Source organism: Microbacterium sp. LWH11-1.2 (genome assembly GCF_038397745.1).
Taxonomy (GTDB): domain Bacteria; phylum Actinomycetota; class Actinomycetes; order Actinomycetales; family Microbacteriaceae; genus Microbacterium.
Map to the genome: position 1 here is coordinate 1017034 of NZ_CP151636.1, position 57671 is coordinate 1074704.

Below are 57671 nucleotides of genomic sequence, written 5' to 3' on the forward strand. Positions count from 1 at the left end.
ATGCCGCGACACGCAGGTCCATGCCACTCACCCTATCCGCCGCGTGAGACAGGGCCCGACCGTGAGTCGGACGACGAGGCGTCCGACTCACAGGATGCTCGGATCCGGGCTCAGAGCATCGCGGTCAGGACTCCGCCGTCCGCCCGCAGCGCGGCGCCGTTGGTCGCCGACGCACGAGGGCTCGCCAGGTACGTGACCATGTTCGCGATCTCGGCGGGCTCGATGAACCGCTCCAGCAGCGTGGTGCGGTTCTGCCCGATGATGGCCTGCTTCATGGCATCGGCGGGCAGCGCCTGCGCTTCGGCGACCGCCGCGACCGTGGCCGCCACGCCGTCGGAGTAGGTGGGTCCGCCGAGGACGGTGTTGACCGTGACCGCCGTGCCGCGGGTGAGCTTGGCGAGGCCGTTCCCCAGCGCGATCATCGCCGCCTTGGTGACGCCGTAGTGCACCATGTCCGCCGGCACGTTGACCCCGGACTCGCTGCTGAGGAAGATGATCCGTCCCCAGCCGCGCTCGATCATCCCGCCGAGCATCCGTCGGGAGAGCCGCACGCCGCTCATCACGTTGACGTCGAAGTACCGCTGCCACTCGTCATCGGCGACGGCGGCGAACTCGGCGAGGCCGAAGAGCCCCACGTTGTTGATCAGGATGTCGACGTCGCCGACCGCGTCCATCAGCGCAGTCACCTCCTCGGGCTTCGAGAAGTCCGCTGCCACTCCCGACACGGTGGCCGTCGGGTGCTCGCCGCGCAGTCGTGCCACCGCGGCGTCGACCCGCGCCGCGTCGCGTCCGTTGATCGTGACCGCGACGCCCTCTGCGGCGAGCGCGGACGCGACCGCATAGCCGATCCCCTGACTCGAACCGCTGATGAATGCCGACTTCCCCTGCAGACCCATGTCCATGACCACTCCCGTTCCTCGATGCCCACGCATCGTCGTTTTACTTGCTTAGGAAAGTCAATATACGCCCGTTTCACTTGCTTACGCAAGTCAAACGGGCGTCATCGTCGTGTCAGCATCCCGTACGCTGGCGTCATGCCCCCGCAGCCGAGTCACCACTCCCTCAGCGCAGAGAACCTGCAGACCTGGTCGGCCGTCGCCACGCTCCTGGAGCGATTGCCCGTCGCGCTCGACGCGCAGCTGCAACGCGACAGCGGCCTCACCCACTTCGAGCACGGCATCCTCTTCGCCCTCGACTCCGCCCCGGAGCGCACACTGCGCCTGAGCACGCTCGCCGGATACGCGAACAGCACGCTCTCCCGCCTGTCGCGGGCGATCTCCCGACTCGAGGCCAAGGGACTCGTCCGGCGACAGGTCGACCCGACCGACGGCCGCTTCACTCTCGGCATCCTCACCGACGAGGGTCACGAGGCGATCGTGGAGTCGACACCGGGGCATCATGCCCTCGTGCAGCGACTGGTCTTCGACGCGCTCACCGCCGCCCAGGCCCGCCAGCTCGGCGAGGCGAGCCGGCGCATCTCCGCCGCCATCGGTCCGGACGCGACCTGGTCGCCGGAGACCTGAGGCCGCGCGCTGCCGCAGACGGACCTCGAAGCTCAGCCGTCGATCCGAGCCCGAGTCCGTGTGATCGCGTCGACGGCATCCTCGTCGACGGTCACGCCGAGACCGGGGCCCACCGGCACCGACGCACGACCCTCCGTCACCGGGGACCAGGGTTCGGCGAGATAGTCGGAGGTGAGGAACTGGGGTCCGTTCAGATCGGCCGGGTGGTGCATTCCGAACGCGGCGAACAGATGCAGGCTCGCAGCGAAGCCCAGAGCCGAGTCCGTCAGCCCCGAGCCGATCACGCCCAGTCCGAGGTCCTCGGCCAGCGCGCACAGACGCCGTGAGGGGAAGAGCCCGCCGGAGCGCTGCACCTTCGCGACGGCCAGGTCCAATGCGTCGAGCCGCGCGAAGGTCGCCAGATCCATCGGATGCACAAGGCTCTCATCGACGGCGATCGGGATGGCGCTCTCTCCGCGCAGGCGAGCGGAGCCGAGGGGATCATTCGCGCGCAGGGGCTGCTCGACCACCGCGACGCCGAGCGGCTCCAGGCGGCGCACCAGTCTGATCGCATCATGCAGGAGGAAGGCCTGGTTGGCGTCCACCCAGAGCGACGCCTCCGGCACGGCGTCGCGCACGGCGGCGACCCGGTCGGCATCGGCCTCGACCGAGTGGAGACCTACCTTCACCTTGGCGGCCCGATAGCCGGCCGCCCACCCGGCGCGTGCCTCCTCCGCCGCCCCGTCCGGATCAGCAGCGGAGACGATCCAGTTCAGCGGGATCTCGTCCACCCGGCGCTGACCCCAGAGCTCACCGATCGAGACGCCGAGCGCTCGACCGATGAGATCGTGCAGCGCCATGTCGATGCCGGCCTTCGCGATCGGGGATCCGGTCGTGTACCCGGGACTGATGGATCGGTCCATCGTCCTGTGCACGCCGTCGAGATCCCAGGCGGAGTGCCGGATGAGCGCCGGCGCGAGATAGTGCCGGATCGTCGTGACGATGCTCTCCGTGGTCTCATACGTCCACGCGGGCGTGGGCGTGGCCTCGCCCCATCCGCACAGGTCTCCCGCCTCCACCCGCACCAGAACGCGTGGCAGGACTCTCCCGGCGACAGCCACAGCGCCGCCGGACACCGAGAAGTCGCGCGTGGCGGTGAGCTCGACTGAGAAGACCTCGATCGCAGTGATCTCCAGGCCGTCCAGCCGGGAGGTGACGTCAGACATGTGGCTCCTGAGGAATGTATTCATTCTTTATTTGAGCGCTCAACCAGATCTGACGGTCGAGCTCATGCACAAATCTAGCGGCACCCTCTTGACTCGTCGAGAGAAGATGGCATGATTTCATGAATGAACCCGCGAAGTTCATCAGATTCATTATCTAAGGGAATGAAATTCCAAGCTCTCGTCGCACAGTGGGAGGAATCGATCCGCTGCGGCGAATGGGCGCCCGGCGCGCGCCTCCCGGCGGAACGAGTCCTCGCGGCCGAGAACCGGGTCGGCATCAACACCGTCCGCCGCGCGATCGGCGTCCTCGTCGACCGGGGCGCGGTGGATCGCCGTCAGGGATCCGGCACCTTCGTCATCGGCCATCGGCCTGTCCGAGCAGGTGCGCAGCAGCTCGTCGGAGTACTCGTCCCGACGACCGCATCCCGGTTCCTCCGCCTGATCGCGGGCGCGGAACACGAGCTCGCCGCTCGAGGCATCAGACTGCTCGTCGCGAGCTCGAACTATCGTGCCGGGGTCGAGCGTGCGCAGCTCCGACGGCTTCTCGGCGACGGCGTGCAGGGCCTGATCCTGACACCCAGCCTGCACCTCGTCGAAGAGCCGCAGACCTACGTCGACGAGCTGCGCCACCTGCCGGTTCCGTACGTCCTCGCCGAGCGTCGTCCGCCGGCACCCGCGCCGGACGACGAGACGACCTTCGTCACCACCGATCACGACGCGGGGGTCTACCAGGCTCTTCGCCACCTCGTGGGTCTGGGACACCGGCGCATCGGATTCCTCGGCCGCCGACGCACCGCGACATCCGATGCTGTGGCCCACGTCTTCGAATCCGCCTGTCTCGAGCTGCGTCTCAGCGCGGGCGCCGATGTGGTGCAGCGACGCGCGGCCTGGTCGGCAGCCGACATCGACGCCTATCTGGACGCCATCATCCGATCCGACGTCACAGCCGTGTTCTGCCACGACGACGCGGACGCCGCCGCACTCGCCACGCGGGCACGGCGCCGCGGACTGGCTGTTCCCGACGACATCGCCCTCGTCGCGCACGACGACCGCGTGGCCCCGCTCGACGACACCCTGTTGACCGCCATCGTCGCACCGCGCCGCGACGTCGGGGCGACGGCCGCGCGCCTCCTGATGCGACGGATGGACGACTCCGCGTCTCCATCGCGTCGGATCGAGCTGCTGCCTCACCTCGTCATCCGCTCCTCCACCGCCGCACCGACACCCGATACCCGCTATCGGGAGGAAAGAGAACCATGAACGACCGTTCGTCCCGCCCCACCCGTCTCGGCATCATCGGCACCGGGATCGTGGCAGGGCTCCATCTGGACGCGATCGCCGAGGCACCGGGCATCGACCTCGTGGCCGTCTGCGACATCGACCAGCGCCGGGCCGCCGAAGCCGCGGAGAGGTTCGCGGCGCGCACATGGCAGGACTACCGCGAGATGTTCGCCGCCGAGCAGATGGACGGCGTCGTGATCACCTCGCCCCACTCGCTGCACACCGCCATGGCGAAGGCCGCCGCGGAGGCGGGTGTCGCTGTGCTGGTCGAGAAGCCGATGGCCACGACCCTGGCGGATGCCGACGAGATCATCGACACCTGCGAACGAGCCGGCGTGCCGCTCAGCGTCGGCCACGTGCTCCGTTTCGATCCCGCTGCCGAGGCGGCGGCATCCGTCATCGAGTCCGGTCGAATCGGGCGCCCCCTCGCGATTTCGCACCGGCGTTCCGCTCACTACCGACCCGGCAGCCGTCCGGACTGGTTCTTCGACCCTGTGGTCGCCGGCGGCGGGATCGCGATGAACGTCGGTCCGCACGGCATCGACCGCATCCAGTGGTTCGGCGGAGGACTCATCACCGAGATCGGCGCCAGCACCTGGAAGCGCGGCGGCCTCGCGGTCGAGACCGATGTCATGGCGACCGCACGACTCGAGTCCGGGGTGACCGCCACCATCGTCCTCACCAGCGCCGACATCCCGTTCGTGGACGAGACCCTGGTGATCTGCGAGCGCGGTTCGCTGCGCTGCTCCGCGACAGAGGGGACCTGGATCTCCGAGGACGGCGCGGAGCGCCTCCTGCTCGAGCCGGCCGGCACCGCGGCAGCGTTCTCCGGCCAGCTGGCGGACTTCGTCGGCTCGATCCGTGGGGAGAACGCGCCTCGGGTCGGCGGCGCGTACGGCCGGACCGTCCTCTCCGCCGTGCTCGCGATGTACGAATCCGCGGAGACCGGCGCACCGGTCGCGCTCCCCGCACGGACGGCGGGCGTCCGATGACCGCCTGGAGAGGCCTCGCCTTCAGCACGCTCGGATGCCCGGGAGAATCGGTGCCGGAGGTGCTCGCGCACGCCGCCGTCGGAGGGTGCGCGGGTGTGGAGCTCCGATGCCGGGCGGGGGAGCTGATCACTCCGGACCAGTCCGACGAGTCCGCCCGCGCCGTGGGGGACGCCCTGCGTGCGGGAGGCCTCGATCCGATCTGCGTCGCGAGCTACGTGCAGATCGGATCGCCGGATGCCGGGGTTCCCGAGGAGCTCGAACGTCATCTGCAGATCGCGGCGGCGGTGGGAGCATCGGCCGTCCGCGTCTTCGGCGGCGACCCCGATGACCCGGACGTGCACGCGCGCGCCGTGGACCGACTGCGCGGCGCCGCCGCCGCGTCGATGGAGACGGGAGTCGCGATCCTCCTGGAGACGCATGACGCGTTCCTCGACGGGCGTTCGGTCGCGCGCGTCCTGGACGCCGCATCCGTGCCCTCCGCGGGCGCGATCTGGGATGTGCTCAATCCCTGGCGCGCCGGCGAGGAGCCGTCCACCACCGCCCGGCACCTGGAGCCCTGGCTGCGGCACGTGCAGATCAAGGACGCCGCATCCGCCACGGACCTGAGCCCGCTCCTGGCGGGCTCAGGTGCCGTGCCGCTCGCCGAGATCCTCGACCTCCTGCGGGCGTCGGGCTACCGGGAGTGGGTCTCGCTCGAGTGGGAGGCCGCGTGGTTCCCCGACGCGCTCCCCCTCGACGCGGCGCTCACGGCCTTCCGCAGGCTGCTCGACGACGCCGCCTGAGTCAGCCCTGTCCGACGCCGGACTCGACGATGCCCGCGGTGATCCGGGCCAGGTGCTCGTCGAGTTCGGCGCGGGTGCGCACGCTTCCCGGCACGCCGGGCCATGTCTGCCACGGGTGCGGACCCGCCTCCGGCCGATAATCGACACCCAGCGCCTCGAGGCGCCGCAGATACTCGGGCATGCGCCGCGAGAAGTCGTCGGCATCCCGTCCTGCGCCGGTCCACAGCGCCTCGGCGAGCGCGCCCAGCCGCGGGAACAGCATGTAGTCCACGCGCTGCGGCGTATCGATGTGCTCGAGCCACAGGTTGCCCTGCCCTCCGAGCACATGGCGGGCCTCGTCGGCGGTCAGTCCGCTCGGCACCGGTTCGAAGGCGTAGACATCGCGCCACGTGAGCGGTATCCCCACCGGCACCGGCTCATCCGCCCGCTCGGACTGCCGATAGTCGAGGTACACGCGATCGGCCGGGCACGCGACGACGTCGAATCCTCGCCGTGCCGCGACGCGAGCACCGACGTCGCCCCGCCACGACGCGACGGCCGTGCCGGCTCCGAAGTCCGCGGCCGCCCCGCCTTCGAGGATCTCGTCCCAGCCGAAGATCCGGCGCCCTCGCGCCCGGACGTGCTGTTCGAGCCTGCCGACGAACCACGCCTGCAGCTGATCCTCATCGTCGAGCCCCAGCTCGCGCATCCGCTCCTGCGTGCGCGCATCATCGCGCCAGCGCGTCTTCGGGCACTCGTCGCCTCCGATCCCGATGTAGGCCGACGGGAACAACTCGATCACCTCGTCGAGCACGTCGCAGAGGAAGGCGATCGTCGACTCCTCGACGCTGAAGACGTCCTCGCTGATCCCCCACTGCGTCCAGACGCCGTCGGGCGCCACCCCGCCCACGGCCAGTTCGGGGTACGCGGCCAGCGCAGCGCGCGCATGTCCGGGGCTCTCGATCTCGGGAACCACCGTGATGTGGCGATCCGCCGCGTAGGCGACGATCTCACGGATGTCGTCCTGCGTGTAGTAGCCACCATGAGGACGCCCGTCCTCCTCACCGCGCCCGACCTGCGTCGAGAGACGCCACGAGCCGACCTCGGTGAGCCGGGGGTGCCGCAGGATCTGCAGCCGCCAGCCCTGATCGTCCGTCAGGTGCAGGTGGAGGACGTTCATGTGGTGGAGGGAGAGCAGATCGATGATCCGGAGGACCTCCCGCACCGGGATGAAGTGGCGAACCGTGTCGAGCATCAGTCCCCGCCACCGATGAGCGGGCCCGTCGACGATGTCGACTCCCGGAACTATCCATCCGTCCCGACGGATCGCGGCGCTCCTGAGCCCTTCCGGCGGCAGCAGCTGTCGCAGGGTCTGGGTCGCGTGGTGCACCCCGGCCGCGTCGCCACCGGCGATGACGATCCCGTCGGGAGCGACGCGGAGCCGGTACGCCTCCGGATCCAGGGACCCGTCGATGGCGAGGACGATCTGGTTGTCGCCCTCGTCATCAGGAGCCGCCAGGGGCAGAGCGAGTCCCGTCGAGGGAGTGAGCTGCTCGCGGAGCAGCTCCGCGACTCGTCTCAGCTCGGCGCTCGCTCGAACCGAGGTCCGGCCATCGAGGACGAACGCCTCCGAGCGCTCAACCGCCGACCGCGGCGCGGGAACAGGGGCGATGGTCATGCGATCTCCCGGATCATGGTGCGACTTGCGTCGTTTCGGTGGAGGGTACGAAAGGCGAGCCGCTCGTAGAAGGCGATCGCCGACGAGTTCTCCTCCGCCACATGAAGATGCAGACCGGGCACATCGCGGGCCCGCAGCTCGTCGATCAGCGCCTCGACCAGCGGCCGACCCCAGCCGAGTCCGGCGGCCCGAGGCGCGAGCTTGATGTGGAGTTCGGCCGGATACGCACTCCGCTCCGCCGGCGCCGACTGCTGCGGAGGCGCAGAGTGCAGGAATCGCAGATACCGGGCGTCGTCGCCGTGCGCCTCTCCGTCCGCCGGCATCGGATGCCGCTTGCGCAGCGCCGGATACCACTGCCTCTCGCGCCACTGCTCGAACGCCACGGCATCCGCGGTGCCCACGATGTACCCCGCGACGCCGAGCCGGTCGGCGACCACCCAGCCGAGAGCCGGATCGTTCACGAGATAGGGCCCGGCGAAGACATGGCCGGCGAGCTCCGGCACCTGGAGTCGCTGCGGCTGCTTCCCGCCTCGTGCATCGACCTCCGCGCAGACCCGGTACACGCCGGGGAGATCGCGCGGAGCATATCGCTGCATGCGGATGCCGCCGTCGGTGTCGCCCGTCATGATCGCCACCGCTCGAGATTCTCTGCGACGAAAGCCTCATCGAGAAGCTCGGGGTAGCGCCGTCGTGCCTCCGCGATGGCCTCCTGCTGGCCGGGTGACAGCCGCTCGACCGGATCGAGGCACAGCGACGTGCGGACGAGCCCCTGCTGACGGAGAACCTCGTTGACCCCCGCCACACAGCCCGCGAAGCCGTGCTGAGTGTCGAACACCGCGCTGTTGATCTCCGTGATCCAGGTGCCCTGCGTCAGAAGCTCGCTCGGCACGGTTCCGGAGTTGCGAGCGTCGACCACCCGGGCGGAGAGCTCGACAGCGGCCCGCGTGCCGATGGCCCACTGCCCCAGCAGACCCCCGACGAACGAGGCGCTCTGCTGCACGCCGTCCACGTCTCCGCGGTAGGTCGTCGCGAGATCGCCGACGATGCTGTCGTCGTTCCCGGTGAGGAGGGCGATGTCGTCGCGACCCGATTCGAGCAGCGCGCGCACGACCTCGCCCGTGCGGTACCGATCGAACGCGGCGATCTTGACCCCGATGACGGCCGGCTGGGCGAAGAGCGCACGCCAGAAGTCGACGCCGAGATAGCGCCCTCCGACGTCGTCCTGCATGTAGAAGCCGATCACCGGCAGCACCTCGCCGACGGACTCCGCCATCCGCAGGATGTCATCGTCGGTCGACCCCGGTGCCGGGGAGAGGAGCGCGGCCTGGTATCCGAGTCCCCCCGCCACGCCTGCTTCGATCCGCGCCGTCGACGCCGTGCCGCGGACACCGGCGATCAGCCCGACCGGTCGCTCGGCCGCGGATGCATCCTCCGCTGCGGCCGCCCAGACGTCCGCCAGCAGGGCAGGATCCTCGTGCAGGGCGAACTGCGTGGTGTGCACGCCGACCGCGAGACCATGGGCGCCGGCGTCGAGGTAGTACCGCGTCAGGGCGCGCTGCGACACCCAGTCGATGCCACCGGACTCGTCCAGCGCGAGCGGGTGTGCCGGAACGACGGTGCCGGGAGCGAAAAGTCCATCGGCCACCGAGGATGTCGGAGCGCTGAGTGCTGACGCCATCAGAACCGTCCCGTCCTCTGCTCGAACTTGGTGGGCTTGCCGAGAGATCGGCCGCCGCTCTGCTGCCACTCCACCGTCCACTCGAGCAGCTGCTGCGCCGTCACCGTCGGATAGCCGAACAGGCGGTGGCAGTATCGGGCGTCGCTCAGGAGGGCATCCGACGCCTCGACACCCGTGATCTCCAGCTCGCGCCCGGCGAGCTGCGCGATGTCGGAGGCGACGGCGCGCACCGACAGCGTCTCGGGTCCTGCCGCGTTGAGCACCGTGACATCTGCGCTCGCGATGGCGAACGACGAGAGCGCCCAGCGGTTCGCATCGCCCTGCCAGATGACGTTGAACGCCGGCATCGTGACATCGACGGGTTCCCCCGCGAGGACCTTGCCCGCGATGTCCGAGAGCACGCCGTAGCGCAGCTCCGCCGCATAGTTCAACCGAAAGAGCGTGACCGGCGTCGCCCACGTCGCCGCCGCGCGCCGGTACATCTCCTCCCGTGCCAGACAGGACTGCGCATAGAGGCCCACCGGGCCGACCGGGTCGCTCTCGCGCGCACCTCCTGTGGAGGTCGGACGCAGCGGGTAGACGTTTCCCGTCGAGTACACGAGCGACGGAACGGAGCGGTATCTGCTCGCGGCGAGCGCGGGCACGGCCGCGTTCATCCACCAGGTCTTGGAGGTGTCCGTGGCGCTGCCGAACTTGTTGCCGACGAGGAACGCGACGGCTGCGGCATCCGGAAGGGTCTGATAGACGTCCGGATCCGCGAGGTCGGCTCGGACGGTGGTGACGCCGGCGTTCTCGAGCCGCTCGCGCACCGCGGGATCGCTCCATTGGGAGACGCCGATGACGCGCGCCGACGACCCGATCGAGTCGAGCGCCCGAGCCGCCATCATGGCGAGCGTCGGGCCGACCTTGCCCCCCGCGCCGAGCACGACCAGATCGCCGTCCACGCCTGCGAGTGCTGTCCGTACGCTGTCGTCGGGCCGGGACAGGAGCTCTTCGAGCTCCTGTTCGTCGCTCGGCGATGCGGATGTCGTGGTGGTCACTGTGCCTCCTGGAGAAGATGGTCGATGTCTGGTCGGGCGTCGGGAGACGCCTCGGATTCACGGGTCATGAGGTGGAATCGTCGAAGCGAGACCGGGTGAGCCGGCGGCAGGCCCCGCGAGAAGCGGGCGACCTCGTCGACCGCGAGTCCCGCGTATCCGGCGCCACCGGGGGAACCCGCGGTGTGGGGCATGAGGGTCACGCCCTTCATCCGGCGCAGAGGGCTGTCGCTCGGGAGCGGCTCGACGTCGAAGACGTCGAGCACCGCGCGGATGCGGGCGGATGCGAGCTCGCGTTCGAGGGCGGCGCTGTCGATCAGCCCCGCACGGGCGGTGTTGACCAGGAGCGCCCCGTCGCGGATGAGGGCGAGTCGCCCGCCGTCGATCATGCCGCGGCTCGCTGCCGTGAGCGATGCATGGAGCGAGACGACGTCGGAGCTCTCGAGAAGCATCTCGAGCGAGACGAGCTCGATGCCGAGCTCCTCGGTCTCCGCCGGTGCGAGGTAGGGATCATGTACGAGGATCCGCGGCGCGAAGGGCGCCAGGAGCTGGACGAGCCTCCTGCCGACGCCGCCCAGACCGATCAGACCGATCGTGATCGCGGACAGCGACCTCGTCGGCCGCGCCTCGGGGAGGAGCCACCCGCCCTCGGTCATCAGCTGCGCGCGCTCGACGAGGCGCTGGAGATCGGCGAGGATGTACGCCAGCACGCCCTCGGCCACGTTCGCGGACATCGCGGAGTTCGCCGTCGTCACCGTGATGCTGCGCGCGAACACGGCAGGGGTCACCAGGTCCCCGACGCTCCCACCGGCATGAGCGATGAGCGCCAGCCGGTCGGCCTGTTCGAGGACCTCCTCGGTGAAGGTCGGGCACCCCCAGTGCGTCACGCACACGTCCACACCGGGAAGCCGTGCGGCGAGCTCCCCCGGAGTCAGAGGCACGCTTCCGTCGTGATATTCGACGTCTCCGAGTCGTTCGAGCTCGCGCAGGATCGATCGGGGGAAATAGGCTTCCCGCCGCGCAGTCGCCTCGGTCGTCACGAGGATCCGCAGGCGCCTCGTCCCGTCTGATGCAGTCATTCTCTCGATCACTCAGTCCTTGATCGCGCCGGCGAGGCCGTCGATGAAGTGCCGCTGGAAGAAGATGAAGACGGCGATGATCGGGATCATCGAGAGCGTGACGCCGGCCGCGAACCCGGAGAGGTCCACCGAGAACTGCTGCGTGAAGGCACGCAGGCCCACGGAGACGGTGCGCAGCTCCGGGCTGCCGAGCGTGAACACCAGCGGGACGAAGTACTCCTGCCAGCTCGACGTGAAGCCGAGGATCGCGGTGGTCGCGACGATGGGCTTCACCAGCGGGAGGGTGAGACGGAACTGGCGGACGAACCCGGCTCCGTCGAGCGCCGCGGCGTCGAACAGCTCCTGCGGCAGCGCGGCGAAGAAGCCACGGAACAGCAGCGTGTTGAAGCCGACTCCGCCGATGAGCGCGAGTGTGACGCCCGCCATGGTGTTGAGCAGGCCGAGCTGATCGATGAGATCGAAGATGGGGAGGATGCTCGTCGCCGTCGGGATGAAGAGGAACGCCAGGATGAGCACGCTGATCAGCTTGTGCCCCGGGAAGCGGTAGCGCGCGAGGCTGTAGCCGGCGAATGCCGACACGAGCACCGACAGCGCGGTGGAAGCCACGCTGTAGACCACCGAGTTGAACAGGTAGCGGCTGAAGCTGGCGCTGTGCCATGCCCGGATGAAGTTGTCGAAGATCCAGTTCTCCGGCCACAGGTGGTAGCCCGCCGAGTACATCTCCTGCGACGACTTGAACGCCGAGAAGACCGGCCACAGCACGGGGTACAGCCAGATGAAGGAGATTCCGAGCATCACCAGGAGGATGAGGATCTCGCTGATGCGCCAGCGCCGACGTGTCTTCATGCTCATACTCCGTACTCCTTGCGTCGTGCCTGCGCTTTCGCCACGGCTCGGCCGACCAGGGCATAGATGATCAGGACCGAGATCCCGAAGAGGGTGGCCGCGGCGCTGGCGATGCCGAACTGCGGAGTCGCATTGCCGAAGGCCTTGTCGTAGACGTAGTAGTTGACGACGAACGTCGAGTTGCCGGGGCCGCCGGAGGTGAGGATGTCGACCCAGTCGAAGATGTTGAACGACCAGATGAGGCCCAGCGAGGCGATGATCACCGCCATGGGACGGATGATCGGCAGCGTGATGTGCCAGATCCGCCGCCATCCGCCGGCGCCGTCGACCTCGGCCGCCTCGTAGAGGCTCTGCGGGACGAGCTGCAGAGCGGCCATCCAGAAGATCACGTACTGCCCCATGATCTGCCAGGTCGAGATCACGGCGATCGTCGAGAACGCGATCGGAGGAGAGGCGAGGAAGTCGATGGGCGCGGAGACGAGTCCGGTCGCGAGGAGCAGCTCGTTGATGGCGCCGTTGTTCGGGTTGAGCAGATAGAAGAAGACCATCGCGACGATCGACGGCGGCATGAGCCACGGGAGGAAGAAGACCACGCGGAAGAACCCGCGCCACTTGAGCCAGCGCTGGACGAGCAGCACGGCGATCAGGAACGACAGCGGCAGCTTGATGAGAGCCTGCCCGACGGTGAAGATCCAGGTGTTCAGGTACGAGGTGCCGAAGACCTGGTCGCTGAAGACGAACGCGAAGTTGTCGAATCCGACCATCGGGGACTCATCGAGGGCGCCGATGCCGTTGTAGTCGAAGAAGCTGAACTGCACGGTGCGCACGAGCGGCCAGACCGTGAAGGCGAGGAACAGGATGAGAAAGGGGATGAGGGCGATGTAGGCCCAGCTGATCTCGCTCCGACGAAGCGGGATGCCGGCGAGAGTCGTCGCACGCGACATGCGGGTTGCCTCCGAGGGTAGTGGCGGGATGCCGCCTGCGGTGGGGTGCGGCTTCGCGAGCGAAGCCGCACCCCGTCTGGCTCGTCTCGTCGTCAGTCGTTCTCGAACGGCGTGAGGCCGTCCCAGTCCGGCTCGGCGAAGCACTCCGTCGACACATCGAGACCGGACTTCGCCTCGGCGTCGAGAGTGTCTTCGAGCACCTTGTTCTGCTCGGCGACGATCGGTTCGGCGATCGCCTCCCAGTCGCCGCCGTTGAGGAGGTACTGGACGATCGTGCCGTTGACCCACTGCGGCCTGATGTTCTCGACGTTCGTCAGAGCCTTCGACTGGGCGAGGTCGGGGCACTTCAGCGACGCCTGCGGGGCGAGCACGTGCACCTTCGGGCTGAGCGCGAAGAGATCGTGCGCCGGGTTGGACTCCGGGACCAGGCCGCTGACCTTCTCCGGGTCGATCCAGGGCAGCGCGTCGAACCCGTTCTTGCTGAATTCCTTGGCGTACCACCCGTCGGGACGCGTCATCCACTCGAGGAACTGCGTAGCCTCCTTCGGGTGCTCCGACTGCGCGCTGATGAACGTCTCCGGCATGGGCGGGCCCTGGCCGATGAGACCCTCGTAGTTCTCCGCCCCGACGCCGTCCTTACCCGGGGGAAGGGCCACGCCGAAATTCTCGAACTCGAAGGATTCGGGGAAGACCGAGGACATCCATCCCCCGTCGAAGTAGAAGGCCGCGTCGCCCGTGGCGACGGCCTGACGTCCCGCGACCTTGTCGTAGCTGCCGGGGACCACATGTCCGTCGGCGTAGAGGCTCCGCAGGTACTCGAGGGCGTCGACGTAGTCCGGATCGAGGATCTGGGAGTAGTCCCCTTCCGCGATCGAGGGCCCCAGAGGACGGTAGCCCTTCATGTTGACGCCCATGAAGACCGTCAGCAGGCGTCCGATCTCCTCGGGTCCCTGCGTCGGCACAGACAGGCACTTGGCGCCGGTCTCCGCGATCGCCTCGCACGCCTCGGTGAACTCGTCCCACGTCTCGGGGATGGAGTCCGCGAGCCCTGCGGCGTCGAGGACATCCTTGTTGAAGTACATGTAGCCGTATCCGAGGGCGCCGGTCGACGGCGGACGCGGGATCGTGTAGATCTCGCCGTCCCTGCTGTACGTCGGCTCGGCCAGGTCCGAGGTCCCGGGAAAACGCGATGCGAAGTCATCCGGCAGGACGCTCTTGTCCAGCGGCTGAGCCCACTCGTTGCCGAGGACGTCGGCGAGTTCGAAGTACTCCCCGGCGGACGGGGACGTGTACACGAAGATGTCGGGAGCATTCCGGCTACGGAAGCTCAGCGGCAGGGCCTGGTAGTAGTCCCCCTCCACGAGCGTCTCGGGAACCACCTTGATATTCGGGAACTCCTTGTTGAACTCCGCCGCCGCCTTCTCGTAGAACTCGAGTCGCTCCTGGCTGTACGTGGTCCAGCGGAGGGTGACTTCTTCGCCACTCCCGCTGTCTGCTCCGTCTCCGTTGTCGGACGCCGTGCACCCCACAAGACCGACGACTGCTGCTGCTGCGCTGATCGCGGCGAGCACCTTGATTCCGGGTTTCATGTGCTACCTCCTTGTTGCCTGTGTTGGATTGCCTGACCACTGGTGAATCGCCAGAGGTACCGTAGAAATGCTTTTCTGTGAACCTACACAGGTCATCGGAACGCCGTCAAGCACCAATCTCGAAGACGGGCCGGTCCTCAGCGTCTGCGCGAAGATGACGCCTCTGCAGGCGCCGCTCCCGTGGACTCCCGAACGATCAGCTCGACCGCCAGCCGTTCGTGTCCGACCCGGCCTTCGCGGGCGGCGATTCCCAGCCGCAGCGCTGCGGCGCCCATCTCCGCGAGCGGGAGATGGACTGTCGTCAGCGCCGGCGTCGTGTCCTTCGCGACCCAGATGTCGTTGATGCCGCCGACCGACATCTGCGTCGGCACGGCGATGCCCTGCGCCCGAAGCCAGGCAAGGGCCCCCATGGCCATCTGGTCCGCCGTCCCGACGACCGCCGTCAACCCCGGATTCTCCGCCAGCACATCCGCCATGGCGGCCCATGCACCGTCGCGTGTGGGCTCCACCTCCCGAACGCGCAGGCCCTCGCCGATCGCCTGTCTCAGGCCCTCCACGCGGTCGACCGTCGAGGTCAGGTCCATCGAGCCGGCGAGAACGGCGACGTGACGATGCCCCAGCCGGACGAGATGCTCTCCGAGCAGCCGCCCCGCCTCGACGTTATCGACCGACACCCCCGCGACGTCCACGTCGATGGGGTGTCGTCCGATCGTCACGACCACCTCGCCGGCGTCACGGGCCGCCCTGACGACCTTCGTCATCTCCTCGCCGTACTCAGCACGCACGAGTCCCGAACCGGCGAGGATCGCGATGCCGACGCGATGCGCACGGAGAGCGCGGAACGCGTCGAGCTCATGCCGCAGCGACCGATGCGTGTTGACGACCGTCACCAGGTACTGCAGCTCGGTCGCGAGCGACTGCAGGCCGTCGATCATGTCGGAGAAGTACGGATCGCCCACTCCGCCGACGACGACCCCGACGGCGCGCGGATTGCCCAGGAGGAGCCCCTGCGCCTGCGCGTTGGGGATGTAGTTCAGTTCCGTGGCGGCCGCTTCGACTCGTCGGCGCATGTCGTCGCTGACCGGGTAGTCGCTCCCCGAGAGCACACGCGAGGCCGTCGGCACGGACACACCTGCCCGGCGAGCGACCTGCTTCAGATTCACGATCATTTCAGGGCAAGACACTAGCCGAACATCGCACCCCGGCACGTGCGCAGACATTCCGTTGTGTCATTCCCCGGGGTCGGAGAATCATCGCGCTCAGAAGAACGCCAATGCCGGCCTCTTCTCTCCGCCGGCTCGACCGACGCGGAAGCGCACCGGTCGAGCACCTCATCTCGACGAACTGGAGCATGACTGTGAAACGCAAGACACTCGCCATCATCCCGATCATCGCCGCCCTCGCGATCGCTCCGGCGGTCGCCGAACCGACGCCGCCCCCGGCGACGGCCGCACTCACCGCCTCGACCGGATTCGAGAACGGCACGGCCAATGCCCCGTTCACCCTCTCGAACTTCGCCGCCCAGGGGTTCGTCGCTCCGAGCGAGGTCGGGCTCGACGAACGATCCTTCGTACACACGAGCATCGTCCACAGCGGCGCGAAGTCGCTCCGCATCACGTTCCCGCAGGGCCTCTACGGCGACCCCGCGGTCACCGGAGCCCACGCCAACTTCGACCTCCCGTCGTCCCGCACCTACTGGATCTCGCAGTGGGTGCGCTTCGATTCGAACTTCAGCTGGGGTGGGACGAAACAGGGCGGCAAGGTCGGTTTCGGTCTCGTCGGCGGTGCCGGATGCTCCGGAGGACAGACCTGCAGCGGGACCAACGGGTTCTCGACGCGGGTGATCTGGCGATCGGGCGGCGGGGCCGCCCTGTACCTGTACCACATGGACAAGCCGGGCACCTACGGCGAAGAGCTGCCCTTGAAGACGCCGAGCGGCGCGAACATCGTCTTCCCCAAGGGTCAGTGGATCAACCTGATCATCCGCGTGACCACGAACACCGTCTCGAGCGGGGTCGCGGCCGCGAACGGCGAGGTCCAGGTCTGGTACAACGGCCAGTCCGCTCTCTACCGTTCCGGACTGCGCTTCGTGACCAACGCCGATCAGGTCGACACCGCCGTCCTGTCGACCTTCCCTGGAGGCGCGGAGCCCGCCTATGCGCCGGCGAACGACTCCTATCTGTGGATCGACGACGTCAAGGTGTCGGCGAACTCCGCCGACATCTGCGAGCTCAGCAGCTGCTGACGAGTGCCCCTCGGCCCCGGCGTCCTTCCTCGGGAGGGCGCCGGGGCCTCCTCGCTGCCTCAGTTCAACGTGAAGGTCAGCGTCGTGCTGTTCCCCCTGACGTCGTAGGCGATGAGCGTGTTCTCTCCCCGCACGGCACCGAAGACACCGGGGCGGATGTAGTTCACGTCCGACCAGACGTCGTCCGTGAGGTTCTTCGTGACGCCGTTGATCACGACGCGGTCCACCTTGCCGCGATCATGCAGCTTGACGCTGATGCGATCGTAGGTGTCACCCGTCGCCACCGTGAAGCTCGCCCCGGATTTGATGGTGACCTCCGGCGGGATCCGATCGAGGCCCTCGCCGGGGAACTGGGAGACGACGGCCGACCATTCGCCGACACCTGCGGCGTTGACCGCGGCGACGCGGAACTCGTACACCGTGCCGTTCTCCAGCCCCGTCTGGGTCCTCGTCGTCTCCTCGGGTGTCGCCACGGTCTTCCACGGCGAGTCACCCGTGCGCTGCTGAACCAGATAGCCGGTGACGTCGGAACCGCCGTCCGAGGCGGGGCTCTGCCAGTCCAGCTCGATCGACCCGTCACCGAAGCCGGCGGTGAGCTGCCGCGGCGCGCCCGGGGGCTGACAGGCAGGCTCGGCGCCGTCGCCGACCACGATGCGGGCGTCGATGCCGCCATCCGTGGCCTCCACGCACTGCAGCACCCCGTTGACCTCCACCTTCTCGATGCCGGTGATCTTGACGGCGAGCCGGACCGTCGTGGGCTCCGACGCGTCAGCCGGTCGGGAGAGAGTGACCCTCAGGATCGAGCCGTCCCGGCGCACCGTCGCGGTGGGGATGATCCACGGTTGACCGTCGACCGTCGCCTCCAGCAGCGATTCCTCGCCGCGCGCGACATTCGATCGGCCGATCACATCGATGCTCGTCACGTCGCCATCGGCATCCGATCGGATGAGCGCAGAGCCGCTCACCGCAGCCCCCGCCGGCGTGAAGAGGATCTCATCGAGCGAACCGTCGGTCCGCTCCACTCTGACCCGACCGTCCTCGACCTTCTCGGCCGACTCGATCACCGACGGATCGTTCACCGAGCGTGTGTCTATGAGGTTGGTGAAGCGCGTCGAGGAGACGCTGTCCCGTCGCGCCAGGAGCAGGTCGACCGCATCGCCGGTGGATGCCACGCCCGGGGCGGTCGCATCGATCAGCGTCGTGGGTTCGTCGTCGAGCGAGCGCACGGTGAATGTGGCGCCCGGCGTCTGCCACTCGGCCTTCCATTCGCTCACCGCTCCCTCGGCGTCGACCTTGATGTGGCGGTAGCCGAAGTCCGCGTCGTCCGCGTCCAGCACGCATCCCGGCGCGCCGCAGGAGGGCGCGTCTGCGGCCGGACTCTGCAGCTCGCCCTCCGCGTGCCAGGACTGATCGAACAGGTGAGCGGATTCTCCGGCGGCGTCGAACACGTCGAGGGTGTAGTCGTCCGTCATCAGGAGGCGCCGACCCAGCGAGACGTCCGCCTGCTCGGCAGCGGTGCGATACGGCGCCGCCACGCTCGCCGACACCGAGCGGAGGTTCTCGGTGACCCCGAACGCGTCGAGGCTGCCGCGCACGTCGAAGTCCTGACTGCGGCCGTCCACGACGACGGTGTTGTGGGCGACCGTCTCGCGATACCAGTTGGCCGTCAGGTCGGCATTGCTGACACCGTAGACCTGACCGAGATCGGTCGACGACAGCGCTCCGCCGCCCACGACGTCGACGTGCAGCTTGTCGGCATGTCCGTGCGTGCCACCCGGCACTCCGTGGTCGAGCCGGATCGCGTTGACCTGTGTGGCGTCGACGGCGTCGACGGGGATCACCGAGACGTCGTCCACGCGCAGCTCGCCGGCATGCGCGGCGACCCGGATGCCGACGCGCACCGCGAGCGCATCCTGCGGGAGGGTGATGTCGGTGCCCACCGGTGTCCAGCCCTCGGCATGGTCGAGCTCGATCGCCGGACCCGGGACGACCTCGCCGTCCGCCTTCAGGAAGCCGACCTCGATCGCGGCATCGCCGGTGAGGTCCCCGGTGTCGACGACCGCGTCCAACCGCATCGTGTGGACCCGGGAGCCTACGGCCGGCACGTCGGTGGAGAACAGCGCCGGCTCCGCCGATCCGACAAGGTTCGCGGCGCCTTCGCCGCGCTGGGCGTCCTTCACGACGGTCGCGTCACCGGTGGCCGACCACCCCGCGGCGTCCGACTCGAAGCCGCCGTCCGGGACGAGGTCGTCGTCCCAGACATCGACGCGGTCGATCCGCAGCGTCCCCCCGCCCGTCGTGACGGTCAGGTCCACGGTCCGCGTCCCCTCAGGGATCTCGAGGACCGCGTCCAGCGGTCGCCAGTCCCCGGTGGGTGCGATGTCGATGCTCTGCGAACCGGCAGCGCGTCCGCGATCATCGACGAAGTCCGCGGTGACCCTGGCCTCCGTGGTCTGGTCGGCGGCGACCTGAGCGCGCAGACGCAGCGCGTCGACGGCGCGCCCGTCGACGCGGAGCTCGGCCGACGCCGACTGCCCGCTCACCAGCATCAGCCCCTTCGTCCCCAGGAATCCGTCCGGGGTCCATGCGGCGCCCTCCAGCGTCCACGAACGAGGCGTCACCGAGGAGTCGAGCGCCGCCTCCTCCAGATCGCCGTTGTCGAGGAGGCTCGCGGCGGCATGCGACCGGAGGATCGTCTCGCCCAGCCCCGAGAAGGTCGCGCTCCCCTGCCGTGAGCCGGTGCTGGCCGGGATCTCGTCCGCGCCGTAGCGCAGCGCCCAGGCGTCGGTCCGCGGAGTCCCCAGGCTCCCGTACGCGTGGTGGAGGCCGACGGCGAACTCGGGATCGCGGTACTGCCCGTAGGCCCACTCCGCGAACATGGTCGAGTTCGGGCCGTACTGGCGTCCCCAGTTGCCGCCGTCACCGCTCGCCGGAATGGTCATGTCGGGGTACAAGTACGGCAGGATCGCGAAGTGCATCGCACGGAATCGCGGCTCGGCGGGGAGATCGGCCTCGCCGATGTTCTTGGCGGCGATCGCGAGCTGAGTGAGGGCCTGCAGTGCGTACAGGTGATAGCTGGCCGAACCCTCCCACCACCAGCCGTCCGAGAGGACCGCCTTGTCGAGCAGGAATCGCGCCCCCTCCTGCGGGTCGTTCATCGCCCAGTCGCGCAGCGAAGGATCGTCGATCGCAGCTCCGACGGCGTAGACGGCTGCCGTGGTCCACGCCTGGAAGTTGGATGTCGCGGTCGGGATGGAGATCAGCATCTCCGCGACAGGGCGCAGCAGGTTCTCCTCGATCTCGACGCGGTCCGCGGCGTCCAGCCGGCCGCGCAGCAGATCGTAGGCGTCGGTCAGCGACAGCAGCGAGACCGCCTCGTCCAGGGACTGGTAGTGGACCTTGCCGTAGAGCGAGTTCATCGGAATCGACGGGTAGCGGTCCGCGTAGTAGCGGAGGATGTCGCGCGCCTTGGCGACGTACTGCTCCACGCGGGGGTCCGAGTCGGCCAGCACACGCGAGGCCAGGCCGAGATCCGCGGCGGCGATCGCCGCGTTGTTGTGCCAGATCTCGATCCACCCCTTGTCGACCAGCGCGTCTCCTTCCACGAAGGCACCGGTGGTCGGGCACAGGTGTCGCGTCGGACTGTCGGGATCCCACGTGAGAGAGGTGTTCGACCCCGGGCACTTGAAGTTCCCGCTCCACCCTCCGTGCAGCACCGGCTGGTCCAGCGGCACGTCCAACCAGGCGTCGGCATTGGCGAGGATCTTGTCGAAGGCGGGGCCGGCCCACGCCTGCCCCCCGACGCGGTCGCGCAGCGCGCTCAGCTGGGCGGGAGTGCTGAACACCCGGGGGTCTCCGGTCACGGCAGACGCGGAACGCACCACCGTCGTGATCAGCGCGGTCTCGGCACCTGTGGTTCCGGTCGTCGGCAGCACATGCAGACGCACGTTCGCCTCCTCGACGCCGTCGTCGGGTGCGACCGTCACGGTGACGGTCTGGGACTGCCCCGGCTGCAGCGGTTCCGTGGTGGCGGTGGTCGTCGTGGCGCTCGCACCCACCGCATCGGGAACCACGCGGAAGGCCTGGGCGGTGCCGGTCGTGTTCGTGACGGTGACGATGTGGTCGGTGGGCCCGCCCGCGGTCGCCTTCACCTGCTCCGCAGGGGCGATGGTCGAGACCTCCGGCGTCGCGCGGACGTCATCGACCCAGAAGGTGCCGGTGGCGGTCTGGACCGAGGGGACCACGGTGAGCCGCGTCGTGAGCGGCGGGACACGGAAGGTGCCGGACACCGTCGTCCAGCCGTCGGTGTCGCCTTCCTTCACCCCGCCGAGGATGCCGGAGCCCGTGTAGACGGTCGTGCCGTCCTTCACGTACGAGAAGTTCAGCGCGACACGGGCTGCGCCGGGGAACGCGGCATAGTCGGCGATCGCGACCTCCGACAATCTCACTCTCGCCGAGACGCGGAGAAGCGGCCACTTCGCGGCATCCACCCCCGAGACGGTGACGGCCGCGCCGATCTTCCCGATCGAGGCTCCGCCCCCGGCGGGAGTGCCTGCCGCGGGGGTGGCGATCCCGTCGACGCGCATCGAGCGGATCCCCTCGGAGGCGACCGTATCGTCGAGAGCATAGGTGCCGCTCTGCCAGGGGGTGAACCAGGACTGGGCCGGCGAGAGCACGTTCGTGGCGGGATTGGTGTTGACCAGCTCGAACCCCGGATTCGGCACCAGGTTGTTCCAGCTCGCGGGCGTCAGTGCGATCTCATCGGCGAGCATCGTGCCCGTCGCGCGGTCGAGGGCCACGCTGATGACGGCGTGCGTGGTGTTCGCAGGCACGGCGATCACCTGGTCGATCTGCTGCCACCCGTCCGTGGTGCCGGTCAGTCCCCCGGTGCCGAACCATCCGTTGCTCGTGCCGTCCGCCTTGCGGAAGTTGATGAACACCTTGCCCGTGCTGTCGGCATTCGGTCCCTTGAGCACGTCGACGAGCTTGACCCAGCCGCTGAGACGGACGCTCTTGATACGGCTGGCGTGGACGGCGACCGGTGAGCTGGTGACCCCGCGGTTGGCAGGGGCGTCCGCGGAAGCCCACGAGATCGAGAGCGCGCGCTGACCGCTGTGCGACTCGCCGGTGAAGGTGGTCGCCGCGGCACTCGACGACGTCCATTCCTGTGCCGCGGTGTCCGATGCCTGCTCGAACCCGCCGTTGACGATCAGGTCGAGTCCGACGGGATCCTGCCTCCCCGCTTCTGCGACCGCGCCCGTCGCCGCGACGACAGGTGGCGGGGCCGCGATCGCGGGCGGCGCCGTGAGGAGACCGGCGAGAAGAACTGCGGACAGCGCTGAGGCAGCAGTGCGTGAGAAAGCGGGCATGATCGCTCCGACCGGGAATCGACGAGACTGATTCATATTTTGAGGGAATGAAATGTGTCCTGAGATCGGACATTGACAGGATCATGATGGAGTAACCGCGGATAAGTCAAGAGAATTCACGCAATCCCCTCACTCGAGCATCGCTTCCAGACATCATGATTGCGGAATGATTTCGCGACCACAGGCGAGTTCGTCATTCATTCCCTGCGAGAGAAGGAACGGGAAACCGTCCTGTGTGACGTGACGATCGGATCCGGGGGTCTCGCCTTGACTCTCCGCGGCACCTGACGCATCATTCGTTCATGGGGATGGAGCAGGCCGACAGATCATTCGCTCAGGGAATGAAAGCCAACTTCGTGGTCGAACAGCTCCGCCGGTCGATCCTCGACGGGTCGTGGGTTGTGGGGGCGCGGATCCCGACAGAGCCCGCCCTCGCCGAGACCTACGGCGTCAGCATCAACACCGTCCGCCGAGCGGTGGGCGCCCTCGCCGAGGAGCAGGTGCTCGAGCGACGCCAGGGATCGGGGACCTACGTCCTGCGCATCCCACCCAGCCCCGAGGGCAGTGCGCGCCTGGTCGGGATGCTGGTGCCGTCGACGGCGTACTTCTACCCACGGATCATCCAGGGCGCCGAGCGCGCGCTCAGCGCGCGGAACGTGGGCCTGCTTCTCGCGAGTTCCGAGTACAGCCTGTCCGTGGAACGCGATCAGATCTCCCGACTGATCGCCGGAGGAGTCGAGGGGCTCATCCTGGTCCCGAACCTGCACCTGCTCGACGACCCGCAGCGCTTCGTCGACGGGTTGCGCGACATGCCCGTGCCATACGTGCTCGCCGAGCGGAAGCCGCCGGCCCCTGACCCCGACGACGACACGTCGTACGTGATCAGCGACCACGAGGCAGGGGCCTACTCGGCGCTGCGCCATCTGCGAGAACTCGGTCACCGACGAATCGGGTTCCTCGGCCGTCTGCGAACCGGCACCGCCGACGCCGTATCCTCCGGCTTCGAACGCGCCGTCGCGGGACTCGGACTCCGTCGCATCGACGACGCCGTGGTGCGCCGCGCGGAATGGGGGACGGACGAGATCGACGACTACGCAGCGAGCTGTCGCCGTCACGGAGTGACGGCCGTGTTCTGCCATGGCGACGACGACGCCGCCCGACTCGTGGCTCGCGTGCAGCGCACCGGCTCCACCGTGCCCGGCGACCTCGCCGTCGTCGCGTACGACGACGAGGCGACGCATCTGAGCGATACTCCCCTGACCTCCGTCGCCCCACCCAAGGCGGCGATCGGCGTCCAGGCGGCGCGTACGCTCCTCAACCGACTGGACGATCCTGACTTCCCCGCGGTGCGGATGTCGCTGCTCCCGCGGCTGATCATCCGCGAGTCGTGCGGCGGTCTCGCCACCCCCGCGGCGGTCGCGGTAGGGCACTGAAGTCCTCGACCGCGGTGTCAGGCGCTGCGGTCGATCGCAGCCCCGAGTGCCCGCTCGATCGCGGCCTCGATGGGGCGGTGACCCTGGACGATCTCCCAGCTCCGCCCCGCCGTCCGCTCATCGGCGAGCACGGTGACGACCGCCAGTGCGACGTCGTCTCGGCTCACGGCACCGATGGGCAGTGCTCCGGTGGGAGCCAGTTCGACGGCGCCGCGACCGCGCGTGTTCAGGAGCTCCCCCGGCTGCAGGATCGTCCAGGACAGCGTCGATGCACGCAGGCCATCCTCCGAGGCCTTCTTCGCTCCGAAGTAGGTGCCCCAGAAGCCGCCGTAGTACTCCGCCGGACGAGTCCGGCCGACACCCATGCCGGTGATCAGCACGAACCTCCGCACGCCCGCGCGTTCCGAGGCCTCGATGACGTGGAGGGCCCCGTCGCGGTCGATGCGGATCGGGTCGCCTGCGGCTGCGAACACGACCGCATCGACGCCCTGCAGGATGCCGGCGAGCTCCTCGACGCCGACGTGAGCGAGGTCGGCGACCGCGGTCCTCACCCCTTCGCCCTCCGCCGATGTCCGTCGACTGACGGCGACCACTTCCTGACCCTCGTCGCGGAGACGCGCGACGACACGGCGGCCGGTCTGTCCCGATGCGCCGAAGACCGCGACGCTCACAGGAGCACCCCGCCCGAGACCTCGATGCGCTCGCCGGTCACCCAGCGCATGTCGCGCGACACGAGGGCCGCGACCGCGTGGGCGATCTCATCGGGCTCGCCGACGCGCCCGAGCGCGGTCTGCTGACCGAGTCCGTGTCGGAGTTCCGCGTTGTCGCGCATCGCGCCGCCGTTGAAGTCGGTCGCGGTGGGCCCGGGCGCGATCGTGTTGATGCGGATGCCGCGCTGACCGAGTTCGATGGCGAGACTTCGCCCCAGCGCCTCGATCGCCGCCTTCGACGCGGCATAGACGGACGTCGCCGGACTCACGTGGCGACTGAGCGAACTCGAGACGTTGACGACGCGCGCGCCGGCAGCGAGATGCGGCGCGAACGCCTGGATCACGAACAGGGGACCTCGCACGTTCACGGCGAAGGTCTCGTCGAAGTCCTCGGCGGTGATGTCCGCGAGCGGACCGAAGAGGCCGATTCCCGCATTGTTCACGATCACCTCGATCGCCGAGCCCGGCCATGTCTCGTCGATCGTGACCAACAGCGCGTCGCGCGCTGCGCGGATGCCGTCGAGGTCGGCGACGTCGAGCGCGAGCGGCAGTGCCGTGCCGCCTTCCGCTTCGATCTCGGCCACGACTCCCCCGGCGACCTCCTCGTCGCGCGCGGCGACGACGACGCGGTATCCCCGCTGTGCGAGGGCCCGCGCTGTCGCGCGCCCGAGCCCTCGACCTGCTCCCGTGACGAGGGCGATCGCTGAATCCGTCATGCGTTCCTCCATAAGTAAATAAGTACTTACCTATAGATTAGGGTGTGAGTCGACGCGTGTCAATCGGAACAGAAGGAGCAAGCCCATGGCGACGAGGGATGCCGAAGCCACGAAGGCGCGAATCCTCGCTGCCGCGGTCGCGGAGTTCGCGGAACGCGGTCTCGCCGGCGGCCGCGTGGACCGGATCGCGAAGGCGGCGAGCAGCAACGTCCGAATGATCTACGCCTATTTCGGCGACAAGAGCGGGCTTTTCGACGCGGCCCTGGCGACCGCCCTCCGCCAGCTCGCGCAGGACGCGCCACCCCGACCGGACGATCTCACGGGATGGGCAGGCGATGTCTTCGATCACCATCGACGCCATCCTGACGTTCTGCGGCTGAGCCTGTGGGCGCAACTCGAGCGCCCCGGCGCGACCGCCGAGCCCTTGGAGACCTACGCCGACAAGGTCGAACTGATCCGCCCCGATACTCCCGCGCCGTTCTCTCCTGTCGACCTGCTCGTCATCGTCTACGCGATCGCTCAGGCATGGTTCATCTCCCCCACGGGGCTCACCGCTCTGGAGGGCGCGCCGGACGACGAGGAGCGGGTCGTTGCTCATCGAGCCTCGGTCGTCGCGGCCGTCGAGCGGATCCTGCGCCGCTGACAGGGCGACGACCTCGGCTTGACGGATAGGGTTCGCCGTTCTACTTTGATAAGTATTCAATTACTTACTTGAAGGAATGGAAGAGCAATGACTCGCTTCGACAACAAGACCGTGCTGATCACCGGCGCTGCGGGAGGCATGGGGTCATCCCATGCCCGCGGCTTCCACGCCGAGGGCGCAACCGTCATCGTCACCGATGTGCGGGACGAGGCCGGTGCGGCGCTGGTCGCCGAGCTCGGTGACCGCGCCCACTACCTCCACCTCGATGTCACGTCGCCGGCGGACTGGGAGAACGCGATCGCCGAGACGGAGCGCCTCGCCGGCCCCGTCTCGGTCCTCGTGAACAACGCGGGAATCCTCGCGCGCACGGCGCTCATCGAAGACGGCGACCTCGACGACTGGCACGACGTGATCGGAGTGAACCTCACGGGCACCTACCTCGGCATCCGCGCGACCGCTCCGTCCCTGCGTCGAAGCGGTGGCGGATCCATCGTGAACATCGCGTCGACCTCGGGGCATGTGGGAACGGGACTCATCGCACACTACGTCGCCAGCAAGTGGGGCGTGCGGGGCCTGACCCGCACAGCCGCGATCGAGCTCGGCCGCGACGGCGTCCGGGTGAACTCGATCGATCCCGGGGTCGTCAACACCCCGTTGATCACCACGCCGCTCCACCCCGGCGCTGCACCGGTGAGCGACTACTTCTCCCCGGATGCCTTCGCGATCAAGCGCATGGCCGAGCCGCAGGACATCACCAGCCTGCTGCTGTTCCTCGCCTCGGACCAGGCCTCGTTCATCACCGGATCCGAGCACATCGCCGACGGCGGAATGCTCCTCGGCCCGGCTCTCGCCGCCGGCCAGGTCCAGAACCGCAGTTGACCGACAGGGAGGGGTCCGACCGCGATCGGACCCCTCCGCCCATCACCACCGACAGGAGCTTCCATGCCATTCGATCTCGATCCCGCCGTCGCCCATCTCATCGCCCTCGGTGCGGGGCCCGCGCAACCCGAGGACTTCCGCGAGGGAGACCATCGACGGCTCCGCGCGATCCTCGACGACGGACTCGCGCAGATGAGGTCCCTGCCCGGGAACCCCGAGGTGTTGTCACGATCGTTCACCGCGCCCGCGCCGGACGGGCACCCCGTTCGCATGACGTGGTACTCGATCGGCGATGTCCCACCGGGATCCGCCGTCGTGCATTTCCACGGCGGCGCCCGCGTCGCAGGCAGCGTCGACCTGTACGGGCCGCTGATCTCGACCTATGTCGCCTGGACGGGCGTGCCGATGCTCTCGGTGGACTACCGTCTTGCACCCGAGGGCGGTGCGGAGTCGGCGGCGCTCGACGGGATGACCGCCGTCGCCTGGCTGCACGAGAACGCGGAACGGCTCGGAGTGGCCCGCGACCGCATCGCCGTGATGGGTGACAGCGCGGGAGGGGGAGTGGCGGCGTCCGTCGCGATCGCCGCGCGTGACGCGGGAATCCGTCTCGCGCGTCAGATCCTCATCTATCCGATGCTCGACGATCGCGTCCCTCCGCCGGATCCGCACCTCGCCGCGTCTCCGACACTGTTCTCGTACGCATACAGCCGCACCGCCTGGCAGGCCGTTCTGAGCTCGCTCGAGCTCGGCTCCGAACCCACCCACCTGGCCGCCGCGGGGCGCAACACCCGCTTCGCCGACCTGGCCCCGGCGTTCATCGAGGTGGGCGAGATGGACATCTTCCGCGACGAGAACGTCGGCTATGCGCAGCGCCTCTGGGCGGCGGGCGTGTCCACGGAGCTGCACGTGCACCCGGGCATGCCCCACGCCTACGACGTGCTCCTCCTCGGCGACGATGCCTATCAGTCCGGGAAGGTCCGCGCGATCAGGAGCCTGTAGCGCGGCCACGATGACCCGCTCGCTTCGTCGACGTCGACCTGGACGATGCGCGAGGCGGCGAGCATCATGGACCCATGACCTTCGACGTCTCCGACGGCCCCCGCATCGAGCACAGGGATGCCGCACCCACCGTCGGCATCCGTCTGGTGACGCCGTTCCGCGGCATGCTCGGCGTCCGGGATCAGCTCCTGGCGGAGCTCGCCGCCTGGCTCACGGAGCGCGATCTGCACACGGACGGGCCCTTCTTCCTGCGACTCCACCACGTCGACATGGCCGCCGACATGGAGATCGAAGTCGGCGTCTTCGGCATCGATCACCCCGGTGACGGACGCGTGCGAGCGGGCACGCAGCCGCCCGGCGACTACGCCCTGCTCGCGTATCGCGGCAGCTCGCTCCAGGCCAATCGGATGCTGCTCGGATGGGTCGACGAGTCGACGCGGGACTTCGACGCCGACCCGTCGACCGGTGCGTGGGCCGGCCGTTTCGAGGTCCTCCGCACGGATCCCCGGATCGAGCCGCGGAAGACCGCCTGGACGACGGAGCTCGCCTTCCTCCTCGCCGAGGGGTGAGCGCGGGCGAGATCGATCACGAATCGAGAAGCGCGGCGACCGAGCGCATCCGTAGCCTGGAACACATCGACGGAGCACGACGAGAGGAGCCGATCATGGCCGAGGACACGAAGAACTTCACCGCCGAAGAGCGCGAGGCCATGCAGGCCGCCGCGAAAGAGGCCAAGACCAAGCGCTCGCGGGCGAAGAAGACGCCCGAGGAGCAGCGCGCCGAAGGCGAGGCCGACCTCAAGGAGGCCATCGCCAAGCTGTCGGACGACTCCGACAAGAAGCTCGCGACGGGGCTGCACGAGCTGGTCTCCGAGGTCGCTCCCGACCTCGTGCCCCGCACCTACTACGGCATGCCGGCGTGGGGAAAGGACGGCAAGGTCCTGTGCTTCTTCCAGCCCGCGAGCAAGTTCAAGGTGCGCTACGGCACGTTCGGCTTCGAACCGATCTCGAACCTCGACGACGGCACGATGTGGCCGACCGCGTACGCGCTGCTCGAGTTGACATCTGCGAACAGGAAGCTCCTCGCGGAGCGCATTCGTCTCGCGATCAGCTGACGTTCGCGGCCGCGGCTGGAAGCCCGGAGACAGGCGCGGCGGTGCGCAGTAGCGTGGACGCCGTGAGCACACCGCCCTTCCCCGCCTCCGTGTACGCCGCCCGACTCGAGCGGGCGGCGGCCCTCGCCGCAGCGGCCGGCCTCGACGCGATCATCGTCGGTCCCGGCCCCGATCTGCAGTATCTCGTCGGGGTCGAGGGTGACACGATCGAACGCCTCACCGCCCTGGTGATCGGAGCGGCCGCACCCACGGTCGTCGTCCCGCGGATGGAGCTCGCGAAGGTGCGCTCGACCGCGGTCGGCGAGCTCGGCCTCGCGGTCGCGGACTGGGTCGACGGCGAGAACCCCTACGACCTGGTCGCCGCGGCCGTCGGAGAGGCCTCCCGGATCGGCGTTTCGGACGCCCTCCCGGCGCTGCACGTCATCCCGCTCGGCACGCGCCTCGGTCTGACGCTCGAGCTCGCGACCCCGGTGCTGCGCGAGAGCCGCATGATCAAGGATGCGACGGAGATCGCGGAGCTCCGTCGCGCCGGCCGGGCGATCGACGCCGTGCATCGGCGGGTGCCCGAGTGGCTGCGCGCCGGTCGCACCGAGCGGGAGGTCGCCGCCGACATCGCGGAGGCGATCGTGGCCGAGGGCCATCGCACGGTCGAGTTCGTGATCGTCGGCTCCGGCCCGAACGGTGCGGATCCGCACCACGAGGTGTCGGATCGTGTGATCGACGACGGCGACATCGTGGTGGTCGACATCGGCGGTGCCGTGCCGAGCGGGTACAACTCCGACAGCACCCGCACCTACGTCGTGGGCACGCCCGACCCCGCCGCTGCCGAGCGCATCGCGGTGCTCGTGCGCGCGCAGCAGGCGGCCGTCGATGCGGTCCGCCCCGGCGCGACGGCATCCGAGGTGGACGCCGCCGCCCGGGGCGTCCTGGCGCAGGCCGGTCTCGGAGACGCGTTCCTGCACCGCACGGGTCACGGCATCGGCGTCTCGGTGCACGAGGAGCCGTACATCGCCCCCGGCAACGACCTGGAGCTGCGCGAGGGCATGGCCTTCAGCATCGAACCCGGCATCTACTTCGCGGGCTCGTGGGGCGCCCGTATCGAGGACATCGTGGTCGTGACAGCGGACGGCTGCGAGCGCCTCAACGTCGCACCGCACACATTGACCTCGGTGTGACGAAATATTGGCCTGAGTCCAGAAATACTCTAGGAAGGATGTATGACATCCTTCTCGAGATTCGGATCCGCCGCGCTCGGCGTGGTGGCCCTCGCCGCCGCCGGCCTGTTCATAGCACCGGCGCCCCCGGCATCCGCTCATGGTTACGTCGGCGGCACGTCGTCGTCGCTCATCGCCCGGGCCGCCTGGTCGGCCAACGCCGATCGCGGTGCGGTGCAGTACGAGCCGCAGAGCCTCGAAGCCCCGAAGGGCTTCCCCGCCGCCGGTCCGGTCGACGGGAAGCTGGCCTCGGCCGGGGGCCTGTTCGGCGGCGACCTCGACGAGCAGTCGGCGACCCGATGGGCCAAGAACCTCGTCCAGCCGGGTCCTGTCCAGGTGGCATGGTCCCTGACCGCCGCGCATCGGACCGCCGAATGGCGCTACTTCATCACGAAGCAGGGATGGGACCCCAACGACCCGCTGGAGCGCGACGACCTCGAGCTGCTGACCAGCTTCGACGGCGGCGGCGGCATCCCGACCGTGCCGACCGTGCACACGCTGAACATCCCGGCGGACCACACCGGCTACCACGTGATCTACGCCGTCTGGGACATCGCCGACACGCAGAACGCCTTCTACAACACGATCGACATCGACGTGCGCGGCGGGGGAGCGGTCGACCCCGTGGACCCCGTCGATCCGGTCGACCCCGTGGACCCGGTCGACCCGTCGGCTCCGGCCGCGCCGGGTGGGCTGCACACCATGGATCGCACGGCGACCACCGTCGACCTCATGTGGTCGGCGGCCGCCGGTGCGGACGAGTACCGCATCGAGCGATCGCTCGACGGCGTGAGCTTCACCGCCGTCGGCACCACCGCGTCGACGAGCTTCCTCGACAGCGGCCTCACCGCCGCGACGACCTACCGCTACCGCGTCGTGGCCGTGTCCGACGCCGGGGAGACCGCGAGCTCGGTGCTCACCGCGACGACGGATGCCGAAGAGCCCACCGGCCCTGTCGACGGCATCCCGGAGTGGTCGGCGACGGCCGCGTACACGCGCGGCGATCTCGTCCAGCATCTCGGCGTCGTCTACCGCGCCGTCCAGTCGCACCGCGGCTGGGGCGACGAGACCTGGATCACCGCCCTGTCGCTCTGGGAGCCGACGACGGCTCCCGCCGCAGGCCACGCCCACTGACGGCTCAGATCGCAGAGCGGCAGCGATTCCGCGGACGGATGCCTGTCGTATCGCGACCGGAACGAGAAAGCCACCGCCCTCCCGGAGAACTCCGGGAGGGCGGTGACGTGGGGCCTGTGAGGGTCAGGCCTCCGTACGCCGCCGACGGACCACCAGGATGCCTCCGGCTGCGAGCAGCACGAGCAACAGGGTGATGAGCGAGAGGGGGATCGCCCCACCCGTTCCTGCGAGTCCGCCGCCGTCGCCTGCGGCCGCTGTCACCTGCAGCGCGACGCGGGCGCTCAGGCCCGAGTCCGCGCCTTCGGCGACGAGCGTGTGCGCACCCGCCGGAGCGGATGCCGGCACGGTCACGGCGATGCGGAAGGCACCGGTCCCGTCAGCGGTCACCTGACCGAGACGGATCGGGTCGGAGTGGAGAGTGACCGTGACGGTCTCACCCGCTGCGAAGCCGCGGCCGATGATCTCCAGGCTTCCACCCTGCACGACGCTGCTCTGCCCGATCACGAGCTCGGCGTCCAGCACCGGGGTGCTGCGCACCTCGATCGTGAGCGGCTCCGACTCGGAACCCGCCCACTCCTTCGGGTCGGACGGCACGAACCGGGCGACGAAGGTGTGCGCTCCCGACGTGGCGACCAGCACATCGGCCGTCGCCTCACCGCCCGTGACCGTGGCCGAACCGACGACGACGCCGGCCTCGAGGAACTCGACCGTACCCTCCGCCTTCTTCGGCTTCACGCTCGCGGTCAGCGCGACCGACTCGCCGGCGACCGGGTCGTCGGATCCTGCCGTCAGCTTCACGTTCGTGTGCTGCGGCGCCGGGGTGTCGCTCGTGACCCGGATCGACGCCCTGGCCTCGATCTTCGAGACGTCTCCGATCGCGACCACGGGGTGATCACCGTCGACGGCCTTCTTCGGAACCTGGATCTCGGCGCTGATGGCACCGGCATCCGTGGCCGTCACGACGACCGGCTCCTCGTCGTCGATGCGGATCGAGACGCTCTCGCCACCGGCGAAGCCCGTGCCCGTGACCGAGACCTCGTCGCCGGGGCGTGCTTCCGCCGGCACCGTGATCTGCGGGTCGTACTGCGGCTCGGGTTCGGTGACGACGACCTCGAGCGCGGCATCCGCCGACTTCACGCCGTCGTCCGCCGTGATCGTCACCGTGAAGGTGCCGGCCGTGGCGTACGTGTGGCCCGCCTTGACGGCGCCCTCTGCGACATCGACCGCGGTGACGGGAGACCCGTCGCCCCAGTTGACGACCGCGGTGACGTCGCCGGTGCCGCCGGTGACGGTCGCCAGCGTCGCGTCGAACTCCTCGCCGGCGATCTGACCGGGCACACTGCCGGCCTCGACGCTCAGCGGGGCGGCCGCCGCCCTGTCGCCGTCCGAGGCGAACGCGAACAGATGCACCCGTCCGTCGTTCAGCTCACCGGGCTCCTGCGGCATGGTCAGCGACTCGACGACCTTCGGCGCACCGGCGTCGTCGACGTCGAGCGTGATCGGCGCCGTCGCGTAGATCGCGGTGTTCTTGGCGCCCCCGCCCTCGGCGCCGGTCCCGGAGAGGCGACCCTCCGAGATCGTCAGCACCGTGTTGTTCTTGTAGGGGTTGCCGGATGCACCGACCCAGTCGCCCAGGCTGATCGTCACCGTCTGCGTGCTGCCGTCGGTGAAGTGCAGCGTGGCCTCGGAGTCGCGGTTGCTCTCGGTCGCTGTGCCGATGAAGGAGAGCTGCGTCGCCCCGGTGCCCAGCGAGAGCTTGACGGTCTGACCCTCGCCGGTGATGTTGTCGGGCGCGCCCGCCGCCACCGCCGGAAGGTCGTAGGTCAGCTCCGTGCCGGGGATCGTGAGGGTCTGGCCCTGCACGAATCCGTCGGCCGCCAGCTTGTCGCGGTAGTAGCCGTGGCCCTGCGAGTCGCAGTTCGCCGCGGTCAGACCGAGGTCGCCGATGCAGACGTTGTTGAAGGCGCCCACGAAGGTCTCGTCGCGGAAGGCCGTGACGGTCGCCGTGGCCTGCGCCACCGCACCCGCCGAGTCGCGCACCGTGATCGTCGCCGAGTAGGTCCCGGGAGCGGTGAAGGTGTGCGGAGCGCTCACCTTCCAGCCGCCGAGGTCGTCTCGGGTGAGCTGCGCGTCGGCCTGCTCCTCACCGTCGCCGTAGTCGACCGTGACGGTGTAGCCGCTGGCATCCGTCTCCGTTCCGACGATCGTCGCGAGCTGACCGGCGAACTCGGTGCCGACGGCGACCCGCTGCGCGGGGCCGGCCGCGATCGAGAGGCCGTCGGCCGCCGAGGCGGAGGCGAACAGCTCGACTTCCGACAGACCGAGCGTCGCACTCGCACCCTGCAGGGTGAGCCTGATGCTCGTGTAGCCGTCGTCGTTCTTCGCCGTGAAGGGGCGGGTCTGAGTGTCCCAGGCGAACGCCTGGCCGTCTCGGCTGTCGAGTTCGGTCCAGGTCGTGCCGTCCATCGACCCCTCGAGCGTCCAGCTCGACGGGGCATCGGCCTTCGCCGCGCTCGTCAGCGTGTACTGCCCGATCGACACCGGACCGGACTGCGAGGTCCACACGAGCTCTGCGGTGTCACCCGAGAACGTCACCTTCGAGTTCATGTTGTCGTCGACGAGGGAGGCGACGGGCGTGCCGTCGGTCGCCGCGAGTGTTCCGCGGCCGGGCTTCGTGGCGTCCACGAGGGTCGTGGGCACCTCGAGCTGCTCGCCGAGGTCCTTGGCACCCCAGGCCGAGGGAGTGGCGCTCATCGTGAAGTCGAGCGTTCCCCCTTCGCGAACCAGGTCGCCGTCGAACGTGGTCTCGGAGATCGCCTCGCCGTTGATGCTGACACCGGCGACGTAGTCCTGACCCTCGGAAGCACCGGGAGCGTTGATCACCAGTTCCTTGTCGCCGATCGAGAGCGTCGCGCTGTCGAACAGCGGCGTGCCGACCGTGTAGTCGCCGGAGCCGACCTCGAGCGGGTAGAACCCGAGTGCCGAGAAGACGTACCAGGCCGAGAACTCGCCGTTGTCCTCATCGCCCGGGTAGCCCTGGCCGATGTCGGAGCCCACGAAGAGGCGGTCCTGGATGTCGCGGATCAGCTCCTGCGCCCCGGACGGGTCGCCGGCTTCGGCGAGCACATAGGGGATGTGATGCGCGATCTGGTTCGACATGCCGAGCATCCCGAGACGGACGTCACGCGCTTCGCGTGCCTCGTGGATGCCGGAGTAGTCGGCCTTCTCGCGAACCGTGAGGAACTCGTGCATCTCGTCGACCAGTCCGTGGCGCCCGCCGTACAGAGCGGCCAGTCCGTCGACGTCGTGCGGAGCGTGGAAACCGAAGGTCCAGGCGCTCGCCTCGGTGAAGGCACCACCCCAGGCCTTGCGGTCGAAGTCCGCACCCGAGGTCCAGGAGCCGTCGGCGTTGCGCGAGGTGAACGTGCCCGCTTCCGGGTTGTACATCTCGACGTAGTGCTCGGCACGCGCCTCGAAGTAGGTCGCCTCCTCCTTCAACTGCTCGACGCGCTCGGCCGGGGTCTTCGGGTCCTCGGAGAGGGCCTTCGCCATCTCGGCGATGCCGAAGTCGTTGATGTAGCCCTCCAGACCCCACGACGCGCTCTCGTGCGTCGTCGCCTCGGTGTAACCGAGGAAGATCGACTGTCCGAGGCCCTTGCGTCCGACGGCGTTCGACGCCGGGAGCACGGTCGCGTTCTTCACGGCCGCGTCATAGGCCTCGAGCGCCGTGTCGGTGCTGAGCGCACCGGCCAGATACGCCTCGGCGAACGCGACGTCGGAGCTGGTTCCGGTCATCAGGTCGGCATAGCCGGGGGACGACCACCGTGCGACCCAGCCGCCGTCGCGGTACTGCTGCACGAAGCCGTCGACGAGTTCTTCCGTCACATCGGGGTAGAGCAGCGAGTACAGCGGCCAGGCCGTGCGATACGTGTCCCAGAATCCGTTGTTGACGTAGATCTTGCCGTCGACGATCTTGGCGTTCGTCTGGGTGTCTGTCGCCGATCCGCTCGTCGCCGAGACAGGGCTGGCGTACTTGTAGACCGGGTCTGCCTCGGTGCCCGTGTTCTCGAACTGCGAGTTCGGGTACAGGTTGAGGCGGTACAGGCTCGAGTAGAGGGTCACGAGCTGGGTGTCGGTGGCGCCCTTCACGTCGTGCACGACGCTGAGCCGCTCGTTCCAGGCGTCGCGCACGTCGGCGTGCGCCTGGTCGAACGAGACGCCCTCGAGCTCGAACGCATGGTTGGTCCGCGCCTGATCCTGCGAGATGAACGACGACGACAGCCGCAGCTCGACCGTGCGGTCGGTGGCCGTGTCGAAGGCGGCGAAGCGGGCGGAGCCGTTGCGGTCTCCGCGCGTGGTCGCGCCCGCGTTCGCAGGCTCCCGGTCGAAGGTGCCGTACACGTACATGCGCGTGCGTCCGGGCCAGCCGGAGCCGCCGTCGACCCAGCCGGTGACCGTGTCGCCCGAGATCGTCAGCTTCGACGAGTCGACCAGCTGGTCGATCAGCACCGAGCTCGCGTCGCCGGTGAACTCGAACCGGTAGATCGCGCCGTGATCGGTGGCGGTGACCTCGGTGCGGATGCCGTTGTCGAACTCGACACCGTAGATGTCCGGCCGCGCGGTCTCGTTCTCGTGGTGGAACGTCAGCTTGCGGTCGTTGAGAGACGAGGTCGGGTCGGCGTTGGCCGCAGGCATCACCGCGATCTGGTTGCGGTCGCCCATCCAGATGCTCGGCTGGTGCGAGAGTCCGATGCCGTTGAGCGCCGGCAGGTTCTGCGCGTTGTTCGCCCGCTGGTATTGGTAGATCGTGCCGACGTTGTCGGCGTTGGTCATCGGCGTGATGAAGTTGAAGCCGTTCGGCCAGGCGGTCGCGGGCAGGTTGTTGCCGCGAGAGAATCCGCCGGTCGAGTTCGTGCCGCGACGCGTGTCGACGTAGGAGACGAGGCCGTCGGACGTGTCGAGCTCTTCGGCCGCGCCGATCGCGATGTCGTCGAGCCAGCCGGTGAAGGCGGTCGCGCCGGTCGGCACCTCGACGCCCTTGACCTCGGCGCCCGGGTGGTCGTAGCGGAACAGGATGTCGTCGACGGTCCGACCGGCGAACGAGCCGAGGTCGACCGTGACCTTGTTCCACTGGTTCGGCCACAGCACGTTGGACTGGCCCTGCTGACGGGCGTTCGCGCCGTAGCCGTAGGAGTCGACGGCTCCGCTGGCGGAGAGCGTCGTCCCGTCGTCGAACAGCAGATCGACGGCCACGAAGGTCGCGGCGTACGTCTGCTCGCCGTCGAGAACCGGGAAGACGAGGTACGAGAGCTCGCTGTCCTGCTCGACCGTGACGTCGGCGGCGTCGTAGAGCACGCTCGTGGACGAGGCGGGACCGGCATCGAGGTGGCGTCCGGTGTACTGCAGCGCCTTGGTGCCGGAGAAGCCGACGCCGGTCTTGGCCGTGTCGGAGCTCGTCGGGCCGTTCCCGATCTGCAGCATCAGGTCGGCGGGCTCCGGAGTCGCGCCGTCGACGGCGATCGGCTCCCAACCCGCGAGCTGCACGATGTTCTTGCTCGGGTTCTTCGTGGCGAGCACGTCGAGGCGGTAGTAGACGAAAGCGTCGCTCGGCGCCGCGAGGGTGAAGGAGCGCGTCTCGCCGCGGCCGGAGAACAGCTCGCCGGACCGCTCGTCGACGGTCACCCAGTCGGTGCCGTTGTTCGATCCCTGGACGCGGAAGTCCTTCGGGTCGCGGTCGGGCTCGTCATTGCCGGACGTGAGCGTGTAGCGGACCATCGGCTGCGGGGCGGAGAGCTGGTACTGCACCCACGCGGCGTTCTTGAAGGCGAGCCACTTGGTTCCGGCGTTGCCGTCGGCGAGGAACGCCGCGCCTTCGTTGGGAGTGTTCTGATCGGATGCCGTCACGGCGGTGACCGCGCCGAGCACACTGCCCGGGACGAAGCGGCTGCCCGTGACGTTGACCGCCTCACCGGTGCCGGCGAGCACGGGCGCTGCGTCATCCGTCTCGAACGACGAGGCGAACGCGGTCGGGCCGGCGGCGGTGGCCTGCATCGGCGTCAGCAGCGCCGCGGTGACCGCGACGGCGATGCCGGCCGCGGCCCATGATCGGCGCGCGGGTCGTGCATGAACGGGGCTGGGGACCCTCATGATTGCTCCTCGAAACTTCACTGCTCTGTGTCGTTCGTCTGCCGTGGATCGCGTCGCGAGGCGGCTGGACGGTTATGACACCGCTGTCATATGATGAGGACGCTATCACAGCGCCGGTGATGTGTGGAAGATGCATCTCGCATCCGCCGACCGTCATAATGAGCTATCCGCCGCCCGGGCGGCAGGGGGACGCATGACCACACCAGAGGACCAGGCCGTCGTGCCGCGTCCGACGCTCGCGCAGGTCGCAGCCCGCGCCGGGGTGAGCCTGAAGACGGCCTCGCGCGCGCTCGGCGGAGAGTCGTACGTGAGCGAGAAGACCCTCGCCAGCGTGCTGGCCGCCGCCACCGAACTCGACTATCAGCGCAACGCCGCAGCGAGCCTGCTCGCGAGCGGGCGCCTGGCCGACTCGATCGGCCTGATCACCGGAGACTTCACCAACCCGTTCTACTCCGCCCTCGCACAGGCGATCGAGGACGAGATCCGCCCGCACGGGATGCATCTCTCCGTCGCGAACTCCCGGGAATCCGCCGAGCAGGAGCAACGGGTCGCGCACGACCTCGCCGACCGGCAGACCAAGGCCGTCATCACGGTCTCGGCCACACAGGACCACGCCGACTACGCGCAGCTCCAGGCCCGCGGCATCCCCGTCGTCTTCGTCGATCGCCCCGCCGAGAACGTCGAGGCCGACTCCGTCGTGTTCGACAACCGCGAGGGCGGGCGTCTCGCCGCTCGCCACCTGATCGACGCGGGCCACCGCCGCATCGCCTTCATCGGCGACTACGCCTGGCTCCCGACCTACCGCGAGCGCCTGGCGGGCATGGGCGACGTCCTCGACAGCACGGATGCCGACTGGCGCGACCTCCTGCGGACCGACGCGCACGACATCGCCTCCTCACGCGCGTGCATGCGCGACCTGCTCGCCCTCGCGGAACCGCCGACCGCGGTCGTCGCGGGGAACAACCGGATCCTCCTGGGTGTGATGGAGGAGATCGCGGAGTCCTCCTCCCCGTCGCCCGCGGTGATCGGGTTCGACGAACCGGAATGGGCGCAGGTGCTCGGCATCAGCGCGGTGACCGGAGACGTCGAGGCCCTCGGACGCCAAGCCGCCCGGCTGGCCGTTGCCCGCCTCGGCGATCGCACCCGGAGCTTCGAGAACGTGGTGCTGCCGATGCGGCTCATCGCGCGGCGTTCCACGGCATCCGGCGAGCGCTGACGCCCGCTTCGAGAGGATTCGGGCGCTTCGGAAGGATGTCTCACCGGCATCCGTCCTCCCGAAGCGCGGATCTCCTCCCGAAGCGACCGGCGGATTCGTGCCGATGGCGTCAGACGAGAGCAGCCGCGTCGCGCAGCTCCTGCTCGCGCAGGGCGCGCTCGACCTTCTCCACGTCGCGGACCGCACCGCGGTCGGCCGACGTCGCCATCGCGGCGTAGGCGCGCAGCGCGAGCGACACCGGCCGCGCGCGGTCGACGGGTCGGTACCCGGTGCCGTCGAGCAGCCGCGCGCGTCGCTCCTCCAGTTCTGCGTCGCTCACGCGCAGGGTCATGCCGCGGGAGGGGATGTCGATGTCGATGATGTCGCCGTCCTCGACGAGCGCGATCACTCCGCCGGCGGCCGCCTCGGGGGAGACGTGGCCGATCGACAGGCCCGAGGTGCCGCCCGAGAAGCGGCCGTCGGTGATCAGCGCGCACACCTTGCCCAGGCCGCGGCCCTTGAGGAACGACGTCGGGTGCAGCATCTCCTGCATGCCCGGCCCGCCCTTCGGTCCCTCGTAGCGGATCACGACCACGTCGCCCGGCTGCACCTTCTTGCCGAGGATCTTCGAGACGGCCTCCTCCTGCGACTCGCAGACGACCGCAGGGCCGGAGAAGACGAGGATCGACGGGTCGACGCCGGCCGTCTTCACGACCGCACCGTCGATCGCGAGGTTTCCGCGGAGCACCGCGAGACCGCCGTCGACCGAGTAGGCGTGCTCGACGTCGCGGATGCATCCGGTCTCGGCATCCTCATCGAGCGCCGCCCACCGCTCGGACTGCGAGAAGGCGCTCGACGAGCGGACACCCCCGGGCGCTGCGTACCAGAGGTCGTGCGCGGCCTCCGTCGCCTTGCCGCCGCGGATGTCCCAGTCGTCGAGCCAGCCGGCGAACGACGTCGAGTGGATCGTCGACACGTTCTCGTCGAGCAATCCTCCGCGGCGCAGCTCTCCGAGCACGGCGGGGATGCCGCCGGCACGGTGCACGTCCTCCATGTAGTACATGCGGCCGTACGCCGGGTTCGGCGCGATCTTGGCGAGGCAGGGCACCCGACGGGAGACCGCGTCGATCTCGTCCAGGCCGAAGTCGATGCCGGCCTCGTGTGCCGCGGCGAGCAGGTGCAGGATCGTGTTCGTCGACCCGCCCATCGCGATGTCGAGGGCCATGGCGTTCTCGAACGCCGCGAAACTCGCGACCTCGCGGGGGAGGACCGAGGAGTCGTCCTCGTCGTAGAAGCGGCGGGTGATCTCGACGGCGACCTCGCCGGCCCGCTCGTACAGGGCGCGACGCGCAGTGTGCGTGGCCAGCACCGAGCCGTTGCCCGGGAGGGCGAGACCCAGCGCCTCGACGAGGCAGTTCATCGAGTTCGCGGTGAACATGCCCGAGCACGAGCCGCAGGTCGGGCAGGCGTTCTCCTCGATGCGCTTCATGTCGGCATCCGACACGGTGTCGTTCGCCGCCTCGGAGATCGCGTCGACCAGGTCGAGCGTGCGCACCGAGCCGTCGACGAGCGTCGCGCGGCCGGCCTCCATGGGTCCGCCCGAGACGAACACCGTGGGGATGTTCAGGCGCAGTGCTGCCATCAGCATGCCGGGCGTGATCTTGTCGCAGTTCGAGATGCACACGAGGGCGTCGGCCTGATGCGCGTTGACCATGTACTCGACCGAGTCGGCGATCAGGTCGCGCGACGGCAACGAGTAGAGCATCCCGCCGTGGCCCATCGCGATGCCGTCGTCGACCGCGATGGTGTTGAACTCGCGGGGGATGCCGCCCGCCGCCGAGATCGCGTCCGAGACGATGCGTCCCACCGGCTGCAGGTGCGTGTGGCCGGGGACGAACTCGGTGAAGCTGTTCGCGACGGCGATCATCGGCTTTCCGAAGTCGGCGGCGTTGACGCCGGCGGCACGGAAGAGGGCGCGGGCTCCGGCGGCGTTGCGGCCGTGCGTGACGGTACGGGAGCGAAGAGGGGTGGGCATGATCCCACTCTCGCCTCGAGGAGCGGATGCCGGAAGACGGCGCTGACACTAGTAGTGAGAGCACTAGGTTTGTTCCATGGCGACCGACGAGGAGCAGCGCAAGGAGCTCGGAGCCTTCCTCCGTGCCCGGCGCGAGCAGCTCGATCGGGGCGCGTACGGCCTTCCGCCTGCCGGGCGCGGCCGCACGGTCGGCCTGCGCCGGGAGGAGATCTCGTACCTCTCCGGCGTCAGCGTCACCTGGTACACCTGGCTCGAGCAGGGGCGGGACATCAATCCGTCGCGTCAGGTGCTGGATGCCGTCGCCACCGCCCTGCACCTGAGCGTCGCCGAGCACGACTACGCGCTGCGTCTGGCCGGCTTCACCCCGACACGGCCCGGCTCGGAAGAGGCGGTCGAGACGGCGCCCGCGCACGTGCAGCGCTTCCTCGATGCGCTGGAGGAGCACCCCGCGTATGCGCTGGCACCCGACTGGGGTGTGGCCGGCTGGAACAGCGCCTACGAGGCTCTCTACCCGAACGTCGCCACGACCCCGCCGGAGAAGCGCAATCTCCTGTGGCTCATCTTCACCGATCCGGCGGTGCGCGAACTGCTCGACGACTGGGACGACACCAGCCGCCGCTTCCTCGCCGAGTTCCGCGCCGAGGCGGGTCCTCGGCTGGGCGACCCGCGCTACCGTGACCTGGTCGGGCGCCTCATGGAGGCGAGCCCCGAGTTCCGGGAGCGGTGGGAGAGCCACGACGTGCGCGGTTTCGAGTCGCGGGAGCGGGTGTTCCAGCATCCGACGCTCGGACGCCTCGTCTTCGAGCACCACCAGCTGCGGCCATCGGATCAGACCGAGATCCAGCTCGTCGTCTACACGCCGTCGGATGCCGCGGCCCGGGCGAGATTCTTCCGCCGCCGCGATTGACGACGCATCCTCCCGCACACCACGGAGCCGCACCCTCCGCTCCGCTCACGAAGAGAGCGAGGCGGCGGATACGGCTCCGCGGCGGGGGTCGCCGGCAGGGGTTATGCGCGGCGACGACGGACCAGCAGGAGCCCACCCGCGGCGATGAGCGCGAGGGCGATGCTCGCGATGCCGGTCCACAGCACCGCATCCGCTCCGGTCACGGCGAGGCCGTCGCCGTCACCGCCGGACTGTCCAGGACCTGTGCCGGGGCCTGGGGTGCCCGGGCCTGGGGTGCCCGGGACGGACGCGGCGGTGACCGTGAGGGTCGCCTCCGCGCTGAGGTCGCCCTGCGCGAGGGTGACGGGGTAGGCGCCGGGCGCGACGCCCGGCACGCGGAGGATGTAGGAGACCTCTCCGTCGGCGTTCGCGGCGACGGTGCCGAACGGGCTCCCGTCGAACGTCACGGCGACGTCCTGATCCGGCGTGAACCCGCTGCCGGTGAGCAGGACACCCGTCGCAGCGAGCGCGTCCGTCGCGATGCTCGAGACGCCCAGCACCAGCTCCGGATCGCTGGGGATCGGATCCTCGGTGACCGTCAGCGTCGCCTCGCCGAGGATGTCGCCCGGTGCCAGAGCGGCCGTGATGCCTCCGCGCGGTGCGAGACCGGGGCCCTGCACGAGCTGCACGGTGTGCACACCCGCGGCGACGTCGGCGACGGTGAACGCCGCCGTTCCCGCCCCGGCGGACGAGGCCGTGAACGCCGCGACCTGCGTGCCGTCGAACAGCACCCGCACCGGGACGTCGGCCGGGAGCCCCTCGGCCGACAGGGAGATGCCGTCGGTCTCGAGCGCGCCGGTCGCGATCTCGGACGGGGTGAGCGTGACCTCCGCGGGATCGACCGGGTCCGCGGTGACCACCACCGTGTCGGATGCCTCCCACGCTCCGCTCCGCAGCAGGACCGTGGAGGTTCCGGCGGCGATGCCTGCCCGGGCGACGGTGGTCGTCACGGACCCGGATGCCGAACTGGTCACCGTGGTGACGACGGCGCCGTCGAACAGGATCTCGACGGGTGCGTTCTCCGGGAATCCGGTTCCGGCGACCTGCACGCCGGTGGCGGCGAGCGCGGACTGCGTGATCGATTCGGGCGTCACCACGACCTGCGGGTCGTAGACGACGGGATCGGCTTCCACGGTCAGCTCCGTCGACGCCGACCACGGCCCGCTGGTCAGGGAGATGGTGTGCGCACCGGGCGCGACGGCAGATCGTGTCAGCGGGGAGGTGAGGGAGCCGTCGGCACCGCTCGTGACGGTCGTCACGAGCGCGCCGTCGAAGGCGATCTCGACGGGAGCGGATGCCGGGAAGCCGGAGCCTTCGACGACCACGCCGGCTCCCGCGAGCCGTGAAACCGTGACGGTGGACGGATCGACGGACGCGGTCGGGTCGTACGTCGGGTCCGCGATGATGGTGAGAGTCGTCTCCGCGGTACGTGTACCGCTCGTGAACCGGGCCGAGTGGGTGCCCACCGTGGCGTTCTGCCAGTACAGGATCACCTCGACGCTCCCATCCGCACCGGCGGTGCGTGTCGCCGCCTGCTGCCCGTCGATGAAGAGCGCGACGGTGCTGTCGGGCACGAACCCGCTGCCCGTGAAGCGGACGACGCCGTTCGGATCGGTGATCTGCGACAGCGTCGCCGGGTTCGGCGAGACGGCGATCTGCGGGGCCACCCCGTCGATCGCGGCGTCATAGGTGAACTGCGTCCCGGTGCAGATCAGGCCGGCCCCGACGAGGTCCGCGGCGTTCGACCCGGAGCTCGTGACCGAGCCGTCGGCATGGAAGGTGCCGCCGAGCCAGTACTCGGCCTGCGTGTCGGCGTCGATCTGGTACGTCCAGTTCGCCTGGAAGGACCCGTCCGCGGCGATCGCCGTGTCGGGGATCTCGTTGAACGGGACCGGGAACGGGAACGGCGGATTCACGCCGCAGAAGGCTGTCGACGAGGTGGTGACGTCGGTGACCTTCCCATCGGTGACGGTGAGGGAGATGTCGTAGCCATGGCTGTTCTCACCCACGTACACGCCGTCGGCGGTGGCTGCCTGGGCGGGGGCCGCGACGGCGACGGCGCTGAAGCCGACGGCGAGCGCGATACCGGTCACCGCCCCGAGGAGTCGCGTGAGGCGTGGTCGTAGCTGCGATGTCATCAAGTGATTCCTGTACCTGGGTGTGCGGACGCATTCAGGCACAGGCTATGAAGAGCACGCAGAGGGACACATCCGTAGAAACACCGGGTTCCTCGATTGAATCGAGAAAACGCCCCGATCACGCACGGGTGCGGCTACTCTCGTCCTGTCTGGGGTGAGGGGGATGCATGTTCATCGGGCGAGACGCCGAGCTCGCGCTGCTGCGCGCCCACCTGGATGCCGGATCGACCGCAGTCCCGCCGGTCGTGGTGGTCGAGGGCTCGATCGGCATCGGCAAGACCGCCCTGGTGAACGAGTTCCTGCGCTCGGGTCTCCGCGCTCGCGTCCTCTTCGCGCGGCCGGACGAAGTGGCGACGAACATCCCGCTCGCCGGCATCCGTCCGATCATCGAGGATCTCCTCGATGACGACCTCCCCGTTCTACTCGAGGAGAGCGCGCCGCGCGTGCTGCGACGCCGCATCCGAGAAGCCGTGGTGACCGAGCCCAGCATCGTCGTCGTCGATGATGCGCACTGGCTCGACGAGGAAGCCCTCGACGTCGTCGAGAGCCTGATCGCCGCGCCTGGGATGTCGGCACTCGCCGTGCTGCTGTGCTTCCGCAGCGGCACCGTCCCCGATTCGCTGCTCCACGCGGTCGAGCGCGGGGGCGCCGCCCTGCAGCGGATCCGGCTCCGACCCCTCGACTCCGCGGATGCCGCGACGCTTCTCGACGGGCACGGTGTCGCCGACGATGCGTTGATCGACCTCGCCGGAGGGAATCCCCTGTTCCTCCGCCTCCTGGCCGAGTCCCAGGTCGCCGGAGTGGACCTCGTGGATGCCGACGCCACGACGCCTCTGGAGATCGGCGACGCGCTGCGCGGTGAGCTGAGCGCGCTCGACCCGTCTTCGCTCGCGCTTCTGCACGCCCTGGCTCTCACGCCCGCGATCGCTCCCGCCACCGTGAGCGAGGTCGCGGGAACGGATGCCGCGGCCCTCGCCGTCGCCACCGAGCACCTTGCACGTCGGGGTCTCATCGATGCGGACGAGCTGCGGATCGTGCACCCGTTCATCCGTGCCGCCGCGTACCGGCATATGCGGCCTGCTCGCCGCCGCCGCGCCCATCGCATCGCGGCGCAGCACTCCGCCGACATCCTCGAGCGGGCGTCGCACCTGCAGCACGTCGGATCGCACCTCACCTCCGAGGAGATCGAGACGATCATCCGCGCGGCCGAGATCGTCTCGGCGACCTCTCCGCAGAGCAGCATCGCCCTGCTCACGCGTACCCGCAGGATCCCGCACCGTGAGAGGGATCTCCTGCTCGCCCGCACCCTCCTGCTCGACGGCCGTCCGGTCGACGCGCAGGAACTGCTGCGCGACGTGCATGCGGTCGGAGCACCGCGTGGGGAGGGGCTCGCACTGCTGCTGCAGTCGCTCCGCATCCAGAGCCGGCCCGACGAGGCTTTCGAGCTGGTCCGCGAAGCGGGTGCCGCGCGCCTCGAACCCGACGTGATCGTGGAGCTCGCGACCCTCGCGGTCATGCACGACGGCGACGCCGAGCTCGATTCGCGCAGCTGGCTGGAGGATGACGACGCCCGCCCCGGCCACGCGATGGCCCTGGCCGGCCTGCGCGCGCTCTCGCATCTGCGAGTCGGGGATCTGGAGCGCGGACGTGCCGCCTATCTCGTCGCGAAGGCGGGGTTCGAGTCGCTCACCGCGTCGGAGCTGCTGCCGGTGATCGACGTCGTCACCGCGATGGGGTGGTGCGCGCACTTCCTCGCCGACTTCGACGACGGCACGCGCCTGGTGGAACGCGCCATCCGCCTCGCCGAGTCGCGCGGACGGTTCCATGTGCTGCCGCACCTCTACCTGATTCTCTCTTTCCTCTGCATCCCCCTCGATCGGTGCGAGGAGGCCGAAGAGCTCAGCGCGCTCGCGATCACCGCGGCGGAGAAGTACAACTGGCCCGACGCGATCCCACTGGCGCTCACGGCGAGCATCGTCGCCGCCCCCGGCAGGGTCGACGCGGACGAGTTCGCCGCGCGGTACCGACGCCTCGTCGACGCGGGTCTCCCGCAGATCGGATGGTGGCGGCGCATCGTCCGCCTCTTCGTCGCTCGCGCATCGATCGCGCTCGGGCTGCCCGCCGACCTCGCCGATCTCTCGATCGAACGCAACGACATCTTCGCCTCGCAGAAGCACATCGGCCTCGGTGAGATGGCTTTGGCTGCGGGTGATCTGCCGCAGGCTCTGGCGCATGCGGAAGCCGCGATCGCGTGGGGCGAGCAGGCGGAGCACACGTCCCAGGCCGGGCACGGCACGATGTTCCGCGCCAGGGTGGAGCTCGCCGAAGGACGCGTCGACGACGCGCTCGACGACGCGCGTCGTGCGATCGGACTCTTCGAGCAGTCGGGTTCGGTGCTCTACCGTCGGTTCGCGGAGGCGACCGTCGCGCAGTTGGAGTCGGTCGCCGCCGAGGCAGGACCGCTCGACGTGCTCACCCGCCGCGAGCTCGATGTGGCGGAGCTCGTGGCCGAGGGGCACAGCAACCGCGCGATCGCCGAGCGCCTCTACCTCAGCCCGCGCACCGTCGAGAGCCACGTCGCGCGGATCCTGCAGAAGACGGGACTCCGCTCCCGGGCCGGCATCGCCCGACACCTGGACACCGCGCTGCGGCAGCCCCGCCGGTCGTAGCGACGAGGATCCCGCCATCCGTCAAGCCTCTGTGCGGGCCTGGTGTCGGGGCGCAGACTGCTCGACATGACGGAGCACACACCCGACGGGCATCACATCGTCGTCGACGGTCGTCGCTGGCGTGCGACCGATCCGTCCATCCCCGACACCTTCCGTCAAGAGCTCGTGGACGAGCTGATGGCGGCCCGCCGCGCGGTGAAGGCCGACGAGCCGGACGCACGACGGCGGGTGCACGACGCGAAGACAGCCCTCGGCGAGCGCGGGGAACCCTGGTGGGAGGAGCAGACGGATGCCGCGTTCGAGGAGCGCGCCGCAGCCACCGTGCGCGCCCTCGTCCGCAAGCGCAGCGCATCGTCGATCTGTCCGAGCGACGTGGCGCGCGCGATCGGCGGCTCGTCCTGGCGCACACGCATGGACGATGTGCGACGCGTCGCCGCCGAGCTGGCGGACCGCGACGAGATCGTCGTGACGCAGAAGGGCGAGGCAGTTCGGATGGACGAGGCCCGCGGTCCGGTGCGGATCATTCGCGGCCCTGCGCTCTGAGGCGAGTTGTTAACAGAGTTGTTAACACCTGTGGATGAAGGAATGGTCGGACGCCCATCACACGAGTGGAAGCGCTCGAACGGGTGGAAAGCCGGATGACGGTGTGGGAGACGCGACACCTGGATCAGCAAGCATCTTCCACCGACAGGAAGGCCCTGCGAGCGCTTTCAACCTCTGAACGTCGAGAGGATTTCTCGAACCGCGTTGGGCCAACGCACCTCACTTCTGACCTCACGCCTCTTGAAGATCGTGGTTTCGGAGCCCGGATTTCTCCTCGGAACGCCTGCACTGATCGGTACGCTCGGACCATGCCCTCCGACCTAGACCCGGACGATATCGCACTGATTCGTACTCGTTTGGGGAGCCGATTTTACGAGCTTCATGGCGTGATGCTCGACGTCGATGCTCATCCGGTGTTCTTGTTCCAGGACGACCGTCCCCGCCTGGTTGAGGCGCGCACGCGGGCGATCGAGTTGCTTGGCAAATGGGTAGCGTCGGAGCCGACGACAACCGGTGAGATCTACGGGCGACTCCCGGACCTCGTTCAACATCGTTCGGTGTCCGACTCTCTCCTTGAAGCCGCTATGTGGATGGACTTCGATGATCCCCTGATTGATCTCTTCGGCTACCCCGCAACCGATTCGCGCGTGTTCGTCGCAGCTCCTCACTTGGTTCCACTCCTCGACGAGAGCGGCCTGATCACCGTGGCGGGACTCGATGCACGTCCATGGGGCCTGCACACCAGCAAGTACGCGTTCCAGTACCACCAGCTCATGAGGAGGGGCTTCGGCTCCAGCATTCACTACGGCCTCATCGGAACGATCCTTCGGCTGTCTGAAGAACATGCCTTGACCGCACGGTTTGCCCTCGATGAACGCCGCATCCAGTTCAAGGACGAGTACCGCGAGATCCACGAGGCTGACTACTGGTACGGCCCCTCACTCGCGGATGCTGACCTCGACGACCTCACGGTCGTCGGTGAGACTTTTCACGGCGACCCCGAAGGCGGCCTGTCCCTGCTCAGTCCCTACTCGGGGCTTTCAGTTCGATGGACCGTCGACGGCGATCTCAAGACCGTTGAGATCGAAGAGTTCATGCCAGCACCGGAGCCTGAAGCTGAGTGGGTGTTCGCCCGGTACCTCCACGCCATCCGCGACACCACCAAGCACGCCTTCATCCACTGCGACGGAGCCGTGAAAGCGTTCGCCGCAGCAAACTACCCCCGAGCCCAACAGAACTTCAAGAGCCGCGGCAAAGGCGACCGCTACAGAAAGCTGTTCCGAATCGACGGAGAGTTCCCGATCACAGCATGGTCCGAAGTCGCAAGCTCGTGGTTCCGGGGGAACCATCTCATAAACGAATACCTCGGAGGCTCCGACGAGGGACCCAGCGGACGGCACCCCTGATACCGGCGCTGATCGTGCGGACCGGGTCGCTATGAAGTCAGCGGACGTGCGTTGCCACATCTGCGATGACAGGTCGCGTGCAATGCGACCACTGGCTCAGCGAACGAAGTACTTCTGAACCTGTTTGACAGTCAGATCTGGGGCCGCGAGTGGAGTCCCGAGCCGCAAGGCCTCAAGATGCGCGCTGGTCTGTCTCCCGTAGATGAAGGGGAAAGCGGCGAGTGCAACCTTGCCGACTTGCACGGCGATGAGATCAAGCAGGCGCCATGTCTGCAACTGCGTCAAAAAGACGCCGTGCGTCATATAGGGCGCGTGGTCGACCAGGCCAAGTGGTTGCTCCTCGGCCGTCTCGGGGCCGTCCAGCCCGAGCTGCTCGACATGTGAAGCAAACTCCGCCCGGCCGGTTTCTGTACGGAGTCCGTCGCGAAGGTGAGCGAGCTTGTTTCGAATCCAAAGCACACTTTCTATGTCGTCGGAAGCCACGTCTACGCCGACATAGTGGGTGTAGAAGCTCTTGTACTCGGGCCAGCGCCAAGAGTCCTCTGTATCGAGTGTTGACAGGCGATGCCCTGCGCGGCCTAGCACCTGATTCGCCAGCGTCTCCAGGAAGATTTCGTACAACGCAACCGCATCCTTCACCACGGCCGACGAGAGCTGCCAGAAATAGTCAGTCGGCCAGAGGCCGATCCGGTCTTCATAAATCTCGGCGACCAGCCCGCCGTCATGTGCCTCCGGGTCGAAGATCTCATTGGCGCGAACTTCAGCGGCATCCCACTGATCGCTTAGCCACGCATCCATTCCTCGGTTGGTGGTCAGCAGGAACGCCCGGACCTTTTGCTCCTCCATCTGCCAGAAGGCGTACTCTGCGGAGACCGAGTGTGAATCAAGATACGTGACCATCGAACCCATCTTCCCGTACTGCTAAATCGCTGGCCCCCACTCGCATTGCTGGTTGCCGCGGCTTCACACTTCGGCGTCGCAGGACAGCTCTGACTGGATCTCGCGGATCGTCACAGCGAACACTCCTGACGTCAAGAGCCCTGTGCACATCGGACCAGACGAGTTCTCCCCGAGCAAGGGCATTCTCGACAATGCAGGACGAACGGCGGGCGTCACGCGGTCGATCTGCCAGCGCACTTGATCGCGACGCTCAGTTTCTTGATCGGCCGCCGCGAGCGAAGCTACCTTCGCCGCATATGCGGCAGTCCCGAGAGCATGGGCTCCTATGTGGGCGACGCCCGAAGCTTGGCCGGCGGCGCGAGCGGCCGCGACACCGCTTGAGCGGCACGGCCTGCCGATTCTCCGTATGATCTCCCCAGCCGTGTCGAGTTCACCACGGCCATTGCGCGAACGCGCTCGATACTGCCAGCGTCTTTACAAGAGCACCGACACCCAAGGGAAGCGGCTCGCGAACCAGACCTTTACGACCGGCATCGACATCAACGAAGAGACGGAAAGCAACCCTCCGGCGTGTAACCCTTCGCCGCGACAACAAGCGAAAACATCCATCTCAGGGGTTCGACTACGTCTGAAAGTGTGGAGCCTAGGAGATTCGAACTCCTGACATCCTGCTTGCAAAGCAGGCGCTCTACCAACTGAGCTAAGGCCCCGTGAGGGTGTTTCTTGAATTGAAAGGGTGGGGCTACCAGGACTTGAACCTGGGACCTCTTCATTATCAGTGAAGCGCTCTAACCGCCTGAGCTATAGCCCCGTCAACCTCCAAGACTTTACCGGAGAAAGACGGAAAATCCGAATCGAGCGCGGGGCCGCCCTGGAGAGGCCCCGCGCTCGAGCTCGGTCAGTTCCCGGGGCGGATGGTCACGCTCCCGGCCGACAGGGTGACATCGATCATCCGGCGGTCGCTGCCGGACTGGTCGACCTTCACGTCGAGCGAGCCGGCACTGACGTCCTGCGTGATGGCGTACCCGACATCGGGCACCGTCAGATCCAGCGAGCCGGCGCTCACGTCGATGGTCGTCTGCGAGGGCGGGGTGCCGGTGAGCTCCACATCGAGCGATCCCGCCGAGACGCCGAGAACGGCCCGCTGCACACCGTCGAGTGTGACGTCCGCTCGACCCGCGCTCATGTCGACGTCGATGCCCGTGGCCTCGCCCTCGACATCGATCGAGCCCGCGTTCACGTCGATCCCCAGGTCTCCGAATGCGCCCTTGACGTCGAGGCTGCCGGAGTTCACCGTGAAGTCGCCGTCCAGCTGCTCGCCCCGCAGCTCCTCCGGAAGCGTCACCACGGCGATCTCCTCGTCGCCGAACCAGGTGCCGAACCACCATCCCCACCGGGACTCCGGACTGCGCACGACGAGCTCATCACCCTCGCGCTCGAAGGTCCACGCCGGCCCGCGTCCGTTCGTGATCGACAGCTCGGCCTCGTCGACGTCGCCGAACTCGATCCGAGTGCTGCTCGCGTTGACGTCGAGGTCGACGGAGTCGATCCCCTCCACGTCGACGGTCTGCACCGAATCCGGTCGACTCGCGTTGCTCAGGTCGCCCGTCGCGGCGAACGCCGCCGTGCCGCCTGCACCGAGGAGGGCGAATCCGCCGACGACGGCCGTGACGGTCAGGATCGCCGTGCTTCCGGGCGACCGACCCGACTCGGGTGTCGCCGACGGCATCTCGATCGGCGCCGCGGCCTGGGGCGCGGAGGCCTGCGGGGGAGTGAGTGGGGTGTGCCCGCCCGTGAGGTCGTTCTGTTCGTTCGTCATCGTGCCGCTCCTGTCGGGCCGGTCGGCGGGGTCGGCCCGCCGGTGTTCTCGATGTGGGCGAGGGCGGCGAGCACGCGACGGTTTCCCGATTCGCCCTGCTCGAAGCCCAGCTTCTGGAAGATGGAGGTGATGTGCTTCTCGACGCTCGCCTCCGAGAGGAAGAGCAGCCCGGCGATCGCCTGGTTCGACTTGCCCTCCGCGATCAGCGCGAGCACGGTGCGCTCGCGCTCGGTGAGGCGCAGCATCCGATCGTCGCGGTTCCGCCGCGTGAGCAGCTGGGCCACGACCTCGGGGTCGAGCACCGTCGCCCCCTCGGAGATCCGCTGCACCGAGGCGAGGAACTCCGCGACATCGGCGACCCGATCCTTGAGCAGGTAGCCGAGCGGCCCGCCCTGCGCCGCGATCAGATCGGATGCGTACCGCTCCTCGACGTACTGCGACAGCACGAGGATCGCGAGCGACGGATGCGTGGACCGCAGGCCGAGCGCCGCGCGGATGCCCTCGTCGGTGAACGTCGGGGGAAGCCGCACATCGAGGATGCAGAGCTCCGGGTCGGTCGACTCCACCGCGTCGGCCAGGCCGACGGTGTCGGGGAGTGCGGCGACCACCTCGTGGCCGGCGTCTTCGAGGAGACGGACCAGCCCCTCGCGCAGCAGGACGGAGTCCTCGCAGATCAGGATGCGCATGGCACGTTCACCTCCAGCGACGTCGGTCCGCCGAGCGGGCTGTCGAGACGGAAGGTACCGCCGGCTGCGAGGATGCGGTTCGCGATGCCGTCGAGTCCGCCGCCGGGCTGCACCTGCGCGCCGCCCATTCCGTTGTCCTCGACGCGGGCCCAGAGGGTGTTCCCCTCGCGCAGTCGCACGATGACCCGCGACTCGCTGGCGCGAGAGTGCTTGGCCGCGTTGGTGAGCGACTCGGCGATCGCGAAGTACACGGCCGCCTCCGCTTCGCGGCTGCATCGCCCGTCCATGCGGACGTCGAGGTGCACGGGGATGTGCGACCGGCCGGCGAGGGCGGAGAGCGCCGCGTCGAGGCCGCGGTCGTCGAGCACGGAGGCATGGATGCCGCGAGCCAGCTGCCGCAGCTCGGTGATGGCCGCCTTCGTGGAGGTGTGCGCCTCCGCGATGAGCTCCTTCGCGGCATCGGGATCGTTGTCGATCTTCTGCTGCGCGAGGCCGAGCGTCATGCCGACCGACACCAGCCGAGGCTGGACGCCGTCGTGCAGATCGCGTTCGATGCGGGTGCGCTCGACATCCGCCGCTCGCACAGCGCCTTCACGCTGTGCGGTCGTGGTGCGGACGCGCTCGGTGAGCTCGGCCTCACGGCTGCGGATCACGATTGCGAGCGACAGCGTGCGGTGCAGGAGTGCGAGGCAGAAGATGCCGAAGGCGGATGCCGCGATGCCGAGGATCCCGACCAGCGGCGCCCACTCGACGCCGATGCCGGTTCCGCCGAACGGGCCCATGACGGACTCGGCGTCGGTGAGCGGGGCGAACGAGATGAAGATCGACCAGATGAGGGCCCAGAAGAGCCGGAGCACGATGAAGCCGAGGATCGCGGTGATCGCGAAGTTCGCGACAGCTCGCCACATCCGTCCGTCGATGGCCTGACGTCCGAGGGACCGCAGCCAGCCGCCGAAGCCGGGGCGCTCGCGAGGGCGCAGGCGGAGCGGCGCGATCGGGATGCCGTAGAGCGCCCCGACGCGGGCGACCTCGAACCAGCCGACACCGAACAGCGCGTAGACCAGACCGACGAGCAGGACGATGCCGACGCCGAAGGCGAAGAGAAGACCCAGACCGGTTCCGAGGAGCCCGCCGAGCATGGTGAAGATGATGCCGCCGAGGACGCCGACCCCTGCGAGATGCAGGACGGTGAGGAAGATGCGCAGCGGCGGTTTCGCGGCCGCGGCCTGCGGCGGAGGCGCAGTGTGTGTCGTCATGGTTCCAAGGTACGGGCGGGGTCATCGCTGCGACACCGAGGCATCCGGACTCCTGTCTTCGGGTTTTCCGTAGCCGCCGGTCGGGCTGTCCGCCGGGAGATGCATCTGCTTCACTGAGGCCATGACCGTTCATCAGGGGGAACCGCACGCGGCGAAGATGGGACAGCGCCTGAACTGGCTCCGCGCCGGCGTGCTCGGAGCGAACGACGGCATCGTCTCGGTCGCAGCACTGGTCGTCGGTGTGGCCGGCGCGACGACCGACAACGCGGCTCTGCTGACGGCGGGGCTCGCCGGACTCGTCGGCGGCGCGGTGTCCATGGCTCTGGGCGAGTACGTCTCGGTGAGCAGCCAGCGCGACAGCGAACGCGCACTCATCGCGAAGGAGCGCGAGGAGCTCCGCACGATGCCGCGCGAGGAGCTGGCCGAACTCACGGCGCTCTACCGTGATCGCGGGCTCTCCGAAGCGACCGCGCAGAAGGTCGCCGAGGAGCTCACCGCCCACGATGCGCTGTCGGCGCATCTCGAGGTCGAGCTCGGGATCGATCAGGACGACCTCGTCAACCCCTGGCATGCGGCCCTGTCGTCAGCCGTCGCCTTCACTCTGGGCGCGCTGCTGCCGCTGCTCGCCATCCTGCTGCCGCCTCCCGAGTGGCGCATCCCGGTGACGTTCGCCGCCGTGCTCCTCGCCCTCGCGGCGACGGGCGCGGTCGGAGCCGTGATCGGCGGTTCCGCACCGGTGCGGGCATCCGTCCGTCTGGTCGTCGGCGGCGCGCTCGCCCTGCTCGCGACCTGGCTGATCGGCACGCTGCTCGGCACGACCGGCATCGTCTAGGAACACGAAAGGGGCGGATGCCGTGGCATCCGCCCCTTTCGACTCTGGCTCCCTGAGCCTGTCGAAGGGCCCAGGGTTCGGTAGGTCAGTTCGACATGAAGCCGACGAGCAGTCCGCCCGTCACCTTCACGGCGAGGTTGTAGATTCCTGCGATCACGGCGCCGAGCACGGTGAACACGATCAGGTTGAGGATCGCGACGACGGCGGCGAACGCCATCACCTGCGGGAGGCCCACGATCTCGGAGAGCGGAACGGCTCCATCGGTGAAGCTGCGCACGAACTCATCGGCCGTGGCCATGATGCCCGTCGCCTGCAGCACCAGGAAGATCAGGAAGAACGACACCATCGTGACGACCGCGAGGGCGACCGCTCCGAGGAACGAGAGCTTCACGGCCGACCAGAAGTCGACGTAGACCAGACGCAGGCGGACCTGCTTGCCGCCGGTCTTGCGTGTGGACTTCTTCGCCAGCTTGTCGGCTACTGTGCTCATTCGTCCGTGCTTTCCTCAGGTGTCGGTGTCGTCTCGGGGGCCGCGGTCTCGGAGTCCGCCTCCGCCTCGTCATCTGCGAGGCCTCGCTCGCCGTTTCGGGCGATGGCGAGGATGCGGTCGGCTTCCGTCGTCCGTGCGAACACCACTCCCATGGTGTCTCGGCCCTTGGCGGGCACCTCGGCCACGGCAGAGCGTACCACCTTGCCGCTGGACAGAACCACCAAGACCTCGTCGTCCTCCGAGACGATCAGACCACCCGCGAGGGTGCCCCGATCGTCGTTCAACTTGGCGACCTTGATGCCCGTTCCGCCGCGTCCCTGCACGCGATACTCCTCGACGGCGGTGCGCTTGGCGTAGCCGCCGTCGGTCACGACGAACACGAACTTGCCGGGTGCGGCGAACGATGCCGAGAGCAGGCTGTCGTCATCGAGCTTGAACTTCATGCCCCGCACACCCGCGGTCGCACGCCCCATCGGACGCAGCGCCTCGTCGGTCGCCTCGAACCGCACCGACATGCCGCGGCGGCTGATCAGGAGGATGTCGTCCGAGGCGTCGACCAGCAGAGCGCTGACCAGCTCATCCTCCTCGTTCAGGCGGATGGCGATCACACCGCCCTGGCGGTTGGTGTCGTATGCGTCGAGACGCGTCTTCTTGACGAGGCCCTCTCGGGTCGCGAGCACCAGGTACTCGGCGACCGCGTAGTCGCGGATGTCGAGGACCTGAGCGATGCTCTCGTCGGGCTGGAGCGCGAGGAGGTTCGCGACGTGCGTGCCCTTCGCGTCGCGGCCGGCCTCGGGAACCTCGTAGGTCTTCGCGCGATAGACGCGGCCCTTGTCGGTGAAGAAGAGCAGCCAGTGGTGCGTCGTCGTCACGAAGAAGTGCTCGACGATGTCGTCGGCCCGGAGCTGCGCGCCCTTGATGCCCTTGCCGCCGCGGTGCTGCGAGCGGTAGTTGTCGCTGCGCGTGCGCTTGATGTAGCCCTCGCGCGTGACGGTGACGACCATCTCCTCTTCGGCGATGAGGTCTTCCATCGAGACGTCGCCGTCGAAACCGTGCAGGATGTGCGTGCGGCGCTCGTCGCCGAAGCGGTCGACGATGCCCGTGAGCTCTTCGCGGATGATGGTGCGCTGCCGGCCCTCGTCGGCGAGGATCGCCTTGTAGTCGGTGATCAGCGCTTCGAGCTCTTCCGCCTGCTCGATGATCTTCTGACGCTCGAGCGCGGCGAGGCGGCGGAGCTGCATCTGCAGGATCGCGTCGGCCTGGATGTCGTCGATGTCGAGGAGCTTCTGGAGTCCCTCGTTCGCCTCCTGCGTCGTCTGCGACCGGCGGATGAGCGCGATGACCTCGTCGAGCGCGTCGAGTGCCTTCAGGTACGCGCGCAGGATGTGCATGCGCTTCTCGGCCTCGATGAGGCGGTACTGCGTGCGGCGGACGATCACCTCGATCTGGTGAGTGATCCAGTACGAGACGAAGCCGTCGATCGCGAGCGTGCGCGGGACGCCGTCGACGATCGCCAGCATGTTGGCGCCGAAGTTCTCCTGCAGCTGCGTGTGCTTGTAGAGGTTGTTCAGCACGACCTTCGCGACCGCGTCGCGCTTGAGCACGACGACGAGACGCTGACCGGTGCGGTCGGACGACTCGTCGCGGATGTCGGCGATGCCGGTGATCTTGCCGTCACGAGCGAGGTCGCCGATCTTCACCGCGACGTTGTCGGGGTTGACCTGGTACGGCAGCTCGGTGATCACGAGGCACGTGCGGCCCTGGATCTCCTCGACGTTGACGACGGCGCGCATCGTGATCGAGCCGCGTCCCGTGCGGTACGCCTCGTGGATGCCCTTGGTGCCGAGGATCTGCGCGCCGGTCGGGAAGTCCGGACCGGGGATGCGCTGGATCAGGCCGTCGAGCAGCTCCTCGCGGCTGATACCCGCGTTGTCGAGCGCCCAGAGCGCGGCATCCGCCACCTCGCGCAGGTTGTGCGGGGGGATGTTCGTCGCCATGCCGACCGCGATGCCGACGGAGCCGTTGACGAGCAGGTTGGGGAACCGGGCCGGGAGGACCGTCGGCTCCTGCGTCTGACCGTCGTAGTTGTCCTGGAAGTCGACCGTGTCTTCCTCGATGTCGCGCACCATCTCGAGCGCGAGCGGAGCCATCTTGGTCTCGGTGTATCGGGGGGCGGCCGCCCCCATGTTGCCGGGGGAGCCGAAGTTTCCCTGACCGAGCGCGAGCGGGTAGCGCAGCGCCCACGGCTGCACCAGACGCACGAGCGCGTCGTAGATCGCCGTGTCACCGTGCGGGTGGTACTGCCCCATGACCTCGCCGACCACGCGGGCGCACTTCGAGAAGGACTTGTCGGGACGGAAACCGCCGTCGTACATGCCGTAGATCACGCGGCGGTGCACGGGCTTCAGGCCGTCGCGCACATCCGGGAGGGCACGACCGACGATGACGGCCATCGCGTAGTCGAGATAGCTGCGCTGCATCTCGGACTGCAGGTCGACCTGGTCGATCTTGCCGTGATCGTGCGCCGGCTCGGGGCGTTCTTCGTCAGTCATGTCTTTTCGATTCCGGTCGTTCAGTTCTGGGTCGCTGAGCTTGTCGAAGCGTCTGGGTGCCCTTCGACAAGCTCAGGGACCCAGGGTTCGCTAGATGTCGAGGAAGCGGACGTCCTTGGCGTTGCGCTGGATGAAGCTGCGTCGGGATTCGACGTCCTCACCCATCAGCACGCTGAAGATCTCGTCGGCGGCCGCGGCATCCTCGATGGTCACCTGGCGGAGCGTCCGCGTGGTGTGATCCATCGTGGTCTCCCACAGCTCCTTGGCGTTCATCTCGCCGAGACCCTTGTAGCGCTGGATGCCGGCGTCCTTCGGGATGCGCTTGCCGTTGTCGAGGCCGTGCTTGAGCAGGGCGTCGCGCTCGGCGTCGCTGAACACATACTCGTGCGCCGAGTTCGACCACTTCAGGCGGTACAGCGGAGGCATCGCGAGGTAGACGAAGCCCGCCTCGATGAGTCCGCGCATGTAGCGGAACAGCAGCGTGAGCAGCAGCGTCGTGATGTGCTGACCGTCGACGTCGGCATCCGCCATCAGGACGATCTTGTGATAGCGGGCCTTCTCGATGTCGAAGTCCTCGCCGATACCCGTGCCGAAGGCCTGGATCATCGCCTGGACCTCGCGGTTGCCGAGCGCCTTGTCGAGACGCGCACGCTCCACGTTGAGGATCTTGCCGCGCAGCGCCAGGATCGCCTGCGTGTGCGGGTCGCGACCCTGCACCGCCGAACCGCCGGCCGAGTCGCCCTCCACGAGGAAGATCTCGCTGATCGACGGGTCCTTGCTCGTGCAGTCCTTGAGCTTGTCGGGCATCGCCGCCGACTCGAACACGCTCTTGCGACGAGCGGTCTCGCGCGCCTTGCGGGCAGCGAGTCGCGCGGTCGCGGCGTCGATGGCCTTGCGGATCACGTTCTTGGCCTGGCTCGGGTTGCGGTCGAGCCAATCGCCGAGCTGATCGCCGACGACCTTCTGCACGAACGCCTTCGCCTCGGTG

General features: G+C 68.6%; 45 protein-coding genes and 2 tRNA genes (2 of these 47 only partly in view). 19 read left to right on the top strand and 28 right to left on the bottom strand.

The window, feature by feature from the left end:
* Both MRBLWH11_RS04805 and MRBLWH11_RS04810 read right to left on the bottom strand, forming a co-directional pair.
* Window positions 1–22 carry the start of an NUDIX hydrolase gene (locus MRBLWH11_RS04805; protein ID WP_116633323.1) on the bottom strand. 401 nt of this gene lie to the left of the window's left edge, so only the first 22 of its 423 coding nucleotides appear in the window; its start codon is at window positions 20–22; its stop codon lies off the left edge, out of view.
* An 88-nt stretch (window positions 23–110) separates the two neighbouring features.
* Entirely contained in the window at window positions 111–902 is a 792-nt protein-coding gene (locus MRBLWH11_RS04810) for an SDR family oxidoreductase (RefSeq protein WP_116633324.1), read from the bottom strand.
* A gap of 132 nt (window positions 903–1034) precedes the next feature.
* Between MRBLWH11_RS04810 and MRBLWH11_RS04815 the strand changes: the two genes are divergently transcribed.
* Entirely contained in the window at window positions 1035–1523 is a 489-nt protein-coding gene (locus tag MRBLWH11_RS04815) for a MarR family transcriptional regulator (protein WP_116633325.1), read from the top strand.
* 32 nt (window positions 1524–1555) lie between these two features.
* Here MRBLWH11_RS04815 and MRBLWH11_RS04820 read toward each other — a convergent pair whose 3' ends face one another.
* Window positions 1556–2728 carry an enolase C-terminal domain-like protein gene (locus MRBLWH11_RS04820; RefSeq protein ID WP_341946929.1) on the bottom strand — a complete coding sequence of 391 codons (1173 nt, stop codon included), beginning with the start codon at window positions 2726–2728 and terminating at the stop codon, window positions 1556–1558.
* 162 nt (window positions 2729–2890) lie between these two features.
* Between MRBLWH11_RS04820 and MRBLWH11_RS04825 the strand changes: the two genes are divergently transcribed.
* From MRBLWH11_RS04825 to MRBLWH11_RS04835, 3 genes are read left to right on the top strand one after another with little or no spacing between them, the layout of a single operon-like run.
* Window positions 2891–3988, top strand: coding sequence for a GntR family transcriptional regulator (locus MRBLWH11_RS04825; protein ID WP_341946930.1), 1098 nt, complete (start codon window positions 2891–2893; stop codon window positions 3986–3988).
* Window positions 3985–5001: a Gfo/Idh/MocA family oxidoreductase gene (locus tag MRBLWH11_RS04830; RefSeq protein WP_341946931.1), complete on the top strand. Its 1017-nt coding sequence runs from the start codon at window positions 3985–3987 to the stop codon at window positions 4999–5001. The genes MRBLWH11_RS04825 and MRBLWH11_RS04830 overlap by 4 nt, the downstream gene beginning before the upstream one ends.
* Window positions 4998–5783 carry a sugar phosphate isomerase/epimerase family protein gene (locus tag MRBLWH11_RS04835; protein WP_341946932.1) on the top strand — a complete coding sequence of 262 codons (786 nt, stop codon included), beginning with the start codon at window positions 4998–5000 and terminating at the stop codon, window positions 5781–5783. Before MRBLWH11_RS04830 ends, MRBLWH11_RS04835 begins: the two co-directional genes overlap by 4 nt.
* 1 nt (window position 5784) lies before the next feature.
* Here MRBLWH11_RS04835 and MRBLWH11_RS04840 read toward each other — a convergent pair whose 3' ends face one another.
* The 9 genes from MRBLWH11_RS04840 to MRBLWH11_RS04880 all read right to left on the bottom strand — a co-directional run bounded on the left by MRBLWH11_RS04840 (window position 5785) and on the right by MRBLWH11_RS04880 (window position 15776).
* The gene (locus tag MRBLWH11_RS04840) at window positions 5785–7440 is read right to left on the bottom strand and encodes a beta-N-acetylhexosaminidase (protein ID WP_341946933.1); all 1656 of its coding nucleotides are present in this window, start codon (window positions 7438–7440) and stop codon (window positions 5785–5787) included.
* A complete protein-coding gene (locus MRBLWH11_RS04845; RefSeq protein ID WP_341947798.1) occupies window positions 7437–8066 on the bottom strand; it encodes a GNAT family N-acetyltransferase in 630 nt (209 codons plus the stop codon). Before MRBLWH11_RS04845 ends, MRBLWH11_RS04840 begins: the two co-directional genes overlap by 4 nt.
* Window positions 8063–9085: a dihydrodipicolinate synthase family protein gene (locus MRBLWH11_RS04850; protein ID WP_341946934.1), complete on the bottom strand. Its 1023-nt coding sequence runs from the start codon at window positions 9083–9085 to the stop codon at window positions 8063–8065. Before MRBLWH11_RS04850 ends, MRBLWH11_RS04845 begins: the two co-directional genes overlap by 4 nt.
* A 32-nt stretch (window positions 9086–9117) precedes the next feature.
* Window positions 9118–10158, bottom strand: a complete 1041-nt coding sequence (locus MRBLWH11_RS04855) for an NAD-dependent epimerase/dehydratase family protein (RefSeq protein WP_341946935.1) — start codon at window positions 10156–10158, stop codon at window positions 9118–9120.
* Window positions 10155–11234 (bottom strand): hydroxyacid dehydrogenase, encoded by a 1080-nt coding sequence (locus tag MRBLWH11_RS04860; protein WP_341946936.1) that lies wholly within the window; start codon window positions 11232–11234, stop codon window positions 10155–10157. The genes MRBLWH11_RS04855 and MRBLWH11_RS04860 overlap by 4 nt, the downstream gene beginning before the upstream one ends.
* 12 nt (window positions 11235–11246) lie before the next feature.
* Entirely contained in the window at window positions 11247–12086 is an 840-nt protein-coding gene (locus MRBLWH11_RS04865) for a carbohydrate ABC transporter permease (RefSeq protein ID WP_341946937.1), read from the bottom strand.
* Window positions 12083–13024, bottom strand: a complete 942-nt coding sequence (locus MRBLWH11_RS04870; protein WP_341946938.1) for a sugar ABC transporter permease — start codon at window positions 13022–13024, stop codon at window positions 12083–12085. Before MRBLWH11_RS04870 ends, MRBLWH11_RS04865 begins: the two co-directional genes overlap by 4 nt.
* 92 nt (window positions 13025–13116) lie before the next feature.
* Window positions 13117–14613 (bottom strand): extracellular solute-binding protein, encoded by a 1497-nt coding sequence (locus MRBLWH11_RS04875; RefSeq protein WP_341946939.1) that lies wholly within the window; start codon window positions 14611–14613, stop codon window positions 13117–13119.
* 137 nt (window positions 14614–14750) lie between these two features.
* Complete coding sequence (locus tag MRBLWH11_RS04880; RefSeq protein ID WP_341946940.1) at window positions 14751–15776, bottom strand: LacI family DNA-binding transcriptional regulator; 1026 nt, start codon at window positions 15774–15776, stop codon at window positions 14751–14753.
* 188 nt (window positions 15777–15964) lie between these two features.
* On the opposite strand from MRBLWH11_RS04880, the gene MRBLWH11_RS04885 reads away from it, so the two are divergent.
* Window positions 15965–16858 (top strand): polysaccharide lyase, encoded by an 894-nt coding sequence (locus tag MRBLWH11_RS04885; protein ID WP_341946941.1) that lies wholly within the window; start codon window positions 15965–15967, stop codon window positions 16856–16858.
* A gap of 59 nt (window positions 16859–16917) precedes the next feature.
* Here the strand turns inward: MRBLWH11_RS04885 and MRBLWH11_RS04890 are convergent, their stop codons facing one another.
* Window positions 16918–22227 (bottom strand): fibronectin type III domain-containing protein, encoded by a 5310-nt coding sequence (locus MRBLWH11_RS04890; RefSeq protein WP_341946942.1) that lies wholly within the window; start codon window positions 22225–22227, stop codon window positions 16918–16920.
* Between the two features lie 341 nt (window positions 22228–22568).
* Here MRBLWH11_RS04890 and MRBLWH11_RS04895 point away from each other — a divergent pair, with 341 nt between their 5' ends.
* On the top strand, window positions 22569–23660 hold the full coding sequence (locus MRBLWH11_RS04895; RefSeq protein ID WP_341946943.1) for a GntR family transcriptional regulator: 1092 nt from the start codon (window positions 22569–22571) through the stop codon (window positions 23658–23660).
* Between the two features lie 17 nt (window positions 23661–23677).
* Here the strand turns inward: MRBLWH11_RS04895 and MRBLWH11_RS04900 are convergent, their stop codons facing one another.
* Window positions 23678–24331 (bottom strand): NAD(P)H-binding protein, encoded by a 654-nt coding sequence (locus MRBLWH11_RS04900; protein WP_341946944.1) that lies wholly within the window; start codon window positions 24329–24331, stop codon window positions 23678–23680.
* On the bottom strand, window positions 24328–25086 hold the full coding sequence (locus MRBLWH11_RS04905; protein WP_341946945.1) for an SDR family oxidoreductase: 759 nt from the start codon (window positions 25084–25086) through the stop codon (window positions 24328–24330). Before MRBLWH11_RS04905 ends, MRBLWH11_RS04900 begins: the two co-directional genes overlap by 4 nt.
* A gap of 85 nt (window positions 25087–25171) precedes the next feature.
* Between MRBLWH11_RS04905 and MRBLWH11_RS04910 the strand changes: the two genes are divergently transcribed.
* The 7 genes from MRBLWH11_RS04910 (at window position 25172) to MRBLWH11_RS04940 (ending at window position 31069) form a co-directional block, all read left to right on the top strand.
* Window positions 25172–25729, top strand: coding sequence for a TetR family transcriptional regulator (locus tag MRBLWH11_RS04910; RefSeq protein ID WP_341946946.1), 558 nt, complete (start codon window positions 25172–25174; stop codon window positions 25727–25729).
* A gap of 87 nt (window positions 25730–25816) precedes the next feature.
* The gene (locus MRBLWH11_RS04915; protein WP_341946947.1) at window positions 25817–26608 is read left to right on the top strand and encodes an SDR family oxidoreductase; all 792 of its coding nucleotides are present in this window, start codon (window positions 25817–25819) and stop codon (window positions 26606–26608) included.
* A gap of 63 nt (window positions 26609–26671) precedes the next feature.
* On the top strand, window positions 26672–27607 hold the full coding sequence (locus MRBLWH11_RS04920) for an alpha/beta hydrolase (RefSeq protein WP_341946949.1): 936 nt from the start codon (window positions 26672–26674) through the stop codon (window positions 27605–27607).
* 74 nt (window positions 27608–27681) lie between these two features.
* On the top strand, window positions 27682–28176 hold the full coding sequence (locus MRBLWH11_RS04925; protein WP_116633326.1) for a hypothetical protein: 495 nt from the start codon (window positions 27682–27684) through the stop codon (window positions 28174–28176).
* A 95-nt stretch (window positions 28177–28271) separates the two neighbouring features.
* Window positions 28272–28721 (top strand): hypothetical protein, encoded by a 450-nt coding sequence (locus tag MRBLWH11_RS04930; protein ID WP_341946950.1) that lies wholly within the window; start codon window positions 28272–28274, stop codon window positions 28719–28721.
* A gap of 62 nt (window positions 28722–28783) precedes the next feature.
* Entirely contained in the window at window positions 28784–29896 is a 1113-nt protein-coding gene (locus MRBLWH11_RS04935) for a Xaa-Pro peptidase family protein (RefSeq protein WP_116633970.1), read from the top strand.
* 42 nt (window positions 29897–29938) lie between these two features.
* Window positions 29939–31069 carry a lytic polysaccharide monooxygenase gene (locus MRBLWH11_RS04940; RefSeq protein WP_341946952.1) on the top strand — a complete coding sequence of 377 codons (1131 nt, stop codon included), beginning with the start codon at window positions 29939–29941 and terminating at the stop codon, window positions 31067–31069.
* Between the two features lie 123 nt (window positions 31070–31192).
* On the opposite strand, the gene MRBLWH11_RS04945 is transcribed toward MRBLWH11_RS04940, so the two are convergent.
* Complete coding sequence (locus tag MRBLWH11_RS04945; protein WP_341946953.1) at window positions 31193–37216, bottom strand: GH92 family glycosyl hydrolase; 6024 nt, start codon at window positions 37214–37216, stop codon at window positions 31193–31195.
* 193 nt (window positions 37217–37409) lie between these two features.
* On the opposite strand from MRBLWH11_RS04945, the gene MRBLWH11_RS04950 reads away from it, so the two are divergent.
* Window positions 37410–38432, top strand: a complete 1023-nt coding sequence (locus MRBLWH11_RS04950) for a LacI family DNA-binding transcriptional regulator (RefSeq protein ID WP_341946954.1) — start codon at window positions 37410–37412, stop codon at window positions 38430–38432.
* Between the two features lie 109 nt (window positions 38433–38541).
* On the opposite strand, the gene ilvD is transcribed toward MRBLWH11_RS04950, so the two are convergent.
* Window positions 38542–40446, bottom strand: a complete 1905-nt coding sequence (gene ilvD / locus MRBLWH11_RS04955) for a dihydroxy-acid dehydratase (RefSeq protein ID WP_341946955.1) — start codon at window positions 40444–40446, stop codon at window positions 38542–38544.
* 76 nt (window positions 40447–40522) lie between these two features.
* Between ilvD and MRBLWH11_RS04960 the strand changes: the two genes are divergently transcribed.
* A complete protein-coding gene (locus tag MRBLWH11_RS04960; RefSeq protein ID WP_341946957.1) occupies window positions 40523–41353 on the top strand; it encodes a helix-turn-helix transcriptional regulator in 831 nt (276 codons plus the stop codon).
* Between the two features lie 101 nt (window positions 41354–41454).
* Here the strand turns inward: MRBLWH11_RS04960 and MRBLWH11_RS04965 are convergent, their stop codons facing one another.
* On the bottom strand, window positions 41455–43530 hold the full coding sequence (locus tag MRBLWH11_RS04965) for a hypothetical protein (protein WP_341946959.1): 2076 nt from the start codon (window positions 43528–43530) through the stop codon (window positions 41455–41457).
* 167 nt (window positions 43531–43697) lie between these two features.
* On the opposite strand from MRBLWH11_RS04965, the gene MRBLWH11_RS04970 reads away from it, so the two are divergent.
* The 3 genes from MRBLWH11_RS04970 (at window position 43698) to MRBLWH11_RS04980 (ending at window position 48148) form a co-directional block, all read left to right on the top strand.
* Window positions 43698–46199 (top strand): LuxR family transcriptional regulator, encoded by a 2502-nt coding sequence (locus MRBLWH11_RS04970; protein ID WP_341946960.1) that lies wholly within the window; start codon window positions 43698–43700, stop codon window positions 46197–46199.
* Between the two features lie 66 nt (window positions 46200–46265).
* On the top strand, window positions 46266–46742 hold the full coding sequence (locus MRBLWH11_RS04975; RefSeq protein ID WP_341946961.1) for a DUF3253 domain-containing protein: 477 nt from the start codon (window positions 46266–46268) through the stop codon (window positions 46740–46742).
* A gap of 386 nt (window positions 46743–47128) precedes the next feature.
* A complete protein-coding gene (locus MRBLWH11_RS04980) occupies window positions 47129–48148 on the top strand; it encodes a hypothetical protein (RefSeq protein ID WP_341946962.1) in 1020 nt (339 codons plus the stop codon).
* 96 nt (window positions 48149–48244) lie between these two features.
* Here the strand turns inward: MRBLWH11_RS04980 and MRBLWH11_RS04985 are convergent, their stop codons facing one another.
* From MRBLWH11_RS04985 to MRBLWH11_RS05015, 7 genes are all read right to left on the bottom strand, one after another.
* Window positions 48245–49048 (bottom strand): hypothetical protein, encoded by an 804-nt coding sequence (locus MRBLWH11_RS04985; RefSeq protein WP_341946963.1) that lies wholly within the window; start codon window positions 49046–49048, stop codon window positions 48245–48247.
* 63 nt (window positions 49049–49111) lie between these two features.
* On the bottom strand, window positions 49112–49459 hold the full coding sequence (locus MRBLWH11_RS04990; protein ID WP_341947799.1) for a putative immunity protein: 348 nt from the start codon (window positions 49457–49459) through the stop codon (window positions 49112–49114).
* Window positions 49460–49685: 226 nt separating this feature from the next.
* Window positions 49686–49758 (bottom strand) — tRNA-Ala (locus MRBLWH11_RS04995).
* 27 nt (window positions 49759–49785) lie between these two features.
* Window positions 49786–49859: transfer RNA gene (locus MRBLWH11_RS05000), tRNA-Ile, on the bottom strand.
* A gap of 87 nt (window positions 49860–49946) precedes the next feature.
* Window positions 49947–50867 carry a DUF4097 family beta strand repeat-containing protein gene (locus MRBLWH11_RS05005; protein WP_165807958.1) on the bottom strand — a complete coding sequence of 307 codons (921 nt, stop codon included), beginning with the start codon at window positions 50865–50867 and terminating at the stop codon, window positions 49947–49949.
* The gene (locus tag MRBLWH11_RS05010; RefSeq protein WP_341946964.1) at window positions 50864–51553 is read right to left on the bottom strand and encodes a response regulator transcription factor; all 690 of its coding nucleotides are present in this window, start codon (window positions 51551–51553) and stop codon (window positions 50864–50866) included. Before MRBLWH11_RS05010 ends, MRBLWH11_RS05005 begins: the two co-directional genes overlap by 4 nt.
* The gene (locus MRBLWH11_RS05015) at window positions 51541–52809 is read right to left on the bottom strand and encodes a histidine kinase (RefSeq protein ID WP_116633335.1); all 1269 of its coding nucleotides are present in this window, start codon (window positions 52807–52809) and stop codon (window positions 51541–51543) included. Before MRBLWH11_RS05015 ends, MRBLWH11_RS05010 begins: the two co-directional genes overlap by 13 nt.
* 121 nt (window positions 52810–52930) lie before the next feature.
* Between MRBLWH11_RS05015 and MRBLWH11_RS05020 the strand changes: the two genes are divergently transcribed.
* Window positions 52931–53641, top strand: coding sequence for a VIT family protein (locus MRBLWH11_RS05020; protein ID WP_341946965.1), 711 nt, complete (start codon window positions 52931–52933; stop codon window positions 53639–53641).
* Window positions 53642–53726: 85 nt separating this feature from the next.
* Here the strand turns inward: MRBLWH11_RS05020 and MRBLWH11_RS05025 are convergent, their stop codons facing one another.
* The 3 genes from MRBLWH11_RS05025 to gyrB all read right to left on the bottom strand — a co-directional run.
* Window positions 53727–54131, bottom strand: coding sequence for a DUF3566 domain-containing protein (locus MRBLWH11_RS05025; RefSeq protein ID WP_116633337.1), 405 nt, complete (start codon window positions 54129–54131; stop codon window positions 53727–53729).
* Window positions 54128–56683 (bottom strand): DNA gyrase subunit A, encoded by a 2556-nt coding sequence (gene gyrA, locus MRBLWH11_RS05030; protein WP_116633338.1) that lies wholly within the window; start codon window positions 56681–56683, stop codon window positions 54128–54130. Before gyrA ends, MRBLWH11_RS05025 begins: the two co-directional genes overlap by 4 nt.
* 90 nt (window positions 56684–56773) lie before the next feature.
* Window positions 56774–57671, bottom strand: the 3' portion of a protein-coding gene (gyrB, locus tag MRBLWH11_RS05035) for a DNA topoisomerase (ATP-hydrolyzing) subunit B (protein WP_243408736.1). 1187 nt of this gene lie beyond the right edge of the window; only the last 898 of its 2085 coding nucleotides appear in the window; the start codon falls outside the window, past its right edge — the gene reads right to left on this strand; it ends in the stop codon at window positions 56774–56776.

Bases quoted from the DNA above. Each gene is read 5' to 3' on its own strand.
- MRBLWH11_RS04830 (WP_341946931.1), top strand. From the start codon at position 3,985: ATGAACGACCGTTCGTCCCGCCCCACCCGTCTCGGCATCATCGGCACC.
- MRBLWH11_RS04965 (WP_341946959.1), bottom strand. From the start codon at position 43,530: ATGACATCGCAGCTACGACCACGCCTCACGCGACTCCTCGGGGCGGTG.
- MRBLWH11_RS04930 (WP_341946950.1), top strand. From the start codon at position 28,272: ATGGCCGAGGACACGAAGAACTTCACCGCCGAAGAGCGCGAGGCCATG.
- MRBLWH11_RS04875 (WP_341946939.1), bottom strand. From the start codon at position 14,613: ATGAAACCCGGAATCAAGGTGCTCGCCGCGATCAGCGCAGCAGCAGCA.
- MRBLWH11_RS04905 (WP_341946945.1), bottom strand. From the start codon at position 25,086: ATGACGGATTCAGCGATCGCCCTCGTCACGGGAGCAGGTCGAGGGCTC.
- MRBLWH11_RS05010 (WP_341946964.1), bottom strand. From the start codon at position 51,553: ATGCGCATCCTGATCTGCGAGGACTCCGTCCTGCTGCGCGAGGGGCTG.
- MRBLWH11_RS04835 (WP_341946932.1), top strand. From the start codon at position 4,998: ATGACCGCCTGGAGAGGCCTCGCCTTCAGCACGCTCGGATGCCCGGGA.
- MRBLWH11_RS04860 (WP_341946936.1), bottom strand. From the start codon at position 11,234: ATGACTGCATCAGACGGGACGAGGCGCCTGCGGATCCTCGTGACGACC.
- MRBLWH11_RS04870 (WP_341946938.1), bottom strand. From the start codon at position 13,024: ATGTCGCGTGCGACGACTCTCGCCGGCATCCCGCTTCGTCGGAGCGAG.
- MRBLWH11_RS04950 (WP_341946954.1), top strand. From the start codon at position 37,410: ATGACCACACCAGAGGACCAGGCCGTCGTGCCGCGTCCGACGCTCGCG.
- MRBLWH11_RS04845 (WP_341947798.1), bottom strand. From the start codon at position 8,066: ATGACGGGCGACACCGACGGCGGCATCCGCATGCAGCGATATGCTCCG.
- MRBLWH11_RS04940 (WP_341946952.1), top strand. From the start codon at position 29,939: ATGACATCCTTCTCGAGATTCGGATCCGCCGCGCTCGGCGTGGTGGCC.
- MRBLWH11_RS04920 (WP_341946949.1), top strand. From the start codon at position 26,672: ATGCCATTCGATCTCGATCCCGCCGTCGCCCATCTCATCGCCCTCGGT.
- MRBLWH11_RS04925 (WP_116633326.1), top strand. From the start codon at position 27,682: ATGACCTTCGACGTCTCCGACGGCCCCCGCATCGAGCACAGGGATGCC.
- MRBLWH11_RS04865 (WP_341946937.1), bottom strand. From the start codon at position 12,086: ATGAGCATGAAGACACGTCGGCGCTGGCGCATCAGCGAGATCCTCATC.
- MRBLWH11_RS04895 (WP_341946943.1), top strand. From the start codon at position 22,569: ATGAAAGCCAACTTCGTGGTCGAACAGCTCCGCCGGTCGATCCTCGAC.
- MRBLWH11_RS04985 (WP_341946963.1), bottom strand. From the start codon at position 49,048: ATGGTCACGTATCTTGATTCACACTCGGTCTCCGCAGAGTACGCCTTC.
- MRBLWH11_RS05020 (WP_341946965.1), top strand. From the start codon at position 52,931: ATGACCGTTCATCAGGGGGAACCGCACGCGGCGAAGATGGGACAGCGC.
- MRBLWH11_RS05005 (WP_165807958.1), bottom strand. From the start codon at position 50,867: ATGACGAACGAACAGAACGACCTCACGGGCGGGCACACCCCACTCACT.
- MRBLWH11_RS05025 (WP_116633337.1), bottom strand. From the start codon at position 54,131: ATGAGCACAGTAGCCGACAAGCTGGCGAAGAAGTCCACACGCAAGACC.
- MRBLWH11_RS04970 (WP_341946960.1), top strand. From the start codon at position 43,698: ATGTTCATCGGGCGAGACGCCGAGCTCGCGCTGCTGCGCGCCCACCTG.
- MRBLWH11_RS04820 (WP_341946929.1), bottom strand. From the start codon at position 2,728: ATGTCTGACGTCACCTCCCGGCTGGACGGCCTGGAGATCACTGCGATC.
- MRBLWH11_RS04810 (WP_116633324.1), bottom strand. From the start codon at position 902: ATGGACATGGGTCTGCAGGGGAAGTCGGCATTCATCAGCGGTTCGAGT.
- MRBLWH11_RS05015 (WP_116633335.1), bottom strand. From the start codon at position 52,809: ATGACGACACACACTGCGCCTCCGCCGCAGGCCGCGGCCGCGAAACCG.
- MRBLWH11_RS04975 (WP_341946961.1), top strand. From the start codon at position 46,266: ATGACGGAGCACACACCCGACGGGCATCACATCGTCGTCGACGGTCGT.
- gyrA (WP_116633338.1), bottom strand. From the start codon at position 56,683: ATGACTGACGAAGAACGCCCCGAGCCGGCGCACGATCACGGCAAGATC.
- MRBLWH11_RS04890 (WP_341946942.1), bottom strand. From the start codon at position 22,227: ATGCCCGCTTTCTCACGCACTGCTGCCTCAGCGCTGTCCGCAGTTCTT.
- MRBLWH11_RS04960 (WP_341946957.1), top strand. From the start codon at position 40,523: ATGGCGACCGACGAGGAGCAGCGCAAGGAGCTCGGAGCCTTCCTCCGT.
- MRBLWH11_RS04915 (WP_341946947.1), top strand. From the start codon at position 25,817: ATGACTCGCTTCGACAACAAGACCGTGCTGATCACCGGCGCTGCGGGA.
- MRBLWH11_RS04945 (WP_341946953.1), bottom strand. From the start codon at position 37,216: ATGAGGGTCCCCAGCCCCGTTCATGCACGACCCGCGCGCCGATCATGG.
- MRBLWH11_RS04910 (WP_341946946.1), top strand. From the start codon at position 25,172: ATGGCGACGAGGGATGCCGAAGCCACGAAGGCGCGAATCCTCGCTGCC.
- MRBLWH11_RS04815 (WP_116633325.1), top strand. From the start codon at position 1,035: ATGCCCCCGCAGCCGAGTCACCACTCCCTCAGCGCAGAGAACCTGCAG.
- ilvD (WP_341946955.1), bottom strand. From the start codon at position 40,446: ATGCCCACCCCTCTTCGCTCCCGTACCGTCACGCACGGCCGCAACGCC.
- MRBLWH11_RS04885 (WP_341946941.1), top strand. From the start codon at position 15,965: ATGACTGTGAAACGCAAGACACTCGCCATCATCCCGATCATCGCCGCC.
- MRBLWH11_RS04825 (WP_341946930.1), top strand. From the start codon at position 2,891: ATGAAATTCCAAGCTCTCGTCGCACAGTGGGAGGAATCGATCCGCTGC.
- MRBLWH11_RS04840 (WP_341946933.1), bottom strand. From the start codon at position 7,440: ATGACCATCGCCCCTGTTCCCGCGCCGCGGTCGGCGGTTGAGCGCTCG.